Raw genomic sequence first — 57,671 nt, 5'->3', positions numbered from 1 at the left:
AAGATTCTCTCAAAAAGGAAATCTACAACAAGCCGAGCCGACATTTGGGCAATTGTCTATTAATGAACAGACACGCGAGGTAATTTATTATGGAAAAGAACTTCAATTGACACCCCGTGAATATGATTTGCTTTTATATTTACTAAAGCATCCAAAGCAAGTACTGGCTAGGGAGCAAATTTTAGAGGCTGTATGGGGTTATGACTATTACGGTGATACGAATGTTGTGGATGTTTATATCCGCTATGTACGACAAAAGCTTGAAGCTGCTAACGATACACCAATTATCCAAACGGTGCGTGGTGTAGGGTATGTGCTAAAGGAGCACAAACATGAGACTTAAAACAAAAATTCATCTGCTAACAACATTATTAATGCTGGTTTTATTAGTAGCTACAAATAGTGGTATTTACTTTTTGTATGAGAAGATTGCTTATAATACCGAATATAAACAGCTCCAAGCACGAGCAAATGAACTAAGCTCGACATTAAGTCAGTTAAACGAGCAAACCGACTTACAACAAGTCTTAAGAGCTTATATGCCAACAGATGGCGCAGTCTATATTGATGATGGACAGAACTTAAAAATGAAAGTTCAGGCTACGCTAGAGATGCCTGATGTTCCGTACATTACCTTTACAATGCCGGCTATTTGGATGGACGGAACAGTTGTCCAAATAAAATTAAAACAGTCAATGGAAGAAGTGGCGAGCACATTAGGTTTGCTAAAAGCGATATTGGTGGTCGTATCAATCGTTGCGACAATACCTATATTTTTAGCGAGTTTAGCGCTCGGTCGCCTTATTTTATTGCCACTCGATCGTTTAAATGAAACGATGCTTAAAAGTGCTACGACGGGTAAGTATGAAAAAATTGAAATACCCGATCAGGGTGGGGACGAGTTAACAAACATTCATCGTACTTTTAACATGATGATGGAGAAGCTTGAGCAGCATTATCAAAAGCAACAGCAATTTGTATCGAATGCTTCCCATGAATTAAAAACGCCCATTACTGTAATTGAAAGCTATGCAAAATTGCTATTACGTAGAGGCTTTGAAAATAAAGAGGTAGCACAGGAATCACTACAAGCCATTGTGAATGAATCAGCGCGTATGCATGAAATGGTGTTGCAATTACTTGAGCTAGCCAAAAATAACGAGCATTTTGAAGTACATTGCATGCAGATAGAGCTTAACCCCTTTTTAAAGAAGATTGCTTTACAAATGCAACAAGCTTATCATCGCTCATTCATTGTCGAGGATAAAATGCCAAATGCTATTTATAGTGACGAAAAAATGTTGAGGCAACTGCTGTTCATTTTACTTGATAATGCCCGTAAATATAGTGAGGATGAAGTCCTCATACACGCTAAAGAAACTACTACTCATGTTCTTATTACGATTCAAGATTTTGGAGCGGGGATTCCAAATGAGCATATTACCCATTTATTTGAACGTTTTTATCGTGTGAATGAGGACCGTAATCGTAAAACTGGAGGGTCTGGCTTAGGGTTGGCTATTGCTCATGAGCTTGCAGGGCAATTGGGCATTGCGATCGATGTTGAAAGTACACTTGGTGAGGGCTCAAGCTTTACATTACGAGTACCAAAGGAGGGGCAACAATGAAAAAATGGCTATCGATAATTGTTGCCATCATCATTCTTTGTAGTGTAACACTATGGTATGCTCAAAATCGCTTTTTTCATGCCGAGCCTCTAAGTGAAGCAGAGGCCATTGACCATATTGAAACAATCTACAACGGTCATGTAACAAAGGCTAAAAAGCAAGGAAACGACTATGAAATAATATTTACGCGAGATAGAGCCACTTACACAGCGATACTAAATCCTACTACTCAACAAATTAAAGCGTTAAAACTGATGGAGGCAGAAAGTAAATTATTGTTAACAGAATCGCAAATACGTCAATTTGTTAAAAAAGAATATGGGCGTGTAGAAAGTGTTAAGTTAACAGACCGTGTTTACACCGTAAGAGTTGAAAAAGAGGATAGGCAAAAAGAGTTGGCCCTCGATGCTTTTACAGGTGAGGTGTTATCTGAAAAAAATGTTCAACCAATTGAGCGACCTGAAGAAGAAAAAATCATTTCTGAACCGCAAGCAATAAAGATTGCCCTCCAACAACTAAATGGAGAAGTGGATTCAGTTGATTATGAGGAAACAGCGGATGGTGGCTACTATTTAGTTGAAATTGAAACGAAAGATGACGAAGCTGTTTTTCAAATACATGCAGTCTCAGGAAAAGTTATGTCCGTTACTTGGGATGACGATCATTAAGGCCTTCTCATGAAATTCTAATGTTTCTCTTATCGTCCTTTCATCTTTGCTTGATAAACTAAAAATAGTTGAAGCGAAACTTCGTTCAGAGGGGCTTTCTTCATCTTCGAAGATAAGGGGAACACAAGCTATTACACCATGGTGCAGCTTGTGTGACCAACATCTGTTGCTCTGAACCAACCGGACATTTACTGGATCTTACTTCCAGTTATGTGCGGGATAAAACAAAGGAGAGATGGACATATGAACATGAAAAAAATGATTTTAATCCCAGCGTTAGTCGGTGCACTTGGTGTTGGGGCTGTTATTGGCTCAACAACATTATTAACAGGTAATGCTCAAGAGAAGAAGATCGTAACAATGCAGGAAATTGAGAAAAAGGCGCTAGCGGTTGTCAATGGAACGGTAGCTGATATTGAGTTAGACCAGAATCGTTATCGTTCTGTCTATGAGGTAGAAGTTCATACAGATACAGAAGAATATGACTTGAAATTTGATGCCTATACAGGGAAGCTGCTAAAGCAAAAGAAGGAACGCCGAGATGACGATGATCTGGATGTTCATGTAACTGCTGCCACTCCAACAACTAAAATCACAAAAGAGCAGGCTATTGAAAAGGCATTAACGAAAGCAAATGGCACAGTGACTAAAATTAAGCTTGATGATGGTATTTATGAAATCGAAATTAAAAAGGGTCAGTATGAATACGAAGTTGATGTTGATGCATCTACAGGAGAAATTGTAAGCTTCGAACAAGATAAGGAAGACTAATATGCTAAAGCTATCTTAAAAGTAGAGGAATACTTTTAAGATAGCTTTTTATGTTATTGCTATTACGAGCGGCACAATGTAGGTAAATAAACTATCGATATGTCTATGTTTTTACCACCTGACAATGAAATATTTTCTTCTTTACTTTTTTTAATTACAGGCGTAATATGACATCATTATAAAAGTTTCAAATTTCTAAATCGCTGAAGCAATTAGACGCGGGGGAACCAATTTTTACGGATTACATAAGTAATCCTTGGGGTGAATCTCTTCATTTTTGAAGGGTAGGGCTACTCAGGCCCGAATCCGACAGCTAACCTCGTAAGCGTTAAGAGCAGAAAAGTGGAGCTTGGCAGACGAATGAGCGTCTACAAGTCTTGTTTAGTGATGACTTGTAGGCTTTTTTTGTCTTCATTCTAAAAATGAAACAAGGCCCCAGTGAACGGCACAAAACCGATTATGCTAAAGTGTAATCGATTTAGAAATGCGAAACACATTCTATGAAACTAGAAGGTGTTGAATATGAAATTCTCATTAAAGCGTTATATTATCGGTAAACCATTGAGATCTGAAGCGTTAGGAGAACAAAAGCTTAGTAAAACAAAAGCACTAGCCATACTATCGTCCGATGCGTTGTCATCAGTGGCGTATGGACCTGAGCAAATTTTAATCGTACTTATGGCAGTAAGTACTGTTGCCTTTTGGTACTCTCTACCGATTGCTGCTGGGGTAGTTGTGTTACTGACTGCACTTATTTTCTCGTATCGTCAGGTTATTTTCGCGTATCCACATGGTGGTGGTGCTTATGTAGTTTCTCGGGAAAATTTAGGTGTTAATGCTGGTCTAGTCGCTGGTGGGTCATTGCTTGTCGATTATATTTTAACAGTTGCGGTAAGTGTATCGGCTGGAACGGATGCCATTACTTCGGCTTTTCCAAGTTTGCATCCCTATAATGTGATAATCGCTGTGTTTTTTGTTATCTGTTTAACGCTTTTGAACCTACGTGGTGTCACAGAATCTGCATCCATTTTAGCGTATCCCGTTTATTTGTTTGTAGTAGTGATGCTGGTGTTAATCGGAGTAGGGATTTTTAACGTAATGACAGGGCAAGTTCCAGCAGAGTTGCATCCGAAGGTCGGTACACCAGTTGCGGGTATCAGTCTATTTATATTATTAAAGGCATTTGCATCCGGAAGTTCAGCTTTGACTGGTGTTGAAGCAATCTCGAATGCTATTCCTAATTTTAGAGACCCAGCGCCGAAAAATGCGTCTAAAACATTATTAGCTATGGGTGGTATTTTAGCTGTTTTATTTATTGGTATTGTGAGCTTAGCTTATTTTTATGGAGTTGCTCCCAATGCGAAAGAAACGGTTGTTTCGCAAATTGCCGAGGCAAGTGTAGGTCGTCATATCTTTTATTATATAGTGCAAGGAACAACAGCAATGATATTAGTACTTGCTGCAAATACGGGTTATTCAGCGTTTCCTTTATTAGCTGTCAATTTATCGAAGGACGGCTTTATCCCAAGAATATTCCAGATTCGTGGGGATCGACTTGGTTATTCAAATGGCATCATAATGCTTGGCTTAGCGGCCATTGTTTTAATCATTTTATTTGATGGAACAACAGAGCATTTGATTCCACTATATGCAGTTGGTGTTTTTATTCCGTTTACTTTAGCGCAGGCTGGAATGATGCGAAAATGGTGGCGTGAAAAGCCAAAAGGTTGGGTGGGCAAATTTTCAATCAATACGATTGGAGCGGTCATTTCCTTCGTTGTAGCGATGATGTTTTTTGTGACAAAATTGCCTCAAGTATGGCCAGTGTTTATCTTTTTACCAATTATTATTTGGACGTTTCACCGGATTAAGCAGCATTACCAAACAGTTGGTGAACAACTAAGATTAGATCATGAGGAATTACCGAATGTAGAGGGGAATGTCTTCATTGTACCTGTCGCTGGTATTACGAAAGTAGTCGAAAACACATTGCATTACGTGCAGTCATTAAATGTTGATAAAGTTATCGCCTTTTATGTTGCATTCGATCAAGCGGATGCAAAAGCGTTTGAAGAGAAGTGGAAAGCTTGGCAGCCAAATGTACGGCTTGTCACATACTATTCACCATATCGAAGTATTACACAGCCGTTAATGAAATTTATTGATAAAGTTGAACATCAATGTGCGAAAACAGGCCATCAAGTAACAGTCATCATTCCACAGTTTTTACCGAAAAAAGGATGGCATCATATGTTACACAATCAATCGAGTCTATTAATTCGCACGTCGCTGTTATTTCACAAAAATATCGTTATTATGACTGTGCCCTTCCATTTATCAAAATAATGACTAGCAAGCTCGAAAATTGTCTGATATAATCATTACGTTGATTGTAAAACACGAACGTTTGCAATTGAAAGTTAGTAAAATAATAGTAAATTCCGAAAAAACAGACTTTATTCAGTGTAAGATACAAGCACATACCGAATAAAGTGCCATTTTTGGAAATAATGCCAAGGTATAATTGAATAATATTTCACTCATATAATAGCGAGAATAAGGCTCGCAAGTCTCTACCGATTTTCCGTAAAAAAATCGACTATGGGTAGCAATGCTTTAGAAGACTTTATTTAAGATGTTTTCTATTCGTTTCGACGTTTTTACGCTGAATGCTTTGCTCCACTCGTAGATGACTGGAATCAAAGTATTCAGCGTTTTTTGTTATTTGGAATGAGTATTTCTTCTATAATAACGCCTTTGTGACAATGGCATCGTGTTACTGACACTGCGTTAGCACGGCGCTTTCGGTTATTTGCTCATAAAAATTTATTACTATAAGAAAGAAGGATATAAGGGAAATGAAGTTATTACACGACAAAATTGTGCAAGAAGGTAAAGTTCTGTCTTCATCTGTATTAAAAGTAGACTCGTTTTTAAACCACCAAATTGACCCAATGCTTATGAAAGAAATTGGTCATGAGTTTGCGACTCGATTCTCTGATCAAGTGATTACAAAAATATTAACGATCGAATCTTCAGGTATCGCACCATCTGTTATGCTAGGGCTTGAAATCGGTGCTCCTGTAGTGTTTGCACGTAAACGTAAATCATTAACACTATCAGATAATCTTTATAATTCAAAAGTACATTCTTTCACAAAAAATGAAACAAATGATATTTCAGTATCACGTAGTTTCTTAAATGAAGATGATAATATTCTAATCGTTGACGATTTCTTAGCGAATGGCGAGGCTGTTAAAGGTTTGCTTGATATCGCCGCACAAGCTGGTGCAAATGTTGTGGGCGTAGGTATTGTTATTGAAAAAGGCTTCCAAGACGGTGGGAAATTATTACGCCAGCAAGGGGTTCGCGTGGAATCATTAGCAATTGTAGATTCTCTTGAGGATGGCAAAGTAACATTTGCTCCGGAGGCTAATGCGTAATGAATACCGTTAAATCGACGACGCTAGCTATTCAACATTTACTTGCGATGTATGCAGGTGCCATTTTAGTGCCACTGATTATCGGTGGGGCGATTGGCTTTGATTCAACACAAATGACGTATTTAGTAGCGATTGACATTATGATGTGTGGGGTCGCAACGCTTTTACAAGTGTATTCAGGTAAATTTATCGGTATTGGTTTGCCGGTAGTATTAGGCTGTACATTTACAGCGGTTAGTCCGATTATTGCAATTGGTACTAATCCTGAACAAGGTATTACTGATATTTATGGATCTATTATTGCATCAGGTGTAATCATCATGATTATTGCAGGCTTTTTTGGTAAGTTAGTAAAGTTCTTCCCGCCAGTTGTTACAGGCTCGGTCGTGTCGATTATCGGTATCTCTTTATTACCAGTAGCTTTAAATAATATGGCAGGTGGACAAGGTGCAGAAGATTTTGCATCGGGTTCGAATGTAACTTTAGCATTTATTACATTAGTCATTATTTTAGTCGTTTATCGTTTTTCTACGGGCTTCATTCGTGCAATTTCCATTTTAGTTGGATTAGTTGCGGGGACAATCCTAGGCGTATTTATGGATATGGTTGATTTTAGCCCAGTTTCAGATGCTGACGTATTACACATGGTGCAGCCATTTTACTTCGGGATGCCAACATTTAATGCATCTGCGATTATTACAATGACGCTTGTAGGAATGGTTTCTTTAGTAGAATCAACAGGGGTTTATTTTGCACTAAGTGATATTTGTAAGAAAAAATTAGATTCAAAAGATTTAGCACGTGGGTATCGTTCTGAAGGTTTTGCTTCTGTGATCGGCGGTATTTTCAACGCTTTCCCATATACAACGTTCTCACAAAACGTGGGACTTACGCGTATGTCAGGCGTCAAAGATCGTAAAGTCATTTACATTACAGGTGGTTTACTAGTAGCACTTGGCTTCCTACCAAAAATCGCAGCATTAACAACGATCATTCCAACACCAGTACTTGGTGCGGCAATGCTTGCGATGTTCGGTATGGTTATTACGCAAGGTATGGGCATGCTAGTACCTGTTATGAATGAATCAGCGGAAAACGCCATGATTGCTGCTATTGCAGTCAGCTTAGGTGTCGGCGTATCGGTTGTTCCGGGAATTTTCGAATCGCTGCCAGAAAGCGTTTCTCTTCTAACATCTAACGGTATCGTCTGTGGTTCTGTCACAGCGATTATTCTTAATATTTTATTCAACATGATTGGGCCAAAGCATAAGGAAGACCCGATGCATGGGGAAGTTTAAAATTTAATAACATACATCTAAATACCCTATGTATTTCGATGAAAAGAACGTTGTCACCTCCATTTATCTATTGATGTAGATTAAAGGAGGTGACATTTTTTTATGCGGAAACAAGGCTGTTTCTACAGCAAGACTTCTTCATGGAACAAGTCACCCCTGATGGAATTGCTTTTTAGCTGTAAAAACAGTAAATACAATATTTGTAACGAAGAAATATAAAAAACTAAAAATGCTCAACAGTATAAGCGTGGCTGCCTCTAAATTAAAATCATCCTCTGTATTAAACTCATCACCTGTGCCTAAAGAAAAAATGGTTAATAATACAATGTATGGTAAAACGATTAAAGTACTTAAACATAACGCAATGGCATTGACCACTAGAATCGAGGTTTTCCACATTTTAATATTATTCAACGTTTTCTTTGATAAGAAAATAATATTAATTATATATAACAGTGTTACTAAGGTAAAAGGTAATATACATATTAATAAGTAGAATGACATTCCAAGCACCTCGCTCTTAAACTATTTTATTTGATTTCAATTAACTAGCTTAGTGTAATTTTACACCATTTATGTCGTTTGTCAATGCACTATCTTTTAAACTGCCTTTTTATGACATACAGTATAATAGAAGGGGATTTAAATGAATGCGTTTTTAATTGGAAGCAAACAAGGATTTATCCGGATAGAAATCATTGAGGTTTTTGGATTTCCGAATGAAACTAGTTATTTGGGTGGGTACGAAGTTAAAGGGAAAATTGATATAAAAAGTGGTAACTATTTTGTAAAAGACGCAGAATTATGGTTTTCAACTTGTCAGATCTAATCGATTGGGGCAGATTACTATAGAAGGGTATTTCCAAGAGTTTTTTAGTGAAGAAAATAAACTGCATTTTGAATTTGAAAGTGAACAAAGCTATTTGTTATCTTCGTTTGAAGAATTAAGAAAGATAGTTTCCCATTATGGCGGTTTAGAAGGTAAAAGGAGATAGTGGTGTCTTATTGTACGTACAGGGGCGAAAAAACTGTGGTAAAAATTGGTTGTTGAAATACAGATGGATGTGGAATAATATGAACCATATGGAAAGGATGGTTATAAATGAATTTAAAAACTGCTAAAGAAGTTATTGAAGAACTACAAGTAACCATGGAGTCACATATGTCTTCAGAAGAAAAAATGAAATTGGAAGTTTGGTTAAAAGAGTATTACATAGATGAACTAATAAAGAAGAAAGTACCGATGAATTCGGATTGCTAGTCATGTAAATGAGGCACTTCTTTTTCGGAGTTGTCCTTTTGGTTCTGTCACGCGATTATCCGCAACATTTTGTTCAACATGATTGGGCAAAGCATAAGGAAGACCTGATGAATAGGAAAGCATAAAGGTTTTCAATAAAAAACAAGATGTCATCTACTTCTATAGTAGGTGGCATTTTTTATGAGACTAGATGTTTAATTTTTAATTAGTAGGGAATCTATAAAATAGAAACATATCACTAGAATGTAATTCGGTATATCGACATACATTTATAGATATAAAACTACTTTTTGAAAGGTCTCTTACAAAATGCAAAGTATATTTTTGATTGTATTACTTCAATTAGTTTATGTGCCTTTTTTAACGTTACGTACAATATTTTTAGTGAAGAACATTACGTTCCTTGCTGCCATATTCGGTATGCTGGAAATGTTAGTGTATGTATTCGGCCTTTCTCTTGTCTTTAATGGAGACCAAAGTATTTTAGCGATGGTTGTTTATGCCGCTGGTTTTGGTTTAGGTATTTTTCTAGGTGCTAAAATTGAGCGGAAGCTGGCGATTGGCTATGTCTATGCGACAATCAATACGCAAAGTAAGAACGAAGAGCTCGTGAATTTTCTCCGTAATGAAGGCTTTGCTGTGACGATTTATATTGGTGAAGGGAGAGATAGTAATCGCTATAAATATGAAATATTAACAAAGAGAAATCGTGAGACAGAATTGTTCCAAATTGTGGAGCATTATGAACCAAATGCTTTTATTATTTCTTATGAGCCAAAATCATTTAAAGGTGGATTTTTACTGAAACGAATGAAGGCAAAAAATAAATAGTCTTTTCCAAGCTCTCTGTGTATATGCAGAAGGGCTTTTTTTGGTTCATCACCAAAAGTTGTGGATGACTTTGTTAAAACGTCTATTAGGTAAATAAGTGGATCTTCGTTACGACTGGGCGACTCCTTGGGGATCAGCAATAGAGGAACGAAGGCTAAATGCATCACGTCCTGTGATAATGCCTTCGTGACCAACAACAAACGTTTTATCTGCGCGAAAGCGAAGCGACAGCGGCAAACGTTTTATCTGCGCGAAAGCGGCAAGTCGAAACGGAAATCAACCACACGTTTTGGTGACGAACCATTTTTTGTATTCACACAATTTATAGAGGAATTTAGCGACTGAGCTCGATAAAAAATATTAATACGATTACACCGACTGACGTGAACAATAACATGTTCAAATCGATTCTTTCATACTATAAAAACATGCAAGTCTCGAAGGGGTGTTGTATGTATTTTTTTACGAAAGGCTTAGTCATTCTTATAGGAAGTGTCGCGATATCATTAGGGATTAATCTATTCTTAACGCCCTATCAAATTTTAGATGGGGGTGTTGTAGGGATAGCGCTTATTTTACATTATTTATATAACCTTAAAATAGGTTTAATGATTATCATTATTAGCATCCCTATTTTTATTATTTCTTGGTATAAATATAGAGCGTATTTTTACAATAGTATACATGGATTATTAGCATCTTCTCTTAGTATTGATTTGCTAAAATCTGTTCGGAATTTTATTCAAGTAGATGCCCTCTATAGCGCCATTTTTGGAGGGGTACTTATGGGCTTTGGTGTAGGTTTGATGCTTAGATTTCAGACAAGCACTGGTGGTACAGATTTGATTGCACAATTTTTAAGTGAAAAGACTGGAGTTAACGTCGGAATCCTTATTTTTATAATCGATTCCATAGTCATTGTCGTAGGGGGATTGCTTTTATCTACTAGTACATTATGGCTTTCCATTATTACAATTTTAGTCGTAGGGATTACTACAAGTATCATGACTAGTCGTGTTTAATAAAAAAATAGCTTCAGTAGCACTGAAACTATTTTGAAATTCGTTATCGTGAGCTCTTCATCATTCGTTTTTTCGGATGAGCAGGCTTTACTTCTGCTATTAATATGGCGAGTAAAATCATGACAGCCCCTATGACCATACGGCTTGTTAATACCTCATGTAAGAATATAACGGATAGCACCATGCCGAAGAAGGATTCTGTAGATAGGATAATAGCTGCCTTTGTAGCAGACGTATATTGATTCGCCACATTTTGAAAAAGATAGGCAAGAGTCGTTGAAAAAATGGCTAAATAAATAATCGAATAAATGGCTTCTTTTTCAAGAGTACTTGGGATATCGCCTAGAACGACAATGACCAAAACACCTAAAAATGATGCTGTGAGAAATTGAATAATCGTAAGGGTAATGGCATCTTCTTTTTGGACAAATAGGTTTGTACAAAAAATATCAAAGGCAAAGGCGACAGCGCAAGCTAAGGAAAGCGCATCTCCGATATTCATTGTTAGTGAGCCTTTTAGAGATAGAAAACCGATACCGACAATAGCTATTATTGAACCGATAATTTCATAGCCATCTATACGACGCTTGTAAACCGCAAACGCAATTAATGGAACAATAATGACATTGACAGCAGTTAAAAATGCATTTTTAGATGGTGTTGTATATTGAAGCCCTACTGTTTGAAGGGCGAAGGCAATATACAAAATGGTCCCTAATAAAATACCTTTCCAGATAACAGATTTAGAAGCTTTTTTTAATCTAGATCCAAATAAGACTGTCAGTATAATCGAGGCTAATAAAAATCTACCTGCCATTACTTGATAGGCTGTTAAATATTCCAATGCAATAGCTGTTATTACAAATCCGCTACCCCAAACGATTGCAGTGACTAATAGCATACCGTCAGCTATGTATTGTTTCATCATTCTCCCTCCTAACTTCAATAGAATAGCATGAGATGGAAGAAAATAGTTTGATTTTAATTCTAAAAATTCAGGCGTTTTTTTGTACTTATTCCAAAGCTGTCATTCGACATTCACTTTGCTGTGTAATAAGTACAATTTAACGGCTGCAGCTATACGCTCATAAAAAACATAATCATTTTCTAAAGGTGCTACTAGCTGACGTATTTTAGACATGCGATAACGGATTGTGTTTGGATGGCAGAAATGAGCAACGGCTACTTCTTTAATATTTCCTTTTTTTACAACATAGGTGATTGCTGTTTTCATTAAATCCGGATCAATCTTTTCCTCAAGTAGGGGACCAAGATAGCTATTTACATAGTCCATAGCAAATGTAGCATCTTTACGATGCAATTCAATTAATAACCAATCGGAAGCGAGGTTCTCATAATGACATATAGAAGCTGATTCAATTTCAGCCATCATACGTGCATAAAAGGCTTCACGAACAGCAATAGGGAATTCTGATTGTGTTATGTGACAACGACTATAGCCAAAGGTCAATGAATTCGTCGAGATGGTGTACATCGTTAACCATTCATTGAGAAGTTTTTCAAATTGAAATTGCTGTGATGAATGGGTCATTACAATAAAGAGACTCTTTTTGTAGGTACAAATCATACCAAATTTCAATAGAGGCTCTAATTGAAAAAGAGAGTGCATCCATTGGCTATTTTCATGGTTTTGCGATTGAATGTTAGCAACAAATACATACTTGTCGAAGGGCTTATTAATTTGCTGTAAAATAGACTTTATTTGTTCATCAGTTACTTCTTCCTCCATGAGACGTCGCATAATCGTATCTAAAAAGAACGAATAATCCTGTGTTTTTGCATAGGCCATCGTTTCTAAAATAATCTTTTCAAAAAATTCATCTCCACCAAATCGTAAGATCGGAAAATTTTGTTCGTCTGCATAGACTAACACTTCTTCTGGTAAATCCTCATAGATGACAGGTTTATAAGCTAAAGCACTTGCCCCCAGCTCAATAAGGCTTTTCACGGCATTCCGTAAATACTCTGGCTTGTGCTTTGCGAATAATAAACTGCTTAACACAACACTATTCGGTGTGAAAATCGCTTCTCTCACCGTTTGAATATCGGGTGAAAATTCAAAGTCTAGAATTTCAACATTTTGAACGGGTTTATGTAAACCGTTACGACCAGCAACGACTGTAAATTCTTTTGTAATAGGCAGTTGTAAAAAGTTCTCTATGTTCATTACAATATCAAGCAACCTTTCCTATGATTGAGCTTCTATTACTTATTATAAAAGTACTTGTCAGTAAAATACTATTAGTATCATGAATGTACAGTGAAATACCTGATAGGGCGATGCGAATCGCTGATAAAACCACTAACCTTTGCTCGACCTGCCTTCTCTACGCCCTAAATTTATACAACTTCAAATGATCAAAAAAGCTTATTTTTATAAGGTGATGCAAGCTATTGAAAAGGAAATCTAGTGCTAGAGACATCTGTTTTTACATGAAATTCACAGTGTTTTTACAATAAAAGCGTACAATAGATCCTAATAACCAATTTAAGAGGTGCGAGAATGGAGTCTGTTGTGAGACAAAGCATAAAAACGAGTAATTTATTTTCTTATTTAAAATATTTCTACGGGCAGCATCAAAACAATACTCTCTATATAAAACGTTTAAAAGCATTGAAGCAAATTATTCAAGACAAGAATTTACATACTTTTTTTCAACCTATCATTGATTTACAGACGAGGCAGACAGTTGGTTTTGAGGCACTAAACCGTCCGGAGCCTTCGAAATTGTTTAATAGCGTCGATCAGTTTTATGAATTTGTTGGGCAAACGGACTGTGTATTTTTATTTGAATGCTTTTGTCGTAATCTTTCATTACAGCGTTTCAAAGAACGACTGCACGAAGAATGGATAAATAGAGATTTTTTAGTATTCGTAAATATACATCCTAATGTGTTACTAGATAAGAACTACCATAGTGGTGAAACCTTGCAGCTATTAAAGGAGCTTGGCATAAAACCACAGCAAGTAGTGTTTGAGCTAACTGAACGTAGTGCAGTGGTAGATTTTGTAGAGTTTGAACGTGTATTATCTCATTATCGATCACAGGGATATCGAATTGCAGTGGATGATGTGGGCTCAGGCTATAATAGCTTGAAAACGCTTATTTACTTAAAGCCAGAATTTATTAAACTAGACCGTTCTTTAATACAATTTATTGATAAAAACAGGGAGCAGCAGCAGCTTGTTACCTTGCTGATGAGATACGCGGAGCAGGCGAAGACGAAAATTATTGCAGAAGGTATTGAACGCCAGGAAGAGCTTCATTATTTACATACTATTGGAATCCACTACGCGCAAGGTTATGCGATAGGGAAACCCGCAAAGGAAATACATTTAGGAAAAATAAGGATGGGTGACCATGAAGATAGGGGAAGTCATAGAAAACGTTCCTTGTATTGATGAATTTGTGAAAAATAAAGATGTGGATTTACTTTTTACAAGCAATCCGTTATTACGTAGTGTTGTTGTTGTTCGAGATGACAAACCAATTGGGCATATTACGCGTACACATTTCTATCAAAAGATTGGTACACGCTATGGCTATAATTTATTTATAGGACGGCATAATCAGCTGATTATTAAAGAAAATCCTTTAATTGTAGATCGCAACATACCTATAACAGAGGTCAGTACATTAGCAATGTCTAGACCTCCAGAGGATTTATATGATGATGTGATTGTAACAAGGGATGACTTATATTACGGTGTAGTAAGTATTCGGGAGCTACTGCTAAAGCTCGTAGACACACAAGTAGCTATTGCTAGCTTTTTAAATCCATTAAGTAGTCTTCCTGGCAATAAATTAATTGATGAAAAGCTAGAGGAAGCATTACAGCTACCACAATTTAGTTTAATATATTTTGATTTAGATCATTTTAAATCATACAATGATACGTACGGTTTTAATAAAGGAGACAAGATTTTACTGTATTTAACAGATGTTTTGAAAAGAAATATAGTGGGAACAGAAGATTTTTTAGGACATATTGGTGGAGATGATTTTGTTGCGATTCTTCCACACTATGAGTCTGCTGTAATCTGTCAAAGAATTATTGATGAGTTTGATGCATCTATTTTAAGCTTTTATGATGTAGAGGATTTAACATACTTACAAGTACAAAATAGAGCTGGTGAATTAGGGCCATTATCTTGTACTACGCTATCCATTGCTGTTATTACTAATCAACATCAGCAATTTGAATCAGTAGACCAATTGTCAGATGCAGTGACACGTGTGAAAAAACAATGTAAAAATATTTCGGGAAGCTGTTACCTCATTAATGACAATACAAAGGAAACCTACTGCGTTCATTAAATGCACGCAGTAGGTTTTTTATCTTTAGAACATTCCTAGTAAGCGCTTCAGCCAGAATCAGTTGAACTCCGCAGTAAGATTGTTGATTACCAAATGGATTGACGTTTGTCATTGTTTCGGTAAAGCCTTTCACAAGTTCAGGTGCAATCGCATTTCAGGGTATATGCTTGTAAAAACCTAACGAAGAACACACAACATACTTGTAACGTTAATATCCGTCACAGGCTGCCATACAGCAGCATATATTTTGTCACCAACTTCGGCATTGTTGACTAAAATATAAAATGAAATAAGAAATTGTAACAGGAATCATAGCTTGAATCCCTTATTTTATAGAAGCATTTACATTTGCTCCGAATGCCTCATAACATCGCCCTTAAATCCAGCGAAGCCTTTGTTTAACTTCTTTCATGCGATTTTCTATGAAAAAGCCTTTTATCTTAATTGCTCAAAAAGGTTTATGTTTAACTAAAATAATTAAATTCGATTTTTAGGGCATAATCAAAAGAGAAAAGTCGTGCATAATAGGAAATTATCAATCTTAATAAAACATACTTGAATTATAGGGATTATAGGTATATAATTCGATTTACATTATAATTAAACTTCTTAGGAGGCTGTCCATTGTCTACATTACAAATTATTCTTAACGTTGCCGTGTTACTCGTGTTCGTTGGAATATTATTTTATATGAATAAAAAGCACGTTAAGTTTTCAAATCGTGTATTTACTGCGCTAGGCTTAGGTATTGTACTTGGTCTTGGATTGCATTTAATATATGGTATTGATTCTGATGTTTTAGCAAAAACAACAAGTTGGTACAATATTATTGGTACTGGCTACGTTAAATTGCTACAAATGGTTGCAATGCCATTAATTTTTATTTCTATCTTAATAGCCTTTACGAAAATGAAGGTTGGTAAAAACTTTGGGAAAATGGCAGCTCTGATTTTAGTCATTTTAATCGGTACAACTGCTGTTTCAGCTGCTGTCGGTATTTTTTCAGCAACAGTGTTTGATTTAGATGCTTCTCATATTATGCAAGGCGCTGCAGAGGAAGAGCGTGGGGCATATTTAGAGGAGAAAACTTCTGGATTAACTGCACCGGATTTACCAACACAAATTATTGAGCTATTCCCAGCAAACCCATTCTTAGATTTAACAGGTGCTCGTTCTACATCAACAATCGCTGTTGTTATTTTTTCAGCGTTTTTAGGTTTTGCTTACTTACGTGTAGCACGTAAAGATGAAGACACAGCAGCGACTATAAAAAAAGGCTTAGATGCAATCTATGCACTAGTAATGGGCGTTGTAACAATTGTCTTACGTTTAACACCATATGGTATTTTAGCAATTATGGCGCGTACAGTTGCAACATCTGATTTCGGAGCAATTTATAATCTAGGTAAGTTTGTTATTGCGTCGTATGTAGCATTATTTATCGTGTTATTAGTACACTTATTAATTCTTACTTTAAGTGGTTTAAATCCATTTACGTATTTAAAAAAATCTGCAGAAACATTATTGTTTGCCTTCACTTCACGTTCAAGTGCAGGTGCCTTACCGATGAACATTAAAACACAAACAGGCCGTCTTGGCGTACCAGAAGGTATTGCGAACTTCTCAGGCTCATTTGGTTTATCTATTGGTCAAAATGGCTGTGCAGGTGTTTATCCTGCAATGCTAGCGATTATGATTGCACCGACAGTTGGTATTAATCCACTTGATCCGATGTTTATCATTACTGTAATTGCAGTAGTAGCAGTCAGCTCATTTGGTGTAGCTGGTGTCGGTGGTGGTGCGACATTCGCAGCCATTCTTGTATTATCAGCACTTGATTTACCAATTGCACTTGCAGGTATATTAATTTCTGTTGAACCATTAATCGACATGGGCCGTACAGCTCTTAATGTAAGTGGTTCAATGACTGCGGGTGTCACAACTGCACGTATTACAAAAGAATTGGACACTGAAATGTACAATGATAAAGAACTAGGTGCTCAAGTGTCGGATTTATAAAAAGTCAATTTCATTACAGAAAATAATTGCCGCTGATGCTTCGCTTTCGCGCAGTTAAAACATATGCCGCTGACGCTTCGCTTTCGCTACAGAAAACATTTGCTGAATGAAGACAAAGAGCTACTCTCAATTGAGAGTAGCTCTTTTTACATCCGAAAAAAGTGGGGTGTTATGTAAGTAACAGCCCACTTTAATGATAAGGAATCTATTCATCTCTTTATATGATTTTTACATAAAAATCTTTACCGTTAATAAGCTCGGTCAGTTCAATGTTGTGATTTGTTTTATAGTAATTATAAATATTACGTGCTAACCCAGAGTGTCCATTTAAATATGTTCCCTTTTTAATCTCTTTGCGTGGATTATGGAAATCAAAATACAAGCGAGAATCGGGACACATTGCATCCAAAATTGCTTGAAATTCTTGTGCTTCAATATGAAACCCACGTGTATATTTGCATTCTCTGCGGTACGTATCATGAGAAACGTTCACCGGCGACGACTCAAGAACCATTTCGATTTTTTTACTCAAATGTTAGCAGCTCCTTTTTAGAAATTAGCACTGAAGGGTAGAAAAGAAGGTGTGAAAAAGGAATACCATTTTTTATATAAGTTGATTGGAGTGGAGACTGGGCGACTCCTTGCGGATCAGCGATAGAGGAACAAAGGCTAAAAGCATCACATCCTGTGATGACGCCTTCGTGACCAACATCCTGTTACCCCGACGCCTCCAGGAAGCTTTGCTCTGTGCGAAAGCGTAGTGCTAACGTAGCGGCAGCAATTGTTTTATCTGTGCGAAAGCAAAGCGCCCGGTCGGAAAGGAAATCAACCACACGCTATTGTGATGATCCATAAGTTTATGACTAATATAGTTCAATTATATAGTTATCAGAAAATTATATCAATATTTTACCTACCAATCTTGTTGCTGTATTTCTTCTGCTACTACTTGTAAATCATAAGCGGTAATCATTAAAAGTGAATAATCGTGTGTCTCCATATATTTTTCTGCTAGACGTTTCATATACTTCGGGGAGCCTTCGTTTTCTTCGTCATAAATTAGCAGCAGACCATCTGTATTTTGGATAATGAATTTATCTTTTTCGATAAATTGCCATGGCGCCTCGTATGGCTTTTTCGTAACGCTCGTCACAAAGTCTGCTTGTGCTACTAATGCTTGATATTTTTCTTTTTTATGGTCCTGCCAATTTTTCTCCTGCTCTAAAAAAGGAGTGATAATAGAATATTTTAAATGAGGAAAATCCCTTTTTAACATAAGAACAACCTCGGCACCCCATGTTTCGACACCTTGCTGACCACTAATAATGACCCATTCTAAACCTTCGTCTATCAATAGACGAAGATGGTTTTCGAGTGCTTTTTTTATGATGGCAATGCCAGGGTGCTTGTCATTAAAGATGCCTAATTCATGTGGTCTATAGCCAGTAATAATAATTCGCTCTAGCAAAAAAACGCCCCCTAAGCTGTATAGTATGTGTAATCATAGTATACAGTAGGAGGCAGTTGAAAACGAATTTCTATATGTTGTTGTAAAGATGATAGTTAATTGATCTATTAACAGCTCGGAAGGACCGATTAATCAAAACGTGTGAAGGGGAAAGAAAACAGCATTACTTACTGCCTTGCTATATTAAAACGCAAACAGTGTTAAAACTACAGCAACAGCAGTACAGATTCCTAAAAACCACCATGTATCAGTAAAGTCCTCTTTATAGTCGCTATTCATGTAAAGTACTTCCTTTCTGTTTTGTTTTTATCTGTCCGTTCCAAGACCAATTCGTCCATATACGTAGTATGGTTTCGAATGGTCCACGTTTAAATTTCTTGAAATAGGCAAGGCTGAAAACACATTGCAAGCTATACACGACGATTCCAAATAAAATACCGCCAAAAACTCCTAACTTGCCGTATAAGCCTAGACCATATCCATAAAATACTGTTGTACAAATGATGGTTTGCATTAGATAATTGGTTAAAGATAATTTACCGACACTTTCAAAAGCGGGAGCGAGAAGTTGTACAGTGCGAGTTTTATATAGTAAAGCTGCAAGGCAGACATAGCCAACTGCTAATAATTCAGATCCACCTGTCATCAACATGCCAGAAAAATTGCTTTCTATAAAACTTAGACTTTTACAAGCTAGCCCTATTGGCACAAGCAGAGCGCCAAGCTTATACCATTTCTTTTCGTCGTCCATATTCACAAAAGCTTGCTTTTTAGCGAGCCCCATGCCGAAAAGTGTCAATGAAGCGGTAACCATTGGTGCGAGAAAAAGTAAAAAGAAAAAGACTAAGCCTGCATCATCCATGCCTGGGAGTGGAGTATTTGCACGGAAATCATAAATATCTAAGTAACTTCCATTAGCGTATACATGGTCGGCTTTCTCTACATAGGTTGCTAGTTCTTTCTGTTCTTTTTTAGTTTCTTCTACGGAACCAAATGATAAGCTAGTAATAAGTAATAAGAAGATGCTAGCCCAAATAAATAAAGTTTTTGGTTTACGATTAATGAATGGGATTAAAAACAATATCATTAAGCCGTAGGCAAATAGAATATCGCCGTCCCATAAAAGGGTTGAATGTAGTAAACCTAAGGCTATTAACCCAGTTGCACGGCGTAAAATGGACCATCGACTCTTATCTTTTTTTCTACGAATAGACTCTATAAGTTTAATAAGAGAGAAGCCAAATAAAATGGTGAAGATCGGCATAAATGAACCTTCTATAAAGATTTTTACAAAATACAGGGCTCCATTATCGAGAGCGGAAAGATTTTTTAGTTCATCTTTGCCATACATGCCAAATTGGAAAATCAGCAAATTTGCCATTAAGATGCCGAATAAGCTAAACCCACGCATTGTATCTATGAAGGTAACACGTTTAGTTGTCATTGCGTTTTATCTCCTTAATTGGTTATCTTATACATAGTGTAGTTGGTAAAGCTTATGGTGAAATGATGGCTACCTTAAAATATTCTTAAAAGAAGGTGATAGCATGCAAGACGTGTCAATTTTAGTATTAGAGGACGAACGGGCAATTGCAGAAATGATTGAAATTATATTAAGAAAAGAAGGTTTTTTAAACATTACACTCTGCGAAACTGTTCAAGAAGCAAAAAAGAAAATGGAAACGCTAGTGTTTGATTTTTATCTATTAGATATTATGCTTCCGGATGGTAGTGGACTGGATATGGCGAATATGATTCGAGAGCAAAGTGAAGCACCTATATTCTTTTTAACTGCAAAAGGTAGTGATGCAGATAAGCTTCGTGGTTTTATGAATGGCGCAGACGATTATATTACGAAGCCATTTAATCCGCTAGAGCTTGTTGCGAGGGTTAAGGTGCAACTGACAAGATATGTAAAGAAAAAAGATGTGCCAGAAAGTCATATATTTTCATGTAGTCGGTTTACATTCGATATCGATGCAGCAGAGGTAACTGTAAATGGCACAAAGGAAATTATTAGCGGTAGGTTATTTCATCTATTGAAATACTTATGTGAAAATGCGGGGCAAGTATTATCGAAGGAGCAAATTTACGAGCGTGTATGGGGTGACTGTTTGTTTGATGATAATACCGTGATGGTACATATTCGAAAACTCCGTGAAAAAATAGAGAAGAAACCTGGTAAACCAACCTGCATTATTACTGTGAGGGGGATTGGTTATAAGCTTGTTGGAGATGTTCATTCATGAAGCCAGCTAGAAGATTAACTCTTCGTTTTGTGTCTTATTTCATCGTTTTTTATTTACTAATCATTACAGGCTTTATTATAAGTTTGGTGTTTTTCGCAATCTTTATCAATCGTCATGTCGGTGACGATATTCATATAATGTCTTCCTCTGAAATTAAAGATGATGCTGTCGTAGAAAAAGGGGATTCCATTAAGATTGCTGATTATTTAGTGAAGCGAGCAGAGGAGAACTTAGGGCAATTATATTTGTTCAATCGATCGATGGACATTGTTGATTACACGGGAGAAACTTGTGAACTATGTGGAATGCCAGATAACGAAATAATGGCTCTTAAACGGCCGGGAATGCACACATGGGAGATTCCAAAATACCATTTATTATTCCTCCCGGCTTTACCTGTCCAACCGTTTTTTGAGGAAGTAGTTCAGGAGTGGAAGGATAAAGGAGAGATTCCTTCTGAACTGCTCCAGCGTTTACAGGATAAGAAGGTATCGGTTGAAATCTATAATGAGCAGTGGGATCGTGTAGAGGTCATTGGTGAGCGCTATAAAAAACTTCATAAGCCTCAATTGCTCGAAGAAAACTACGATATTTTTGAGTACAAAGAGCTTACGCGAAATGCTTTTTTAGAGGATGGATCAACACTAGTTGTACGTATGCCCAACCCAGTGTATAAGCCGTTTGACGAGCCCTTTAATAAAGCGATGCTTTTATTTATCTCCATCTTCTTTGGTGGACATATTATATTGTTAATAGGAATTATTTTTTTATCGGTTAGCATTTCCCGTCAATTTGTTCGCCCACTTGTTTATGTCATATCTCGAATCGAGCTACTAGCTCAATTCGACTACAGTAAAGTAATAGATAAAAGTATCCATCATCTGAAGACAGGGAAGTTAAAAAGGAAATTTAAATTATTTGAGCCAGTTGATGAATCGATTAATAATTTATCAAAGCGCCTCTCCTCTAATGAAAGACAGATTAAACATGCGGAGCAATTACGTGAGGAATGGATAACAGGCTTATCGCATGACTTAAAGACACCGTTAAGCTCTATTTATGGTTATTCAACAATGCTTGCTTCTGAGGACTATGAGTGGACGAAGGAAGAAATGCGCGTCTTTGCAACTACGATGCAGGAGAAGGCAACGTACATGGATGCCCTTATACGAGACTTAACATATACGTACCAATTAAAAAATAGAGCGATCCAGCTTGAAAAAGTGTTGATACCACTCGCTGTCTGGTTACCTCAATTTGCAGATGAGCAAGTGTCTGTAAAGGTTTATGGTGATGTCATGCTTGAAGCGGACGAGCTTTTATTAAAGCGTATTTTGGATAATCTTATAACCAATGCTAAAAAGTATACGCCTGACGGTACTAAGGTGAACGTAGAAGCGCAAAATATAGGTAAGGAAATTATGCTGACAATTGCCGACCAAGGTCCGGGAATTCCTCAAGAGGAGCTTGATAACCTCTTTGAGCGATATTATCGAGGTACAAATACTACAGACGATACAACGGGTACAGGTCTAGGATTGGCTATTACTAAGCAGTTAATTGATTTGCATGGGGGTACCATTAGGGTCCAATCAGGAGCGGAAGGTACAGTTTTTATATTAAAGTTTAAATGTAAGTAGTAGTTTTTGGTCTCAAAGTTGGGGGCGGTTGTAAAAAATGAATGCAAGTATATAAGTTGATTGGAGTGGAGGCTGGGCGACGCCTTGGGGATCAGCAATAAAGGAACGAAGGCTAAAACCATCACAACCTGTGATAACGCCTTCGTGACCAACATCGTGGTGTTTTCTGTAGCGAAAGCAAAGCGGCAGCTACAAATGTTTTAACTGTGCGAAAGCAAAGCGGCAGCTACAAATGTTTTATCTGTGCGAAAGCGTAGCGACAGCAACAACAAAGCGCCCAGTCGGAACGGAAATCAACTCCACATTATGGAGATGGCTAGTTTTTAATTAAAGAAGTAAAGTAAAGCACTGTTATTTAGGGCAGTACAAGTGATGAAACATTCACCTTGTACTGCCCTTTTTGTGATATTGAACATTGGAGTGTAATTTTTTAGGGGATTACCCCTATATGAACGGCCCTCTCTTAAAACTATTATTAAGGTGTAAAAGTTGTATACGAAAGACAGCATGATAAGGAGGATGCACACATGAAGACTTCTTTTAAAGTAGTCATCGTTGGAGGAGGAACTGCTGGTATTTCAGTAGCGGCACGCTTACTTCGTCAATCTCATTCACTTCAAGGGGAGATTGCCATCATAGATCCTGCGGAAAAACATTACTATCAACCACTCTGGACATTGGTGGGAGGGGGTGCGGCAAATAAGTGGGACTCTGAACGTGAGATGCTTTCTGTTATCCCTGAAGGAGCTGTTTGGTTAAAAGAGGCTGTTAGTAGTTTTGACCCCAGTCAAAACCAGGTAATAACACTAGGCGGTACAACATACACGTATGATTTTTTAGTAGTTGCTGGTGGGATAGAAATTAACTGGGGTGCTATTAAAGGGCTGAAAGAGGCATTGGGGACTAAAAGTGTATGTAGTAATTATTCTTTTAAGCATGTGGATTATACGTGGGAAACGATCCGTAATTTTAAAGAAGGGACAGCGTTATTTACACATCCAAACTCTCCGGTAAAATGTGGCGGTGCTCCACAAAAAATTATGCATTTAGCAGAAGACCATTTTAATAGAGTCAATGTTCGTGACAATATTAACGTTATTTTTGGTTCGGCCAATCCAGCGATTTTCGATGTTTTGAAATATCGTGAAGCACTTGAAAAGGTAATAGAACGGAAAAATATTGATGCTCGATTCCGTCGTAATTTAATTGAAATTAAGACTGAAGAAAAAATAGCTATTTTTGAAAATTTAGATACAGGCACATTAGAAGAAATTAAATACGACATGATTCACGTGACACCTTATATGTGTTCACCCGAATTTATACGGACGAGTGCTTTAGCGGACGAATGTGGCTGGGTAGATGTCGACAAGTTTACATTGCAACATAAAAAGTATAGCAATGTGTTTGGAATAGGCGATAACGCTAATCTACCAACATCCAAAACGGGTGCAGCTATACGCAAGCAAGCTCCTGTCGTTGCACAAAATCTTATTGCTTTAATGAGACAACAGCCAATGACGCAAACGTATGACGGCTACTCTTCTTGCCCAATTGTAACAGGCTACAACAAACTGATATTGGCGGAGTTTGATTACAATAAAGAACCTGTTGAATCTATGCCCTTCAACCAGGCGGTGGAAAGATCCAGTATGTATTTCATGAAAAAGGATTTACTACCTGTTATGTATTGGGATGGGATGTTGAAAGGCACTATGTAATTACGAATGAAGGGAGGCGACAAGCATGGCTAATGCTACGGTAAGTATGAGCAAGGAATTATATCAAATAATCGAAATGCTTGAGAAGCCAGAAGTTCGAGACTCTTTACAGCGCTTATTGGAAAAATTACCGAATGTAGAGCAAACGATAGAATCAGCAGAAAATGTTGTGGGTTTTGGAAAAGCAGTACTAACTGATGACAAGACGATAGATAGATACGAGCAATTTGTCTCTACTTATAGTGTAGGCTCAGAAACGATAACAGCTATTGTTCAGCTGATGGAGAAGTTGCCAAAGCTTGTTCAAATCATTCATCAGTTAGAAAACATCATTGATTTTGGTGCAGCGGTACTTCAGGATAAACAAACGACAGAATATACAATGAATAACTTAAAGAGCTATACCGATCCCTATGTCGAAAAAGGTAAGACAGGTATGGAGTTCTTCAAAATGGTACAGCAAAGAGCAGAAGAGAAGCCTCAACATATCAATGTTTTTTCAATTATTAAATGGACGAAAGATCCTTCTGTTCAAAAAACACTTAATTATGTTCAATCTGCACTAGATATTTTAAAAGAAAAAAACTGAATAAAGGGGAGTTTTACACATGTTATTACGATATTTTTACGATGAAAAATTAGCGCACGCTTCTTATGTTGTGGGATGTCAGGCGAAAGGTGAAATGGTCATTGTTGACCCGATGCGTAATATTGAGCCCTATCTTGCATTAGCAGAAAAAGAAAAGATGCAAATTGTTGGTGCGTTAGAAACACATATCCATGCCGATTTTGTAGCGGGGTCTCGTGAGTTAGCAGACCGTGTTGGAACAACGATGTATATTTCCGACGAAGGGGATGCTGATTGGAAGTATCAAAATCTTGAAGGAATTCCTCATCAATTATTAAAAGATGGTGATGAATTTTCTATAGGTAATCTTATTTTCAAAGTCATGCACACACCAGGACATACGCCAGAAAGTATCTCCTTCTTATTAACGGATCGTGGCGGTGTAGCAGATAAGCCGATGGGGATTTTTACAGGTGACTTTGTCTTTGTAGGTGATATTGGACGCCCTGACTTGTTAGAAAAGGCTGCTGGTATTCAGGGTACATCATTATCTGGTGCTAAAGCGATGTTTAAATCATTAGAACGTTTTAAGGCTTTACCAGATTATATGCAGATATGGCCAGCTCATGGAGCGGGTAGCGCTTGTGGTAAAGCATTAGGCGCTGTGCCATCTTCAACAGTTGGGTATGAGAAGCAATTCAACTGGGCTATGCAGTTTGATGATGAACAAAAATTTGTTGACGCATTACTAGATGGTCAGCCGGAACCTCCTTATTATTTCGCTGTTATGAAGCGTGTCAATAAAGTAGGGATAGAACTTCTTAAGAACTTACCACCAGTAAAGGCAGTGTCAAACTATGAAGAGATTACTCAACTTCTTGCGGATGGGAAGCAAGTGATTGATACTAGATCGGCGGAAGATTTCTCACAAGGATTTATCGCAGGTACACTAAATATCCCTTACAATAATTCATTGACCAATTGGGCTGGTTGGTTAGTAGATTATACAAAACCGTTATATTTATTAATTAATCCTTCCCAACTAGATGATATTTTAATAGCATTACGTTCTATCGGTATCGACAATGTTGTTGGTTATGGAGATGTGATGAAAGTATTGGAAGAGGCTACTTCTCTAGACAGTTATGAAAATATAACTCCTTTAGAAGCAAAGTCGTTCATTGAAAGTGAAAAAGTTCATGTGCTTGATGTGCGCAATCAAACAGAATATGATGCAGGGCATATTGAAAATGCTCAACATATTATGGTTGGTACGCTAGCTAGACGTTTAGATGAATTGCAAACTACTAAAAAAATTGTTGTTCAATGCCAAGGTGGTGCTCGTTCTGCAATTGCTGTAAGTGTGCTAAAAGCAAACGGCATTCACGACATTGTAAATTTAACGGGTGGCTATATGGCTTGGCAACAAGAGGTAGTGACTAAATAAATGAGGTTGTTCTAAAAGAAAAATAGCATACTAGTGATCCTAGTCTGCTATTTTTCTTTGCTTATAAGGTTTGGTAAGGCGTTATGAGATTCGTCAATGAAATGCTAAACGGATTTAGACAACATTTTTTCTCGGTAAAAGGGGTTAAAAAATGATTATTGTAAGTTTGAGTATATTCCTTCTTATTATTGGTAGAATTATTTATAAACGGCATATCCCAGTACGTCAAATACAAGAGTGTTTACTACAAGAGTTGAATGTGGGAATGGCTATAGTGGATGTACGTGATTATAATGACTCTTATAAATCACCTACACCAAATGCATTAAATTTACCAATTGCTTATTTAGTACGTCACATGCATGAACTACCAAAAAAACCACTTCATATCATTGCATCAACACAGCTAGAAAAAAATATGAGTGTTCGTATCATTCGGAAAGCAGGGCATGAAGTGAGGAGTTATAGCTTAATAGAAGAAAAAGTATAGGGTCAATTATGCTGAAGTAACAAGTAAACTTAAAGGGAGGCTTCATGCCTTTTTAACTTCTTTCAGCTTAAGTTTCCCACCTCTATAGGTGGGATGAATGCGGTTTTAAGTCACTTTTCAGCGGGCGTCCAAACATCCGAAATATAGGAACTCAGTCTAAAAACGCCACGTCCTGTGGCATTACCGAAATGACCGACATCGTGTCGGCCCTCGTGCAGGCCTAAGCACAAAGCCGATTCCGGACGGAATTATGCCGAGGTATAATTGATCTAGGAGTGTGTTTAGCTTGGAGAAAGAACAGCTGAAAAATAAATATTTACAGCAAATATTTCAATATATTCAAGATGGCATCATCATAATGAATCAAAACCGTGAAATTTTAATGATGAATCCCTCAGCGAAGCGGTTATCGGGATGGGAATTAGGAGATCGAGTGCCCTTTTGTTCATTTTGCGAAAATCGTCAAAAATCTCCAAAAGAACATACATGTTATTTAATAGAGCATAATGAGGTTCCTTATTTTTTATCGAAAATGCCGACGTATCATGGTAGTAAGATAGATGTTGAAATGAGCACGGCACTGATGTATACAGACAGTAACGAGCAAGCATTTCTTCTTGTGTTGCGCGATCAGACCCTTCAGTTAAAGGAAGAAGAGGCTCGGATTTCAAAGCTGATTATTAAAAAGCTGATTGAGGCAAAAGAGGAAGAACATAAAAGGCTTGCGCAAGAATTACATGATGGCGTTGGCCAATCATTATATACAATATCTGTTGCATTGCAGGCGGTTGAATCTTATGTCAAAGACAATGAAAAACTAAATACGTATATCGAAGAAGTACGCAATGAGCTAGAGCAAGTAATGAATGATATTAAATTGTACTCCTATCAGCTTCGCCCCCATAGTATAGATCAGTTAGGGATTACACCTACATTAAGCACCCTTGTCGATTCAGTGCAAAAGGTACATCCTAATATTGCTATATCGTTAGAAACAGATTTTGAAGAACGGTGTCATCCATCTGTAGAAATCAATATTTATCGCGTCGTGCAGGAGGCTTTACACAATATTACTAAATATGCAAAGGCCTCTAAAGTCGTCATTCGACTCGAAAAGAAAGCTACAAATTTATCACTCTATATAGAAGATAATGGCGTAGGGTTTGATTTGCAGTACATGAAAAAAGAAGGGCTTGGTTTAAAGCATATGGAGGAGCGAATTACACTATTAGGGGGATCTTTTAATATTAATTCGGCTCACAATAAAGGTACTAAAATTAGCATTCAAGTACCTAATTGGAAGGATGACTTTAGATGATTCGTGTTTTAGTAGTAGATGATCATGTGCTAATCCGTAAAGGGATTGTACTTTTATTGGAAAATTATAAAGATGTCCAGGTTGTAGGTGAAGCGGGTGATGGAGCGGAAGCAATCTCTCAGGCAATATCATTAAACCCGGATGTCATTTTAATGGACGTATCCATTCCGAATGGGTTAGATGGGTTTACGGCTACTCAAGAGATTCATAAGCAAATGCCTAACGTGAAAATTATTATGTTAACAATGCACAATGAAGTTGCTTATATTCAAAAAGCGATTGCTGTTGAAGCTCATGGCTATATTTTAAAAAATAGTCAAGGTGGAGTTCTCTATGAGGCTATCCGCGCTGTGTATAGTGGCCGTATATATTATAACGTGGGTATTCCACAGGAGCAGCTTAATAAATTGTTTGAACATAAAGGGCATGAAGAACAATGCATTTTAACTGTGCGTGAGCAGGAAATAATGAGGTTAACAGTTCTAGGATATACGAATGTCCAAATTGCTGGGCAACTATATATCAGTAGTAAAACGGTTGAAAATCATAAATCAAATATTATGCAAAAACTCGATTTAAGTAATAAAGCTGAGCTTATTCAGTATGGACTTGCAAATAACTATATGTAACAGCGTATTGTGGTTAGGATCTGGTGCAACATGAGAATTGGGATATATGTCCATTCGGTAACGTGAGGGGTTGATTTACGTTCCGACTAGCGCTTTCTTGGAGCTGCTGAAGTGGCGACTCTTGCGGGATAGATTGAAGCCAAGTCCGCGGGAGGCGCCAACTCGGAGTAAAAATCACCCTTTGTTTATTGATACACATCATTTTATATTTATTTTTGTCAGCAAGTTGGGATCACTCGAATGATGAGTGATCTTTTTTTATTTTTTAAAAATAATTTTCAATATTGTCACAGTGAGTAAAGCTAATAGTGGAAAACCCCTATATGTCTGGAATTACAGTGGGACTATACTGAAGTCACATAAATAAAAGGAGATGCAAGCACAGTGGATATAACATTTATAATTGTGATTTTCCTGATTGGATTCGTTGGATCTTTTGTGTCCGGCATGTTGGGGATAGGCGGTTCAATCATTAAATACCCAATGCTGCTATATATTCCACCACTTTTTGGCTTAGTGGCATTTTCAGCACATGAAGTTTCAGGTATTAGTGCGGTACAAGTGTTTTTTGCTTCGATTGCAGGCGTTTGGGCATATCGAAAGGGTGGCTATCTTAATAAGCCCCTTATTCTTTATATGGGAGGTGCCATTTTAGCTGGTAGCTTTGTCGGGAGCTACGGATCACAGTTTTTATCTGAAAGTGGTGTGAATGTCGTATACGGGATTTTAGCCTTGATTGCAGCTGTGATGATGTTTATTCCTAGGAAACAAATTGATGATAAGCCGATGAAGGAAGTAACCTTCAACAAGCCGTTAGCCGCAATTTTAGCATTTATTGTTGGGATCGGCTCAGGGATTGTTGGTGCTGCAGGTGGTTTCTTGCTTGTTCCGATTATGCTTGTAGTACTCGGGATTCCAACGCGCATGACGATTGCTACTAGTTTAGCTATTACGTTTATCTCATCAATCGGTGGAACAATCGGTAAGTTAATGACAGGACAAGTAGAGTACTATTCCGCAGGTATTATGATAGTGGCAAGTTTACTGGCGGCTCCTCTTGGGGCAAAAGTAGGTGAAAAAATGAATACGAAAATTTTGCAAAGTATTTTAGCCGTACTCATCTTAGCGACAGCGATTAAAATTTGGGTTGATCTATTATGATGAAAAAACAAAGAGTGGTTGTCTATAAATCACATGAAAAAAAGCTAATAATTATAAGTTTTTTAGTAGCGGGGATAATGTTTCTTTCAATTATTGGAAGAATTTTTGGTACCTAGGAGATGAAATGAAATGAATGATTCAGCTGTAATGTGGAGTCGGGCCTTAACAGAGTTAACATTGTCATTCCATATCGTTTACGCAACAATTGGCGTTGGTATACCTTTAATGATCATGATTGCTCAATGGGTTGGATTGAAAAATAATGACGAACACTATTTATTACTTGCGAGAAGATGGGCAAGAGGGTTTGTGATTACTGTGGCAATTGGTGTTGTCACTGGTACTGCGATAGGATTGCAGCTATCACTATTATGGCCAAACTTTATGGAGTTGGCTGGTCAGGTAATCGCATTACCATTGTTTATGGAAACATTCGCATTCTTTGTTGAAGCTATATTCTTAGGGCTTTATTTATATACATGGGATCGATTCAAAAATCCAAAGCGACATCTATTATTATTGGTCCCGGTAGCTATTGGTGCTTCTATGTCGGCCGTTTTTATTACAATTGTGAATGCATTTATGAATGCGCCGCAGGGCTTTGATCTTGTAGATGGAGAGCTTGTAAATATTCAACCAGTACTAGCAATGCTAAATCCTGCAATGCCAACGAAGGTAGCGCATGTATTAGTAACGTCTTATATGACGTCTGCATTTTTATTAGCTTCTATTGCAGCTTATCGTATGCTGCGAGGATCGAAGCATGTGTATCACAAAAAAGCATTACATCTTTTATTGAAACTTGGACTAGTATTTTCGCTAGCAGCACTGATTGTAGGTGATTTTTCCGGGAAGTATTTAGCTGAATATCAACCAGAAAAATTAGCTGCTGCTGAATGGCATTTTGAAACAAAAGAAGATGCTTCGCTTGTGCTATTTGGAGTATTAGATGGGGAAGAGGTGAAATATGCCATCAAAGTACCGTACGCATTGAGTGTATTGGCGCATAATAATCCTTTTGCAGAAGTAAAAGGTTTAGATCAATTTCCTGAGGACGAACAGCCGCCACTCTATATCCATTATTTGTTTGACATCATGGTAGTGATCGGAACTTTACTAATTGTCGTTGCAGCTATTTATGTGCTAGGTAAGTGGCGAGGATGGAAATTTATTTCTTCAAAAAGTTTTAAGAGAATAGTAGTGGCAGGGGGTCCACTATCGCTTATTGCTGTTGAGGCAGGCTGGTGGTTTGCGGAAGTAGGGCGTCAGCCTTGGATACTGCGTGGTTATATGAAAACGGCGGAAGGTGCTACAACAAGTGGCCAAGTCGATACGATGCTAATACTATTTGCGGGGCTGTACATTGTATTAGCGGTAGGAAGTATCATTGTACTTATCCGTATGTTCCGTAACAATCCGATTGAACGTGAAATTGAAGAACATCAGCAAGTGGAAGGATGTGCAGGGCAATGAGCTTAGAAATATTAGGGATTTCAGTACTATGGTTATTTCTATTTGGCTATGTCATTGTTGCGTCCATAGACTTTGGAGCGGGCTTCTTTAATGCGTATAGTGTCTTGATTGGTAAAGACCAAATACTAGCTAATGTTATTAAGCGATATTTATCCCCGGTGTGGGAAATTACAAATGTCTTCCTTGTATTTTTCTTTGTTGGAATGGTAGGTTTCTTTCCTCAAACAGCTTATTATTACGGCACAATTTTGCTAGTGCCAGTCAGTATCTCATTAATATTAATAGCAATTAGAGGGAGTTATTATGCATTTGAATCCTACAGCGAAAAAGGTGGACATATTGGTTATACAATGATGTACGGAATTACTGGTTTATTTATACCTGCATCCCTTTCTATTGTGTTAACGATATCTGAGGGAGGGTTCGTAAAAATTGTCAATGAAGAACCGCATTTACAAATTGCTAAACTTTTCACGAATCCGTTAACTTGGTCTATTGTGCTATTAAGTATAGTGGCAGTTTTGTATATTTCGGCTGTTTTCTTAACATGGTATGGGAAAAGAGCGTGGGATGAACATGCCTCTAATTTAATGAGAAAATATGCTCTCGGTTGGTCTTTACCGCTCGTGATAAGTGTAATAGGGATTATGGTGGAGTTAAAGGTACATGTGCCTGAGCATTATGATAATATGTTAAATCTGTGGTGGCTTTTCGCTATTTCAGGTGTGCTATTTCTTTTAACACTAATTCTTTTATTTAAAAAGAAAAACTATGGCATAGCCGTCTTTTTAATGGTTGCCCAATTTGGCTTTGCATTTTTCGGCTATGGTATTTCGCATTATCCGTATTTACTGTATCCGTATTTGTCGGTCTATGATAGCTTTACAAATGAAACAATGGCGATTGCATTAGTGATAGCGTTTGTTGGAGGATTAGTTCTACTCATCCCTTCGCTATATTTAGTAATGAAATGGTTTGTGTTTGATCGTGATTATGCTTGCGGTAAACATGATCACCATGCGTAGGGGGAATTATAATGAATCAATTTATTATTTTGTATGCACCTTTTCTTGTAGTAGCTATTAGCATTGCGGTTGGCTTTTGGATAGGACCGAAAGATCGTCAAATCAAGTGATAAACCCATTCATCATTGTAATGTGTGGTTGATTTCCGTTCCGACTGGGCGCTTTGTTGTTGCTGTCGCTACGCTTTCGCACAGAGAAAAGCTTCCTGGGGGCGTCCGATGAGCCGCTTCGCTGCAGGGTCTCGGGCCAACACGATGTTGGTCACGAAGGCGTTATCACAGGATGTGATGCTTTTAGCCTTCGTTCCTCTATCGCTAATCCCCAAGGAGTCGCCCAGCCTCCACTCCAACCAACTTACAGGTTGATCAAATTCGAATAATAAAATAACTTAATAGGATAAAAACTTGAAAAAAGGGGCTATATGGAAAGTCGTGAGTGTTTGACTTTCTATATAGCTCCTTTTTTGTTTATGTGGTTATTTTACTTGATGCACCGCTCAGATGGTCGCTCAATTTTTACATAGCGCCACAAGCTATTAGCGATGTCACGTGCCTCTTCTGCGTGTACGGTTCCAACGAATGCTTTACGGAAAGGTGTAAGAAGTGATTCGATAATAAAGAGCTTCGGTTTCTCACGCTGTAATTCCTCTAATAAGAATTCCACGTATTCTAACCCTTCTACTGTTTCGTTCTTAGCTAATCCTTTTTTAAAGCCTGTTAATTGCTCGATGACCGTTTCCTTATCTACTGTTTTAAAATTCGCGACGTTTTGAATCGTATTGATCATTTCCGTACTAATGATGATTTCTTTTGATTCAAGCATAACGGGTATAATTACGCTAATATTGCGTAATGCTACACGTACAATGGCTTCTCGATTTATATATTTATAGTCAGCAATTAAGACTGCGCGTAATGTAAGGTTAATCATACCAAGTGTCTGCACAGCACATTCATAGCTAATGGGACTAATTTCTTCTCCAAAAACTTGTACAAGTCGATTGGCGAGCCACTCTAACTCTTGTAAATAAAAATTTAAAATAATTTTATTCAGTTCTTTATCACGAGAATGGAAAATCGATTCAAAAATCTGAATTAAATTTTGTTCTCGATTGACATACATGAGTACTGCTACTTGCTGTGTTAATACTTCCAAATCAGTAGGATCCTTACTGTAAAGAAGTTCGTGGCGACGATTACTTGCTTCTTCGCGCCCTTCATCTAATATGGCGATTAAGCATTCGTTTTTAGAAGAAAAATGATTGTAAAATGTGCCTTTTGAAATTTTAGCGGAACTAATGATGTCATTAATCGATGCATCTACAATGCCTTTTTCAATAAAAAGAGCACGGGCAGCTGTGATGATTTGTCTTTTTCTTTTGTTCATAACCTCACCTTTTTTAAAATATTATACTCTTATTCTATAGCTAAAACGCCTATATATCAATGTTTTTAAAATTTATAATCTTAATTCTTGAAAAAAGTAGACTGCGAGTATAAAATAAGTTTTATCGAAAAAAACAAGAAAGAATTGAGGGATATAAATGAATAGTGAGCAAACACTGAAAAAGCCCCCCTATGGAATGATTTCAATTTTATTTGTGGGTGCTTTTGTTGCTTTTTTAAATAACACATTGTTAAATGTTGCATTACCAACAATCATGAAAGATTTTGATATAACGTATTCAACAGTACAATGGCTCGCAACAGGTTATATGCTTGTGAGTGGTATTTTGGTACCTGCTTCTGCATTCTTCGTAACACGCTTTAAAAATAGACATTTATTTATTGCAGCGATGTCAGTTTTTACAATCGGTACGGTTATGGCTGGCTTTGCACCTAACTTCGGTACACTTTTAGCAGGTCGTATGGTGCAGGCAGCAGGGGCAGCAAGTATGTCACCACTTCTAATGAATGTAATGCTGATTAGTTTCCCAAAAGAAAAACGCGGGGCAGCAATGGGTATTTTCGGTCTAGTGATGATTTCTGCACCAGCAATCGGCCCTACATTATCAGGATATATTGTTGAGCATCACGATTGGCGTATGCTATTCCAAATGATTATTCCGTTTGCTGTCATTAGCTTATTGTTTGGTATTTGGAAATTAGATAATGTAATGGAGACACGTAAAGTTCATTTAGATGTCCCATCAGTACTATTATCAACAATTGCATTCGGTGGTATTTTATATGGTTTCAGTACGGCAGGGGATAAAGGCTGGTCAAGTCCTTGGGTATATGGCACGATTTCAGTTGGTCTACTTGCTTTAATCATCTTCATATTTAAACAACTACGTATGGATCAGCCTTTGCTAGAATTACGTATTTATAAATATCCAATGTTTGCGTTGGGATCAGCTATCTCGGTTATTGTCTCAATGGCTATGTTCTCTGGGATGATTTTAACACCAGCTTATGTACAATCAATTCGTGGAATTGAACCATTCGAAGCGGGCTTAATGATGCTTCCTGGGGCACTTGTAATGGGGATTATGTCGCCGATTACAGGGAAGCTTTTTGATAAATTTGGACCGCGTCTATTAGCGATTATCGGTTTAACGATTACAACAATTGCGACATTTGGTTTAACAAAGTTAGAGTTAGATTCAAGCTATACATTTATTGTGTCCTTGTACACAATTCGTATGTTTGGTATGTCAATGGTTATGATGCCAATTATGACAAACGGTTTAAACCAATTACCACAAATGATGAACCCACATGGTACTGCTATTAATAATACTTTACAGCAAGTGGCAGGGGCGATTGGTAGTGCTGTGATGGTAACGTTCATGAATAACCGTACAAAAGTAAAAGTCGAAGAATTAATTGCAGAGGCAAAAGCCAATGCAGCGCAATCAGGTGTTGCAGCAACGCCTGAGCAAATGCAACAAATGCTGGATCAGATTAAACAAACGGCTTTATTAGATGGTATTACACACTCATTCTTCATTGCGGCTTGTATTACCGTTCTAGCACTTGTACTTGCGTTCTTCTTAAAACGCGTTAAAATTGAAAGCGCAGCGGCTTCAATGGATATGAAAAAACCAACTAAATAATAATGAGTTGATATACTCCCCTATAGGTAGACAGATGAAAAATATATTTCTGTTTATCGAAGGGGAGTTTTTTGATGCAATATAGCAATTCGTATCGTTGTATGGGCACATAAAAATAGCACGGATATGTGCAAAAGCTAAAGGATGGATGAATATTTTAAAATCATCCTAACCTTTTGTGCTAATGTCCGTGCAACAATTTTAATCGTTCTTTTTAAATAATGCTCCTGGCCAAAACGCATATTTACCGAGAACAGTAGTAATAGCAGGTACAAGCAATGGACGTACAATGAATGTATCAAGCAACACGCCAATTGCCGTAACGACACCGAACTGAACGAGTACTTGAATAGGTAAGGTAGCAAGTACAGCGAATGTTCCAGCTAAAATTAAACCAGCAGATGTAATAACGCTTCCTGTTCGTACAACACCTTCCTCAATAGCTGTTAAATGATCTACTGTTCTGCGTTTTTTCCAAATTTCCGAAATCATAAAGATATTATAATCTTCCCCGAGAGCCACTAAAAATACAAATGCATAGAGTGGAATTGCTCCTGAAATGGCATCTGCCCCCATTACATGGTGTAAAATTAGCCAACCTGCACCAAGTGCCCCGAAATAAGAAATAATAACTGTTGCTAATAAGTAGACAGTAGCTGTTATGGAACGTAGATAAATGAATAATAATAAAGCAATTAAAGCAATCATTGTTGGCATAATAACAGTTTCATCGCGTACAGTTAATTGCTGTGTATCATATTGACTAGCTGTTTCGCCGCCAATCCAAATATGTTTATCTGCATCTTTTATACCTTCATCCTCAAGCATTTTTATAACCGCTGCTTTAAGCTCTGGAATATAAGCTAAGGATTCCTTAGCATAAGGATTCGTGTTTAAAGAAATCTCGTACAATTGGATAGCATTATTTTTCTCTCCAATTCGGCTATCTGCAACACTATCAATATAAGAGATTTCAGCTAATTGCTGCTGCAAGCGGATATCTATACCCTCAGTATCAATGACGAGCTGAACTGGAGCTAATTCGCCAGGTGAAAAATTTTCTTCTATTAAATGAAAGCCTTCGCGGGATGGCATATTTTCAGGAAATGACGATAATAGATCAAAAGTATACTGAATACGTGGTACGAATGCTGCTAACCCACCAAGGAACAGTAAAGTGACAACAATGACCACCCATGGTTTATGCGTTACAGTGCGCCCAATTGTGCGGCTTATTTTATGTGTTGGTTTGTGCTGTTTTTTTCCTTTTTTATAAGCCATATCCTCTGTTCGCGGTATGAATGGGAAGAAGGCAACTCGACCTATAATAACAAGAATTGCTGGAAGTACAACTAACGCTGCTACACCCATCACTAGTACACCAAAGCTAAACGGAATTGCAAAGCGTTGGAATGCACCATAATGGGCAAGGCTAAGAGTAGCTAAACCGATAACAACAGTTAATGCACTCATCATAATCGCACCGCCAGACTCCTTTATAGTAAGCTTCATGGCAGTAGTCTTATCTTCAATATGAAATAATATCTCTCGATACTTTGATATTAAAAATAAACAATAGTCTGTACCTGCTCCAAAGAGTAATACAGTCATAATAGAGACAGCCTGCGAGTCCTTATCGATCCATCCATGATCGGCGAAAAAACCGAGCGTTGGACTTATAACGACGTAGGCAAGAGCAACAACCATTAATGGAATAATGGCTAATAACGGTGAACGATAAATAATAATTAGTAATAGTAAAACAAGGAGCACTGTCGCAATTAGTAATTTAACATCAGCTTGGGAGAATAAACCGACAGCATCTGTAGCGATACCAACCGGTCCAGAATAACGCACATGAAGATTGTCACTAACTAAGTCTTTATCTAGTTGGATATTATACTTATCCATTGTTTTTGTTAATGACTTTAAACTCTCTCGCAACGCATCCGTAGCCACGCCTTTTTCAAAGAAAACAGGAGTTACAATTGTTGTGCCATTGTCAGATGCAGACGCTAAAAAGGCTTGAGGTGGCATTTTATCATATGGTGGAATAACAGTTTGATTTGCTAAAGGTTTAGCTTTAAGCTCTCCGTAAACTTTTTGGATAGCAGCAAAATCATCAGTAGTTAGCCCGCTGTCTCGATGCCAAACGAGTAATAATGGTGTACCTGCATCATTCGGAAATTGTTCTGCAATAATAGTTGCTGCCTGCTGAGACATTTCATTTTCTGGTAAATTTTTACCAGATTCACTCTTGATACTATTAATCTGTGGCCAGGCAAATGACAGTACAACAACTAGTGAAATCCAAAAGGCAAGGGCTAAAAAGCGCCCTTTTTTACTTGTTACCATTGAGCCCCATTGCTCTAGTGGGTGCTTTTTCATTTAAAGACCTCCGTTTCATGTAAGTAATTTTAATTATATATACCAGAAGGTTAATTAATCAATTGTAAAAAAAATATATGCTATACTATGTCTAAAATGAATCCTTTATAAGGGGGCGAACTTGTTGAAGCAGTCACCGCGTGTTCTCGGAAGACCTCGCCATGATGAGAATGCGAAACCAAAAAAAGATATTGTTCTTGAAACCGCAACAAGGCTTTTTATCAAAGAAGGCTATAAAAATATTTCGATGGCTGATGTAGCAAAAGCTTGTAACGTTACAAAGGCTACTATCTATTACTATTACCCGACTAAAGGGGATTTATATACATCAGCTTTGCTGGCAATGATGGATCAAATTAAACTTTCCATTTTACAGATTTTAGAGGAGTCAATATCATTTAAAGATCGGTTAGAGAAGCTTGTTGAAATTCATTTATCGGCCACTGTAGATATTGATATGAAAAATTTTATGAGAGAAGCGACAATTAATTTATCGGAATTTCAGTTAAAAGAAGTGCAAGCATCAGAAAATAATATGTATAAAACGATAGAGCATGCGATGCAGTTAGAGATGGAACTAGGCACGATTCGGAAGGGGAATGCTACTTTTTTTGCCCATTCGTTTTTGGCTTTAATGTCAGTAGGATACGTTAAAGATAGGGAAGGGAAAAGGATATTTCAATCAGAAGCTACGGCCGCGAAAGAAATTATAGACTTTTTCTGGAAATCTGTTGAAAAATGATTTCTTTCATTTTATGTAGTATTTATGCTGAAAATAAAATAAGTATTACGCAATCGATTTAGGGGAAGCTTAGATCAGAAGAATTTTAATAAATTTGAGATTAAAAATGTTGTATTTGGGATACAAAGCAAACTTAATTACAAATATATAGTTACAAATCAATGAATTTTGAAAAGATTGTCGAAATTGTGATTTAGCTCATTGAAATAATATACAAACAACCTTATAATGGAGGTTGTAACGTCACCAAGACAAGATAGGATGGAATTATGATGCGCTTTTTGCAAAATAAAGTTAACATTGTAATAACAAATTATACGAATTGCTATCCAGTTCTTGAGACTGGTGATTTGTAAGATATAAGCGCTGTAACGACTGTTAAGAAGTGCCTTAATGGTCTTTTTTACATGGAAGCAATAAAAATTAAAATAGTGATAGTGATGGCAAAGGAGAGTTCAAAATGTCAGAAACGAATAACCAAACACAGTCTGAACAATTAACTGTGAGTCAAGAACAATTGGATGTGCTAGATCAATTATTAAAGCCTGAGGTTCAGGAATCACTTACAACTTTAGTTGAACAATTACCAAAGTTAACTGAAATGATGACGCTATTAACAAAATCATATGAGTTTGCTCAAGCTGTTGCAACTGACGAAGTACTGAAAAATGATACTGTTGGTGCGGTAACAGAAATGGCAGGCCCAGTAGTAGGCTCAGCTAAAAATCTTGCAGCTACTGCAATTGAAGCGAAAGACCGTGCGTCTGAAAGCCAAGAAGTAATTGGTTTATTCGGTCTTATGAAAATGTTAAAAGACCCACAAGTTCAAGGTGTTTTCCGTTTTGTTAATGCTTTCTTACAAGTAAGCGCTGAACGTAAAGCTAAATAAGACTCGACTCGAGATATATTCAAAACGTACGGACGGAGGATTAATTAATCATGTCAAAAGAAATCGTCATCTTAGGTGCTGGTTACGCTGGCGTTTTAACTGCATTAACAGCACGTAAGTATCTATCAGCTGATGAAGCTAAAATTACTGTAGTAAACCAATTCCCAACACACCAAATCATCACTGAACTTCACCGTTTAGCTGGTGGTACAATTGCTGAAGGTGCTGTTGCTTTACCACTTAAAAAAATCTTTAAAGGTTTAGATATCGATTTACAAATCGCTAAAGTTACAAAATTCAACGTAGACAGTAAAAAAGTTGACCTAGATACTGGTTATACTTTAAATTACGATACTTTAGTAGTATCTTTAGGTAGCCAAACTGGATTCTTCGGTATCCCAGGATTAGAAGAAAATTCAATGGTACTTAAATCAGTGAACGAAGCAAATAAAATTAACAAACATATCGAAGACCGTATTAAAGCATATGCACAAACAAAAGACGAAGCAGATGCAACAATCGTTATCGGTGGTGGCGGTTTAACAGGTGTAGAGCTTGTTGGTGAAATCGTGGACAACTTCCCGAAAATCGCAGCAAAACACGGTGTTAACTTTGCTGACCTTAAAATTAAACTTGTTGAAGCTGGTCCAAAAATCTTACCAGTACTTCCGGATGTACTTATCCAACGCGCTACGGAAAGCTTAACAAAACGTGGCGTTGAATTCATTACTAGCACTCCTGTAACAGGTGTTGATGGTAACGTCATCTCTCTTAAAGATCGCGAACCAATCGTTGCCAATACGCTTATTTGGACAGGTGGGGTAGCTCCACTTCCAATCGTAGGCGAGTCTGGTCTTGCAGCAGACCGCGGTAAAGCTACGATTAATGAATTCTTACAATCTACATCTCATGATGATGTATTCGTAATCGGTGATGCATCTGTAGCATTACCAGCTGATGGCGGACGTCCGCTATACGCACCAACTGCACAAGTTGCATGGCAAATGGGTGAGTGCGCTGGATACAACTTATTCGCACAATACAAAAACCAAGAAATGAAGCCTTTCTCTGCAATTAACTCTGGTACACTTGCAAGCTTAGGCCGTAAAGACGCTGTTGCGACAATCGGTGCTAGCAACACACAACTTAAAGGTCTTCCTGCAACACTTATGAAAGAAGCGTCTAACATTCGCTATCTGACACACATTAAAGCGCTATTCGGCTTAGCGTATTAATTTATATTTTTCTAATTAAAACCACTTTTGCAATGGACATAATGTCTGCTGTGAGGGTGGTTTTATATTTGAGATAATTCTGTGGAATTGTGAAGAAAGTAGCAATATCTCTTGAACAAAACCGGATAAATTTGTTATTTGCTTTATTAATCGTTATAAAACAAGTAAAATTTATACATGTTATATAAGAAAATTTATCTAGAGGTGATAAGTTATGTTAACGATGTTTCAATCAAAAAAAGAGGATATAGAGCAATTTAAGATAAAAATAGATGAGCTTAATGCAAAGCTTGATAAAAAGGATCATGAATTCCAAATATTTTTAAATGACTTACATAAAGAACTTATTTCGACTATTGAACAACATGATATAGTCAATAATCAACATATAGTTTTAGGAAAAATGGTTACCAAAATTCTAGAGGAATTTAACAAAGTAGAGGATAGCACAATTCACTCTAACACTATATCTGAAAATGCACTTGAAAAAGGTAATTCTTTAATTACTTCATCAGATGAGATGGTGACACTTTCAATTGAAAGTAAACAAGCTGTCCAAGAAGTGGAGTATTTAATTGATTCTCTAGGTGAACAATCTCAAAAAACTTCATCGAGCATGAACCAATTAAGTGATCGTTCTAAACAAATTACAGAAATAGTAAAAGTTATTAGTGATATTTCCAATCAAACCAATTTACTTGCGTTAAATGCATCAATAGAAGCAGCTAGAGCGGGCGAGCATGGAAAAGGGTTTTCGGTTGTTGCCGAGGAAGTAAGAAAACTAGCAGAAAATACAAAAACTAGCACAGAGGATATAGCCAACCTTACGAAAAAAATAGAAGAGCAAATTTCAGAAGCCTATGAAGATAATAAGAACAATATGCAGTTAGTTACAGAAGGCATAAAAAAGAGTACCGAAACCTCTGAACAAATAAATGCATTATTGCTAATGATTACAAATGTTCAAGGTGAGGTGAATGGACTGCTTGATTATATCAAAAGTCAAAAAATTTCCAATGAAGATGTTATGAATAAATTTAATACTACAACGATTTTATTTGACGAGACAAATAAAGTACTAACAGATCATATAGATGAATCGGAAGTTGTAACACAAAAATTATTGGAAGCAGTAGATAAAGTAAAATGCTTTCCAACTACTTCCTAATGGTAGACGGACACTAAAATATACGGTTTAAACTTCGATAAAGGCAACCTCTTGCGGTCCTACATACAAACAAGAAGTTGTCTTTTTTATTTTCCTTTACTAGTTTAAGTGTGTGATGATTCACATTTCAAATTCACGGGGAAGAAGGATTTTTTTTGCACTTTATTCTCTAGTCTCTAAAGCTTAGAAATATTTGAATAAAATTTGGCCTTTGAAGGTTGAATAGTAAAAATAAGTAGAGTAATTGATACTAATAACATTATAAGAGCAGCAGAAACAACAACATATCGTATAGATATAATTTCAGTGGAAACCCCAAAGACGGCAGTGATGATAATAATGAACAAGGCTTCTACAAAACCATAAATACTGCCTATTCTCCCCATGCTATCGACAGGAATATTGTTTTGATAAAACGTATAGAAGCCCGTATTGGCAAAGGCCATCGCAAAGGACAAAATAAAGCATCCTAAAGAAGCGATAAGAAATGTATAAGAGGATGTGAAAATTAAATAGCCTAATGCTGTTATTAATGACCCCAAACCTATAAGCCAAGCAGTTGGTATTTTTTCAACGATCGCTGTATTCATTAAAGAACCAACTAATACTCCAGCACCTGCTATGCCCACCAAAACACCGTATTCACCTTCGGATAATGATAGTACTTGAGTAGCAAATGCAGCTTCTAAAGAATCCGTCGCTGTCATCATGACAATCATTGCACTAAATAAAAGATAGATCATCATAATATAAGGGTTTTTAAGGCTAAATCTTATAACAAGCTTCCAATCACTGTATAAAACCTTGTAGGAAAATTTCGCATCGGCCTTACTTGCCAGTTGTTGATTAGCCTCAATATTAGGCATTCCAAATGTAATACAGGCTGATAAAAATAATGCAATAGCATTCAAGTAAATTGCCATATTAGGTGATCCAATCGTAAATAGCAGTCCTGCAATAGCTGGACCAGTTACGAATGCGCCGGAATCAAGTAAGCTACGAAGCGAGTTAAAACGTTTTCTTTGTTCAACGGGTATCAATTTCGTAATGTAGGTCATCGAAGTCAGATGATACATAGAGCTAGCTATTGTGATAACAAAGACCATGAAATATATCCAAGGCAAAGTAGAGAAGAAAGGTAGTGTGACAATTAGTAAAGATTCGAAAAGGTTGAGAACAATCATGAGATATTTTTTATTTAAACGATCTATCAAACTACCTGACCAAAAACTGGCAAAAAGTTTGGATAAAGCCCTAACGATATATAAGCCAGACACAGCGATAGCGGATCCAGTAAGGTTTAAAACAATTAGATTTAAAGCTATAAAATATATCCAGCTTCCGACGCTGGATACTCCAATACTAAACAATAATATGGCCGGATAACGCCACGTTTCTATTAATTTATTCACACTCATATAAATTCCTCCCTTTAGTTATGACAAGTAACAACTAAAACAAAAAAATCCCACCCCCAAGACGATTTGTCTTAGGGACGAGATTGTGGAATTTATACTCACGTGGTGCCACCCTAGTTCACTATTATGTCGCCATAATAGTCTTTTCAGTACGGCATAAATATGTATGCTTATACTGTTTCTCTGTAACGGGAGTTCCCGTCGCATCATCATTCAAGCAGAAATCCAATGCGCTACTCCGAGGCTTGTTTCAATAATTCGTTCTTACTCGTTTTCAGCAACCCGAGCTCTCTGGGAAGAACAGCCTTATTTACTCTTCTCTTCAATGTATTTTTTGATAGTGTAGCATATATTTGTAATTCTGGTAAAGTGTTCTTTGGAATTTTTAAAACATTCCGATAAAACGCAGGATTGTTCCGATAAACTTCTAAAACATTCCGATAAATTCAGGAATGATTCCGATATTGCATGAAAAGGTTCCGATATTCTTATTGAAGATAGGTTGTAAGCTCTGTTAAAAGTGATTGGCAAAGAATCACTGACTCTACTGTATGATTTTTTATTTCAAGAGAATGGTCAGCATTTTCTACAATAGTAAGCTCAAATGAAGAAAGTAGTTCTAATCTTTCTTTAGAAAAATGAGGGTCAGCAGTACCGATTGCTAAAAATGCCTGCTTTCCAAGCAAATTTTTCATCACATGATCAAGTGACAATAGGGGTGTCAAAAGTACATAACGAGAAGGAACAGATGACACTCGCTGCATATAAAAATCTGTGATCGGTAATGTTCCGAGTGATTTTCCTATGTATACAGCTTCGGTATAAGATTTTGTGCTTAAAATAAATTCCACAATAGGGTTTGCGGCATTATAAACCATTGCTGAAATAGCTTCTGGTTCCTGTTCAAATTGTTGCGAATCAAACGTATAGCATACTTGTACTACATCATAGCCAAGCTCCAGCATCAGCTCAGTAGAATAATAAAGAAGTGGTTTTTCATACGTATAGCCAGTGCCAGAGAACATGAAGCACACCTTGTCACTTTCGTTATCAAAGTAATTGTATGGAATATCGTTGTATTGTTCTTTTCTTAGTTTGATTTTCATCATAATTCCTCCTTGTCATACCAAATTGTTGAAAGGTCGATGTGCCCTAAGTGATTGAAGTTCAATTCTAAAATATCATGAGCAAACGGAATATCGTCGAGATGTGTAAATAATGGTATCAAAATAGCTTCTTCAATTAAATAGCGGTTTAAAGAATCGAAAAGTGACGGCAATTCTGCCATCGTGGCTAATTTAAATTTTTCAAAGATATTTATAAAATAAGCATCTTCTTTGCACACTTTGTAAATTGGAGAAACTGGGCTGAACAGGTCATGCAATTTGTGAAAAGTGCTATTAACAGTTGTGACATTCGTATAAATAAATGCATCATACTTAAGAGGTTGAGGACTATCTTTAATATAATTTGATAGTGTTAATGTTTCTATTTGTGGGTGGTAACCATATTTCGCTAAAGATGAAACTAAGTGTTGGATTAAATTTAATTTCTCTTTAGGTACACCGATTTTTAAAACCTCTTTTTTACATAGAGTCGAGATAGTTTTACTAAAATTTCTTAAATGATTTTGTAATGCAAAATCATTCTCAATAGCTGTATATAAATGTTTATGTATTATGTTTTTAATATGTTGCCTTTGCGCTTTAGTAGAACAAGACTCTTTATTTTTATTTAAAATGACTGCACAAATCCCGTTTTGGATATTCATTTTTTTACGATTATTATCATTTGAGAAATTAGTTTGATAAAACGAATTAGATCCTTTTGGAAGTATGTTTAATTCTACCGTATGCAATAATGCTCGCATGCCAAAATAATTGTCAAATGCTTCTAAAACAATTTGGTGAGATGTATGTTTTGATACAGCAAATGAACCTGTTCCGAAAACTACATTATCTACAATCTTAAAGATACTTGCTTGTATATCTGTTAGTAAGTGTAGTGCATATGTGCAAGACTCCGAAAAAATAAAATCAATTGTCCACATATCAACAATAATAATTTCTCGAATAGGCTGCCACAAAGGTAGATGTAGTAATTGGCGTAAACACCAAGCTACATCATGTGCTGTTAGTAAATCGCCATTGTGGAATGCAACATTTTTTCGTAAATAAAGACGCAATGTTTCTCCATTAACTTGCCAATGGTGCGCAAGAGAAGGGAGGAGATTACCATTTTCATCTGCTTCAACTAAACGATTTGTTAAATTGGATATCAGTGCGGCGCTATAAACATCGTTTACTTGATTCGGCTGTAGAGTGTGAATAGGATGGTAGATTGGCACAATCAGATGCTCATTATAAAGGATATTGTTTTTTATATTTTGTTGATAGAGATGCTTAAATTTCACAGCTAAAGAATCTGTTAAATTAGGAAATGCAAATAATTCTTCCCAATCCATCAGAGTCATTGTTGTGAGATGAGATTTAAGCTGATCTACAATAATTTGTTCAATATCTTCTTGCCATTGAATTTTGGATAAGTGTCCACGACCATTCCCGGCATTATAAATAAGCCAATTGTGTTGCTGAAACAATTTAAGGTAACGATTCAGTTGTTTAGGACTTAACTTTAATATAGATGCTAATTGTTGGTGATGAAAATCGTTGCCTTTCTGATGACAATAGAGCGAAAGTAAATAAAACAGTGTTTTATCCTTTGATAGAAAGGTGGACATTTAATATCTCCTTTTGTCTCTTTTTGTGAAATTTGTTTTATTTTATAATCTAACTATAACAAGGGGGGAGAAATTTATGAAGGCTGTGATTATTAATGAGTTTGGAACTTCTGATGTTTTAAAGTACGTAGAATGTCCAAAGCCGACTATTTCAGCAGGGGAAGTATTAATACGTACGACATATACGAGTGTGAATTTTGCTGATATTAAAAATAGAACAGGTAATAAAGCAAAAGCAAATTTTCCAATGATACTTGGTTTAGATGTAGCAGGTGTAGTTGAAGAGGTTTTCGATAAAAATAGTGCATTTAAAGCTGGTGATGTCGTTATTGCATTCCCGAAAGATGGAGCATATGCAGAATATGTGGTAGCGAAAGAGCAGCTTGTCTTCAAAGTTCCAAATGATGTCTCTTTGGAGAAGGCAGCCGCTGTGCCAACGGTTTTGTTTTTATCCTATCTCTTAACACATCAAATCGCTCCAATTCGTACAAACGATAGCGTACTAATTCATGCTGCATCTGGCGGGGCAGGGACAATGCTTATTCAAATGGCGAAAAAGCTAGGTGCTAAAAATATTATTGGCACAGTTAGTGATATGAAAAAAGCGACAATTGCCTATGAGCTAGGTGCCCACCATATACTGACATACGATAATTTTAGTGCGCAAGTCAATGAATATACGGATGGTCAAGGTGTAAACATCATTTTTGACTCCATCGCTGGAAATATTACAGAAGAGAGCTTTCACTGTTTAGCTCCGTATGGTACGCTAGTGCAATTTGGAAATAGTAGTGGTAAAGCAGGTAATATAAAAACATCTGATTTACATAATAGCTGCCGTAATGTGAAAGGTTTTAGTCTAGGAACGACTCGAGCTTCCAAGCCAGAAATGCTACAACAAGTTACCCAAGAGATGTTTGCATTGCTGAAGGAAGAGAGCTTCCAAGTACCTATTGCGAAAATCTTTAAATTAGAGGACATGCAGAAAGCCCATGATTTGATGGAAAGTCGCCAGCATCAAGGGAAAATATTAATTAAAATATAAAGTAATCAAATCCTAGTGTAGATATAAAAAAGATGACTCTGATATTATAGAGTCATCTTTTATATCGGCATAGTTAGTGTTATTGCTTGTCTAGTTCATTGATTTTTTCATATATACGTCGTTTGCGATAGAGCATAATTCCTGCTTCAGCAACATCTTGAATCATTCCTTTATTTGCATAGGCTCCGAAAATCATCCCAGCTACCGGAATCATTTGAAACAGCTTTTTCCAGCCGAATTGATCGCGATACGTAAAAAATACTTCCTGCCAACCTTGCAGTTGTGAAATCATATCCTCCGCGGCACGATCCGTCGTATGCATAGAAGAAAGCTCTTTCAATATAGCTTCTTTGCCGACAATATCAGCAGAGGAGAATTGGAGACATTTAACGATGAAAATTCGTTCCATTTTATCGTTTGGATTATAGCCGTGAATGATCGCAATCTCCTGCAATGTTTTTAAAGCCATTCCTAAAATAAAAGGAATGTCTATAGCTAGTGTAAAGATACCACCAAAGCCGGTAGAAGCACCTTGTACTGTTGCTAACTTTACGCGTTCATTTTGAAGTTTGTCACTTAGAGCAATCATATCCTCCAAAGGAATTTGTCCTATATCAGATATGGCAAAAATTTTATGAAACGAAGAATTGTTGCGTATTTTCTGCAGCATAACCTGTTCATTAATTAAGTATTGCCCACCTGATTGAATATAGCTCCCTAATTCATCAACTAGTAATGCTATCTTATTTTGGAGAAAGGCAGGTGTCATCTTATCTAAGATTTTAAACGGAATGCGACCTAATTTCTCCCAAAACCACAAATCTTTTTGATCTTTCTCCCACGCTTGAACTTCTTGCAAATGCTTTTCTAATTGCTCGAGATTCTCCATTTTGTCTTTTCCCCTTATATGTGCATTTAGTATAAATACGAAAAGATTTTTAAAAAGGTTTCGATTGTTTTTATAAATCTTGAAATTAAGCTGATGTAGATGATTGCCAAACTGTTGCAAGTAACGCTATACCTTCTTGGATTTGCTCAAGGGTAAGCCCACCATAGCCTATAATGACCATAGCATATTCAGAGTTGTGCTGATAGGAGGTTGAACATGGGTAAACTTGGATATCTTTCTTCTGCGCAAGCCTAATCGCCTCTTGTTCAGAAAGCCTTTTTGGTAACTTCATAACGATGTGTAGTCCTGATTTTTCACCAATTACTTCGAATTCATTCGAAAAATGGGTGTTAATAGCTGCTAGTAAAGTCTGTTGCTTTTTACGATACACAGTGCGCATTTTGGCTAAATGCTTATCGAATAAACCTTGAGCAATAAAATCGGCTAACACCAGCTGATCTATTTTGGAAACAACAGATTTTTGTTCTTGATTAAAATGAGTAAAAGCTTCGACTAACGATTTAGGCAAAATCATGTAACTTATGCGCAGCGATGGGATAAGAGTTTTGGAAAATGTTCCGAAATAAATTACGCGTTGAAGTTGATCCATTTTTGCTAAAGAGGGGATAGGGAGCCCCTTATAACGAAATTCTGAATCATAGTCATCTTCAATAATATATGCTTTTACAGTAGTAGCCCATTGCAGAAGTGCTGCACGCCGTTCAACAGGCATAACCATGCCTAATGGAAACTGGTGTGCGGGTGTTGTGTATAACATGTGAATTGATTTTTTCGGTATAGTAACTCCTGAGTTATCAACAGGAATTGCATGAGTTGTTAGTCCACATTGTTGTAATGTTGCATGTACTCTTTTAAAGCCAGGTTCCTCTAAGCCAACTTGTGCTTTTGGGCCAAAAAAGTGACATAGAGCTTGAAGCTGATTTTGTGTACCACTATAAATAAACACTTGTGATGCCTCACAAGTAACCCCTCTGGATCGTTCAACATAACGAGCGATTTCCGTCCGCAATATTGCTTCTCCTTGCCAAGGACTTGTCGTTAAATTATCCACATTGAAGTGCTTTTTCAACAGCTTATGCCAGCTGGAGAATGGAAAAGCTCCCTTATCCACATGTCCGTTATTAAAATCAAATTTTATAGTATATATAGCTGATGCTTTAGCTGTGGATATGTGATGTTTTTGCTGCTGTTCCCATTCAAATTCAAAGGGCGCTATAAAATAGCCAGAGCGTTCCTTACTATAGATATAGCCTTCAGCTAGTAATTGCTCATAAGCTTCTTTAATTGTATGGACACTAACGTCAAGCGTTATTGCAAGAGTCCGTTTAGAAGGTAATTGCTCATCGGCCATCAGTTTTTTGCTTAAAATAGCTTGTTTTATTTCTTCGTAAATTTGCACGTACTTCGGTGAATCTCCAGTAAAAGAGATCGATAAATCCAAAATGTTGCACCTCCTGGTATGGTGTATTTTTTGAAAATTGGTTCTATCTATCATATCAAAATTATCGTTAAATATTGAAAAGGAGTGAAGAAAATGAAATTTATAGCACTAGAAAATGAGGTTGTATTGCTTAAGCCGTTAGAACATGGGGATATTCAAGGGTTATTAGAGGCTGCAAGTTATCCAGAGATTTGGTCACATATGTCCACAACTATAGAAAAAATGGACGATGTGAATAAATTTGTGGATAAGGCATTACTAACAAAACGAGAAAAAACCGAGTTCCCATTCGTAGTTGTGGATAAAAAATCTGAACAAATCATCGGTTCGACTCGATTTATGGACATTGATGATACGCATAAACGGCTTGAAATAGGAACTACATGGATTTCACCTGCTTTTTGGCGTACAGCTATTAATACGAATTGCAAATATTTATTATTACAATACTGCTTTGAGATATTAAATCTACAGCGTGTACAAATTAAAACTGATCATGAAAATGTGCGTTCACAAAGGGCAATTGAGCGTCTAGGAGCAACAAAGGAGGGGATCTTACGTAATCATATGGTGCGTAAGGATGGCACAACTCGTCATACTGTGATGTACAGCATTACGCTACAAGAGTGGCCACTAGTGAAAAAGCATTTGCAGCAGTTGCTAATTGACGCTACCGAGAAATTTGGATAAAGAAATTATTATACTAAAAAAAGAATGGTCATTAGTCGACCATTCTTTTTTTATAAATATATCCTACTACAATCCAAGTTACTATTGACCATGCGATGATAGTAGCTATTGGAATAATGACATCCATTGTTGTGTATGTGCCTTCTAGAGCTTCACCTAATACTACCAATTGGGAACTTGGTAACCATTCAGCAATCTTGAAAATCGGGCTAGTAGAAGGTAGAGCTAGTGCAAGAGGACCACATGAGAAAATTAGGATAACAGGTAGTATAATAAGAGATCCTTCCATAATCGTTTTGGCGAATAATCCACATAATGTTCCCATTGCAATATAGAACACAGTTGAAACTATTAAAGCGATAGCTAAGATGAAAAGGTTAGCTGGGTTATAGCCAACGATGAAAATAGTCAATGCTACGATTACTATCGTAATAATAAAGACAAACAAGCTTTTACCAATTAAAATATCGCCAAGTGAAGCAGGGGAAAGCATCAAACTGCGAAGCGTATTTTTTTCTTTTTCTTCAGCAATTAGACAACATTGTACATAGGTAGTCACCATAGAAAATGCAATATTAATTGAAAGGAAATAGGTTGCGATAGTAGCTGAGCCCGTTTTACTATATAAAAATGCCAAAATAAGTGGCATAAATACCATAATGGATACCGCATAGTTACGTGAAAATTCCTTATAATCCTTCATTAAAATAGCTTGAATACGTGTCATTGAAAGGTTCATACTAAATCACTCCCTGTTATTTGCATAAAAATATTACCTAGTGTCGGCTCGTTTGTATAAATGCGAGAAACTTCGTTAGATTGCATCCAATGAAACAGCTTTTCTGCATCCTGCTTTCCATTTTGAATGACTTCGCTAGCGCCATTTTTTAGTTCAACTGTAATAGACTCATCACCAAACTCTTTTTTCAAATCTTTTGGCGAACCAATTGCTCTAATTTTACCTTTATGTAAGAAGGCGACACGATCACAAAGTATTTCTGCTTCACTCATATCATGTGTTGTTAAAAATATTGTTGTACCCATCTCGTTTAATTTACGCAAGCCGTTATAAATATGCTGTGTATTAACGGGATCGAGTGCAGAAGTTGGTTCATCTAAAAATAATAGTTCTGGTTTATGCATAATGGCACGTGCTAGCGTAACACGTTGCATCATTCCTTTAGAAAGCTGACTAATTTTCTTTTTACGATCACCGTATAGGTTAACAAAATCCAAAGCATCTTTGACGGCTGATTTAGGTAATTGATATAAATTACTGAATAGTAATAAATTCTCCTCGATTGAAAGTCGTGTATATAGTCCGCTATTATCTGTTAAAATACCAAAGCGTTTACGATTGTTACTTTGTTTCATCTCATTTGCTGGGCGGCCAAACAATAAAACGTCGCCATCAGTTTTTTCAGTTTGTGCTGTTAATATTTTTATAGTAGTCGTTTTTCCAGAACCACTAGGTCCAAGAAAGCCAAATATTTCTCCTTTTTGAATGGTAAATGAAACATCCTGTAATGCTGTTTCCTTATTAAATGTTTTTTTCAAATGCTGAACATCGATCACTGCGTTCATTTGAAAACCTCCCTGTGTTGTTGTTGATGTCTCAACTATAAGGGACAATGAAGATAACAACATTAAATTACAGGTGAAAGGCAGTGAAATGACCATTAGTGGTGAAATTTTTCAGCTGACAGGAGTCGTTTATTTCCTGGGAAATCTACTATATTCCGAGTATTTCCTTTAAATCTGCGAGTTTGTTTTTCGACAAAGGTACTACGGTCTTTTCAGTGCTATTCAAAGCTAAGCTGTAGCTATTGCGAGTCCACGTAATGATTTCCCGTACCTTTTGTAAGTTAACGATATAAGAGCGATGACTTCTAAAAAAGCCGAACGGTGTCAATTTTTGTTCAAGCTCATTTAGTGATAATGTGCATGGATAGGCTTCACCTGTAACATACAGTGAAACAACACCCTCAACACTTTCGATATAATCGATTTCAGGGGGATTAAATAAAATGATCTTATCGTTCTTCTTTGTAGGGATTTTATCAAGTCGAATCGGTGTACTTTCAAGAGAGGGAGAAGCTGGTTCTGTCTCATCTTCTTTCACATCTAATGCATGTAAGCCCATTGCATCCAGTCTATGTATTTCTGTACTCGAAACGATTAAATCCTCGAAATTGTTAGATAGTAAAATGACTGTTTTATTTTGCTTTTGAAGGACATCCAATAACTGAATGGCTTTTTGTTTGGAATACTCATCTAGATTTTGGAAAGGCTCTTCTAAAACTTGTATCGGTGCCTGATTAAGATATGTATGCATTAATTTTAAGCGTTGCTTTTCGCTATTTGAAAGCTTGCTAATTTTCATGCTTTTTTGCTCCATTAAAGCGAACAATGCTAATACATCCTCCATCTTTTCAGAAGAAGCATTGAAAAGCTTTAAGCAAAAGTTGATGTATTCTCGAACCGTCAATCGCTCATACAAGGCATTTTCACGAAAATGTGTATATGTATTACTTTGCTTCGCAAACCACTGGATTAATGTATGTATTTTCGACACATCCGTATAGATGCCAATAATAATACCAGGCTGCATAGATAGGTGAAAGTTTGGATAAATTACATTTCCTCCTTCTATATAAGGGTCAATAATTATGCTTTCATTTTGGTCCATCGTGTAGTCCTCCTTGATGTTTAATTTCAAAAAATTGTGAGATTTCAGCCTGTGCCTGTAGATAACTTTTATAACAGTAGTTTGGATTATTGCAGTCCATAAAACCATGCAGACCTAGATATTGACTCGTATGAACAAGTGGTAATGTTTCGAGTGTTTCTTTTAATTCATGGACATTAAAACTTTTCTCATCTCTTGGAAAAATGACGAGTGTCGGGCAAGAGGGGATTACATCCAGGTATTGTCGAATGCGTGACCCATAAACGCAAACGATCCCTTGTAATGGCAATGTTGATAATCTCCAAGCTAATGTTGCACCCACGCTAAATCCGATTAACAGCACTTCGTCATAATATGATCTTGCCTCCAATACTTTTTCGGTTAATTGTTCGAGTGGAGCATCAAAGCCAATTTCATTTATGAAATAATCATAAGCCTGCTGTTCTTGTTCGTATGGGAATATTCTATTGTCTGAATATAAAGTAATGCACTCAATAGTAGTGTTGGCGTTACTGTATGCCTCAGCTTGCATTTTTATAAAATCATTGACTCCATAAATCTCATGTAATATAAATACTTTCCTTTTCATTTTGACCTCATTTTGTTTTTTCAAATAGTGTATCAAAAAGTAATCATATAGTATATTTTATAAAATTTTGGTATTCAATTTATTATTTTAAATTTATTATTTGGTGATTGATAAATTTGCCTTACATAAAAAGTGAAAAATCCACGCAGACTTTTGTGGCTATTGATTTGACCACAGAAACCGGGGTGGATTTTTTGTTAATAGAAGACTTTATTTTGAAACTTTAGACATAAAACCTTTCATTTCCATACTAAGCGTAGTAAGCTCATCAATAATTTCACTAAAGTCCTGAACAAGTTGTGTCTGTTCATTTGTGGCACCATTTATTTGAGTCATGTTTTGCTTTAAATTTTCAAGATTATGATTGATGCTTCGAAGTGAGGATTCAATGTTATCAGTAGCAGTAGTTGTTTCGGTAGAAAGCTTGCGAACTTCTTGTGCGACTATATTAAATCCGGCACCATGCTGACCTGCTCGTGCTGCCTCAATCGATGCATTTAATCCGAGTAAATTGGTTTGACGAGAAATATTTTTAATTAAATCGGTAATACCATTTGTTTTTTCAGCATCCTCTAAAGCAAATTGTGTTTGCTTATTAATTTCCTCGCTAGTTGCAGCTAGCTCCTCCGAATGAGAGGCAATTGTATGTACTTTATCCTGTAGGTTATGGATAATATCATTCATAGTAAGAATATATTTCTCCATTTGTAGCGAATGGTCAATAGGTACTCCAAAGGCTAGCGCGCCTACGATTCGTCCATTTTCACGAACGGGAAAAGAAAATGCGTTAAATTCCACACCATAAAATTCTTTTGGTACAGGTTCATCAGTGCTTTCTCCTTTAAGTGGAAGATGTAAAATTGCATCACCTGGGAGAATTTTTTGTCCAATTTTATAACCAGAATCTATCCGTTTCCCAGGTAAATAAGCAATAATACTCTCACTCTCTTTATCTACTAATCCAATCATGGACTCGCCCTTCATAGCTAAATGAATGTAGGGCAATGACGCTGATAATGCTTCAATAATATTCATAATAACCTCCTCAGTATATGTAAGCCCTATTAATTGAGCCCCATAATTTTGTCCTTCTAAAAACGTAATTTTTTGGAAAGTAATACTTCTCTAATTGTATGAAAAAAGGAAGAGAATAAAAAGACTATCTTAATACCATTATCCTTTTAAATTGTACGAAATTAAGGTTTTATATGTTTCATTTATTTAAATAAGTTTTGGATTTTGCGTAGTGCTCTTTACAATAACGAGGGGTTGATTTCCGTTCCTCTATCGCTGAACCCCAAGGAGTCGCCCAGCCGTAACGAAGATAAATCACTTCGCCAAGCGTATATCTCCGGTATGACATTTTAATTTATAGTAATAAAACTATATGTTTTTTGCGAAAGCAGGGGTACGCTCGCGTCACTGTTAAAAGTCTATTTGTTCAAATATCCGTGATAAGCCATAGCGTTCATTTTTAAAACGCATAAAATTGATAAATCTTTCGCAAAGCTTAACATAGCTTTCTCTTTTTTGGACAACCTAAACTAGAAATAATAGCATGAGGTGATGATCATGAAAATAGAAAGGTCGTCCGAGTGGGAAGAAGGCTTTATCAATAAACTAAATCATCTTGAAAAGTGGGATAGCTGGACATTGTACAAGATGAATTATGACATTGTGAAAATGAAGTTAATTACTGATTTCACAGGTTTACAGGCGACAAAGTATTTACCGAATTTAAAGCCACTGAAACACCAGTTGGAAGCGGCAGAAACAGTCATTGAACGTATGAATGGAAAGGCGATTCTAGCTGATGAGGTAGGTCTTGGTAAAACAATTGAAGCAGGTTTAATTTTAAAGGAATATCTGATTCGAGGACTCGTTAAAAGAGCGTTAATATTAGCTCCAGCATCTCTTATTAATCAGTGGATTGAAGAATTAAATAGTAAATTCCACATTCCAGCAATAGCTTATAAAAAAAATGTGTCGATTGAGCGCTATGATGTCCTTATTATGAGTATGGATACAGCGAAGAAGAGTCCTCACAAAGAGCGCATTTATGAGCAGAATTACGACATGATTATTATCGATGAGGCACATAAACTAAAAAATCATAAAACCCAAATTTATGAATTTGTACAAGGCTTAAAGAAAAAGTTTTGTTTATTATTAACGGCAACACCGATTCAAAACGATGTTTTTGAATTATTTTATCTTATTTCTTTACTTAAGCCTGGTCATCTTGGCAATTATGATACATTTCAATCTGCATTTTCGGCAAGTAAGCATGATTTAGAGCATAACGATTATTTAAAGGAATTAGTGAATCAGGTGATGGTGAGGAATAGGAGGGAGGACACGGGCATTGAGTGGACTAATCGCCGTGTTCAAATTGTCCCTATTCGATTTACGAAGGAAGAAGAGGAAGTTTATAATCTGCTCGGAACGCTTCAAAATACAGGCTCTTTTTCAATGATTACATTGCAGAAGGAAATGTGTAGTAGTAAAGAGGCAACAGCCTTGACGTTATCTAAAATGCATGAAGACAATGCACAATCACAAGAAATTGAAGATATACTAGCAAAATTAATGGCATTAGAAGTGAATTCAAAGGCGAAAAAGACACTTGAAATAGTCGAACAGGCCAAGGATAAAGTGATTATTTTTACAGAGTATAGAGCTACTCAAATTTATTTGCAATGGTATTTACATTCTAACGGTATCACAAGTGTTCTGTTCAACGGTAAATATAATAAAAGCAAACGTGATTATATGAAGCATCTTTTTAAGGAAAGGGCGCAGGTTCTAATCGCAACAGAGGCAGGCGGTGAGGGGATTAACCTTCAATTTTGTCATCATGTCATTAACTATGATTTGCCCTGGAACCCTATGAAGCTAGAGCAACGGATTGGTCGTGTGCATCGCTTAGGGCAAGAGCATGATGTTCATATTTATAATCTCGCTATAGCCAATACAATTGAAGAGAATATACTGGCATTACTTCATACGAAAATTGATGTTTTCGAAAAGGTAGTAGGCGACTTAGATGCGATTCTATCTAACTTTAAAGAATCTGTATAGTGTAAGGGAGAAGGACTATGTATCCACAGCAAGTTCATAGTTATTTACGAGAATTTTTTAATGAAAATGATTGCCCTATTTTAAGGGAAGATCAGCATTATCTCACGGTACAATTAACTGTTGATATTGATAAAAGAATAATGAATCGCCCTTTTTATTGGCAATACGTAGAAGCTACAAATACGGAGGCAAATCCAGCCCAAGTAACTTTCATTACAGATCAAACGGCATCAGCTGGGAGCCTTTATGGCGAAGCTATTCATTTCGGTTCTCCGAGAATGAACCAGCTTTTTCAAGCAACGAGGGAGCTAGGAGCTTATGTTCAGCTTTTTGAGAAGGTGGATACCGCAATAGGGCAAGTTATCCTTACGCCATGGTTAGGTGTTAATTTTAAAGTGTCGTATTGCTGCGACCAAACGAAAGAAATGCTTTATTCATTTGGTATAAACTTGCTAACTGGGGTCATAAAAGAGGATTTTCATGAAACGATATGTACATCCGATTTTGACACTGTTCCAGCAGATAATGCTTTTCATGTACAATTTATTATAAAGCCCCTTAGAGCACTTGAAAGATTAAATGCTACTATTGAAAAAATCATTGAACAAGATGATCATTCATGGGCTACTGAAGCCAAAAAACGATGGCAACGTGATCAGCGAGTACTCGATTATTTTTATGAAGAGGAAGATGACAAACCCGAATGCTATGATGTTGAAAAGAAGGCGTTAGAGGAACAATACGATACAAAAATTAAAATAGAAATTATTAATGGTGGAATATTTTATCTTTATTAAACGAGGAGCTGTCCTATTAGGAGGGACAGCTCCTTGTCATTTAATCTTCTTCAAAAATACTTTGTAGTTGCGCCAATTTATTATCCGATACGAAAAATATAAACATTTCTTAAAAAATGTAGACATCTCTACTGTGACACAACTTATATCTTCCGACTTTCGTATTTGTGTCTTCCTTATTCTCTGAGTCTGGTTTCGCAAAAAGCTACTGCCATTTAGTATGACTCTCCAAAGGCTTAAATTACGCAGTATCGTTGCGTACACATCTAAGGCTTAGTGTCAGTTAATTTCCTTAGATTGAGTAATTTGCTAAGTTAATGC

At 36.7% G+C, this 57,671-nt stretch carries 54 protein-coding genes, 2 riboswitches and 1 other annotated feature (1 of these 57 running past the window's edge); of the genes, 36 read left to right on the top strand and 18 right to left on the bottom strand.

The features are described from left to right. The 7 genes from ABNX05_RS21725 to ABNX05_RS21695 all read left to right on the top strand — a co-directional run. Nucleotides 1-343 carry the final stretch of a response regulator transcription factor gene (locus ABNX05_RS21725; RefSeq protein WP_349661628.1) on the top strand. Its footprint begins 353 nt before the window's first position, so 343 of the gene's 696 nt are visible here — the last part of the coding sequence; its start codon lies off the left edge, out of view; the stop codon is at nucleotides 341-343. Beyond that, complete coding sequence (locus ABNX05_RS21720) at nucleotides 333-1,628, top strand: sensor histidine kinase (protein WP_349661627.1); 1,296 nt, start codon at nucleotides 333-335, stop codon at nucleotides 1,626-1,628. The genes ABNX05_RS21725 and ABNX05_RS21720 overlap by 11 nt, the downstream gene beginning before the upstream one ends. Continuing rightward, the gene (locus tag ABNX05_RS21715; RefSeq protein WP_349661626.1) at nucleotides 1,625-2,296 is read left to right on the top strand and encodes a PepSY domain-containing protein; all 672 of its coding nucleotides are present in this window, start codon (nucleotides 1,625-1,627) and stop codon (nucleotides 2,294-2,296) included. The genes ABNX05_RS21720 and ABNX05_RS21715 overlap by 4 nt, the downstream gene beginning before the upstream one ends. A 243-nt stretch (nucleotides 2,297-2,539) precedes the next feature. Next, nucleotides 2,540-3,067: a PepSY domain-containing protein gene (locus ABNX05_RS21710; protein WP_349661625.1), complete on the top strand. Its 528-nt coding sequence runs from the start codon at nucleotides 2,540-2,542 to the stop codon at nucleotides 3,065-3,067. Between the two features lie 191 nt (nucleotides 3,068-3,258). Then, nucleotides 3,259-3,409, top strand: a riboswitch (cyclic di-AMP (ydaO/yuaA leader). 180 nt (nucleotides 3,410-3,589) lie between these two features. After that, nucleotides 3,590-5,413: an APC family permease gene (locus ABNX05_RS21705; RefSeq protein WP_349661624.1), complete on the top strand. Its 1,824-nt coding sequence runs from the start codon at nucleotides 3,590-3,592 to the stop codon at nucleotides 5,411-5,413. 174 nt (nucleotides 5,414-5,587) lie between these two features. Then, a riboswitch (purine riboswitch) is annotated at nucleotides 5,588-5,689 on the top strand. A 236-nt stretch (nucleotides 5,690-5,925) separates the two neighbouring features. Further along, nucleotides 5,926-6,510: a xanthine phosphoribosyltransferase gene (locus tag ABNX05_RS21700; protein ID WP_079562994.1), complete on the top strand. Its 585-nt coding sequence runs from the start codon at nucleotides 5,926-5,928 to the stop codon at nucleotides 6,508-6,510. Further along, nucleotides 6,510-7,808 (top strand): nucleobase:cation symporter-2 family protein, encoded by a 1,299-nt coding sequence (locus ABNX05_RS21695; RefSeq protein WP_349661623.1) that lies wholly within the window; start codon nucleotides 6,510-6,512, stop codon nucleotides 7,806-7,808. The genes ABNX05_RS21700 and ABNX05_RS21695 overlap by 1 nt, the downstream gene beginning before the upstream one ends. A 150-nt stretch (nucleotides 7,809-7,958) precedes the next feature. On the opposite strand, the gene ABNX05_RS21690 is transcribed toward ABNX05_RS21695, so the two are convergent. After that, entirely contained in the window at nucleotides 7,959-8,312 is a 354-nt protein-coding gene (locus ABNX05_RS21690) for a hypothetical protein (protein WP_349661622.1), read from the bottom strand. A 142-nt stretch (nucleotides 8,313-8,454) separates the two neighbouring features. Between ABNX05_RS21690 and ABNX05_RS21685 the strand changes: the two genes are divergently transcribed. The 5 genes from ABNX05_RS21685 (at nucleotide 8,455) to ABNX05_RS21665 (ending at nucleotide 10,922) form a co-directional block, all read left to right on the top strand. Further along, the gene (locus ABNX05_RS21685) at nucleotides 8,455-8,637 is read left to right on the top strand and encodes a hypothetical protein (RefSeq protein ID WP_349661621.1); all 183 of its coding nucleotides are present in this window, start codon (nucleotides 8,455-8,457) and stop codon (nucleotides 8,635-8,637) included. A gap of 4 nt (nucleotides 8,638-8,641) precedes the next feature. Further along, complete coding sequence (locus tag ABNX05_RS21680; protein WP_349661620.1) at nucleotides 8,642-8,803, top strand: hypothetical protein; 162 nt, start codon at nucleotides 8,642-8,644, stop codon at nucleotides 8,801-8,803. Between the two features lie 107 nt (nucleotides 8,804-8,910). Beyond that, nucleotides 8,911-9,069 (top strand): hypothetical protein, encoded by a 159-nt coding sequence (locus ABNX05_RS21675; protein ID WP_170939023.1) that lies wholly within the window; start codon nucleotides 8,911-8,913, stop codon nucleotides 9,067-9,069. 309 nt (nucleotides 9,070-9,378) lie between these two features. Beyond that, entirely contained in the window at nucleotides 9,379-9,900 is a 522-nt protein-coding gene (locus tag ABNX05_RS21670) for a DUF2179 domain-containing protein (protein WP_349661619.1), read from the top strand. Nucleotides 9,901-10,352: 452 nt separating this feature from the next. Beyond that, the gene (locus ABNX05_RS21665) at nucleotides 10,353-10,922 is read left to right on the top strand and encodes a YitT family protein (protein WP_349661618.1); all 570 of its coding nucleotides are present in this window, start codon (nucleotides 10,353-10,355) and stop codon (nucleotides 10,920-10,922) included. A 43-nt stretch (nucleotides 10,923-10,965) separates the two neighbouring features. Here ABNX05_RS21665 and ABNX05_RS21660 read toward each other — a convergent pair whose 3' ends face one another. Both ABNX05_RS21660 and ABNX05_RS21655 read right to left on the bottom strand, forming a co-directional pair. Further along, nucleotides 10,966-11,847 (bottom strand): DMT family transporter, encoded by an 882-nt coding sequence (locus tag ABNX05_RS21660; protein ID WP_349661638.1) that lies wholly within the window; start codon nucleotides 11,845-11,847, stop codon nucleotides 10,966-10,968. A gap of 102 nt (nucleotides 11,848-11,949) precedes the next feature. After that, nucleotides 11,950-13,110 (bottom strand): PucR family transcriptional regulator, encoded by a 1,161-nt coding sequence (locus tag ABNX05_RS21655; RefSeq protein ID WP_349661617.1) that lies wholly within the window; start codon nucleotides 13,108-13,110, stop codon nucleotides 11,950-11,952. Nucleotides 13,111-13,446: 336 nt separating this feature from the next. Between ABNX05_RS21655 and ABNX05_RS21650 the strand changes: the two genes are divergently transcribed. From ABNX05_RS21650 to ABNX05_RS21640, 3 genes are all read left to right on the top strand, one after another. After that, the gene (locus ABNX05_RS21650; protein ID WP_349661616.1) at nucleotides 13,447-14,346 is read left to right on the top strand and encodes an EAL domain-containing protein; all 900 of its coding nucleotides are present in this window, start codon (nucleotides 13,447-13,449) and stop codon (nucleotides 14,344-14,346) included. Beyond that, nucleotides 14,306-15,262, top strand: a complete 957-nt coding sequence (locus tag ABNX05_RS21645; protein WP_349661615.1) for a GGDEF domain-containing protein — start codon at nucleotides 14,306-14,308, stop codon at nucleotides 15,260-15,262. The genes ABNX05_RS21650 and ABNX05_RS21645 overlap by 41 nt, the downstream gene beginning before the upstream one ends. Nucleotides 15,263-15,952: 690 nt before the next feature. Further along, nucleotides 15,953-17,281, top strand: coding sequence for an L-cystine transporter (locus ABNX05_RS21640; RefSeq protein WP_349661637.1), 1,329 nt, complete (start codon nucleotides 15,953-15,955; stop codon nucleotides 17,279-17,281). Between the two features lie 217 nt (nucleotides 17,282-17,498). Here ABNX05_RS21640 and ABNX05_RS21635 read toward each other — a convergent pair whose 3' ends face one another. From ABNX05_RS21635 to ABNX05_RS21625, 3 genes are all read right to left on the bottom strand, one after another. Further along, nucleotides 17,499-17,813: a hypothetical protein gene (locus ABNX05_RS21635; RefSeq protein ID WP_349661614.1), complete on the bottom strand. Its 315-nt coding sequence runs from the start codon at nucleotides 17,811-17,813 to the stop codon at nucleotides 17,499-17,501. 381 nt (nucleotides 17,814-18,194) lie between these two features. After that, nucleotides 18,195-18,749, bottom strand: coding sequence for an SLOG family protein (locus tag ABNX05_RS21630; RefSeq protein ID WP_349661613.1), 555 nt, complete (start codon nucleotides 18,747-18,749; stop codon nucleotides 18,195-18,197). Nucleotides 18,750-19,020: 271 nt separating this feature from the next. Next, nucleotides 19,021-20,193, bottom strand: a complete 1,173-nt coding sequence (locus ABNX05_RS21625; RefSeq protein WP_349661612.1) for a DUF418 domain-containing protein — start codon at nucleotides 20,191-20,193, stop codon at nucleotides 19,021-19,023. Between the two features lie 103 nt (nucleotides 20,194-20,296). Between ABNX05_RS21625 and ABNX05_RS21620 the strand changes: the two genes are divergently transcribed. The 12 genes from ABNX05_RS21620 to cydS all read left to right on the top strand — a co-directional run bounded on the left by ABNX05_RS21620 (nucleotide 20,297) and on the right by cydS (nucleotide 32,580). Beyond that, nucleotides 20,297-20,998 (top strand): response regulator transcription factor, encoded by a 702-nt coding sequence (locus ABNX05_RS21620; protein WP_349661611.1) that lies wholly within the window; start codon nucleotides 20,297-20,299, stop codon nucleotides 20,996-20,998. Further along, nucleotides 20,995-22,638 (top strand): sensor histidine kinase, encoded by a 1,644-nt coding sequence (locus ABNX05_RS21615; protein ID WP_349661610.1) that lies wholly within the window; start codon nucleotides 20,995-20,997, stop codon nucleotides 22,636-22,638. The genes ABNX05_RS21620 and ABNX05_RS21615 overlap by 4 nt, the downstream gene beginning before the upstream one ends. Before the next feature lie 527 nt (nucleotides 22,639-23,165). Continuing rightward, complete coding sequence (locus ABNX05_RS21610; protein ID WP_349661609.1) at nucleotides 23,166-24,359, top strand: NAD(P)/FAD-dependent oxidoreductase; 1,194 nt, start codon at nucleotides 23,166-23,168, stop codon at nucleotides 24,357-24,359. Between the two features lie 25 nt (nucleotides 24,360-24,384). After that, complete coding sequence (locus ABNX05_RS21605) at nucleotides 24,385-24,948, top strand: helical membrane plugin domain-containing protein (RefSeq protein WP_349661608.1); 564 nt, start codon at nucleotides 24,385-24,387, stop codon at nucleotides 24,946-24,948. 19 nt (nucleotides 24,949-24,967) lie between these two features. Next, on the top strand, nucleotides 24,968-26,374 hold the full coding sequence (locus ABNX05_RS21600) for an MBL fold metallo-hydrolase (RefSeq protein WP_349661607.1): 1,407 nt from the start codon (nucleotides 24,968-24,970) through the stop codon (nucleotides 26,372-26,374). A gap of 151 nt (nucleotides 26,375-26,525) precedes the next feature. Continuing rightward, nucleotides 26,526-26,864 (top strand): rhodanese-like domain-containing protein, encoded by a 339-nt coding sequence (locus ABNX05_RS21595; protein ID WP_349661606.1) that lies wholly within the window; start codon nucleotides 26,526-26,528, stop codon nucleotides 26,862-26,864. A gap of 286 nt (nucleotides 26,865-27,150) precedes the next feature. Then, nucleotides 27,151-28,182 (top strand): PAS domain-containing sensor histidine kinase, encoded by a 1,032-nt coding sequence (locus tag ABNX05_RS21590; protein ID WP_349661605.1) that lies wholly within the window; start codon nucleotides 27,151-27,153, stop codon nucleotides 28,180-28,182. Beyond that, a complete protein-coding gene (locus tag ABNX05_RS21585) occupies nucleotides 28,179-28,811 on the top strand; it encodes a response regulator (RefSeq protein ID WP_349661604.1) in 633 nt (210 codons plus the stop codon). Before ABNX05_RS21590 ends, ABNX05_RS21585 begins: the two co-directional genes overlap by 4 nt. 384 nt (nucleotides 28,812-29,195) lie before the next feature. After that, on the top strand, nucleotides 29,196-29,972 hold the full coding sequence (locus ABNX05_RS21580) for a sulfite exporter TauE/SafE family protein (protein ID WP_349661603.1): 777 nt from the start codon (nucleotides 29,196-29,198) through the stop codon (nucleotides 29,970-29,972). A 129-nt stretch (nucleotides 29,973-30,101) separates the two neighbouring features. Continuing rightward, nucleotides 30,102-31,445 (top strand): cytochrome ubiquinol oxidase subunit I, encoded by a 1,344-nt coding sequence (locus ABNX05_RS21575; RefSeq protein ID WP_349661602.1) that lies wholly within the window; start codon nucleotides 30,102-30,104, stop codon nucleotides 31,443-31,445. Next, on the top strand, nucleotides 31,442-32,470 hold the full coding sequence (locus tag ABNX05_RS21570; protein ID WP_349661601.1) for a cytochrome d ubiquinol oxidase subunit II: 1,029 nt from the start codon (nucleotides 31,442-31,444) through the stop codon (nucleotides 32,468-32,470). Before ABNX05_RS21575 ends, ABNX05_RS21570 begins: the two co-directional genes overlap by 4 nt. Nucleotides 32,471-32,481: 11 nt before the next feature. After that, nucleotides 32,482-32,580 (top strand): cytochrome bd oxidase small subunit CydS family protein, encoded by a 99-nt coding sequence (gene cydS, locus ABNX05_RS26440; protein ID WP_386829881.1) that lies wholly within the window; start codon nucleotides 32,482-32,484, stop codon nucleotides 32,578-32,580. Between the two features lie 370 nt (nucleotides 32,581-32,950). On the opposite strand, the gene ABNX05_RS21565 is transcribed toward cydS, so the two are convergent. After that, nucleotides 32,951-33,856, bottom strand: a complete 906-nt coding sequence (locus ABNX05_RS21565; protein WP_349661600.1) for a TetR/AcrR family transcriptional regulator — start codon at nucleotides 33,854-33,856, stop codon at nucleotides 32,951-32,953. A 157-nt stretch (nucleotides 33,857-34,013) separates the two neighbouring features. On the opposite strand from ABNX05_RS21565, the gene ABNX05_RS21560 reads away from it, so the two are divergent. After that, nucleotides 34,014-35,528, top strand: coding sequence for a DHA2 family efflux MFS transporter permease subunit (locus tag ABNX05_RS21560; RefSeq protein ID WP_349661599.1), 1,515 nt, complete (start codon nucleotides 34,014-34,016; stop codon nucleotides 35,526-35,528). A gap of 201 nt (nucleotides 35,529-35,729) precedes the next feature. Here the strand turns inward: ABNX05_RS21560 and ABNX05_RS21555 are convergent, their stop codons facing one another. After that, nucleotides 35,730-37,916 (bottom strand): MMPL family transporter, encoded by a 2,187-nt coding sequence (locus ABNX05_RS21555; RefSeq protein ID WP_349661598.1) that lies wholly within the window; start codon nucleotides 37,914-37,916, stop codon nucleotides 35,730-35,732. Between the two features lie 124 nt (nucleotides 37,917-38,040). On the opposite strand from ABNX05_RS21555, the gene ABNX05_RS21550 reads away from it, so the two are divergent. The 4 genes from ABNX05_RS21550 to ABNX05_RS21535 all read left to right on the top strand — a co-directional run bounded on the left by ABNX05_RS21550 (nucleotide 38,041) and on the right by ABNX05_RS21535 (nucleotide 41,950). Beyond that, nucleotides 38,041-38,658: a TetR/AcrR family transcriptional regulator gene (locus ABNX05_RS21550; RefSeq protein ID WP_349661597.1), complete on the top strand. Its 618-nt coding sequence runs from the start codon at nucleotides 38,041-38,043 to the stop codon at nucleotides 38,656-38,658. 460 nt (nucleotides 38,659-39,118) lie between these two features. Then, nucleotides 39,119-39,547, top strand: coding sequence for a helical membrane plugin domain-containing protein (locus tag ABNX05_RS21545; RefSeq protein WP_079563022.1), 429 nt, complete (start codon nucleotides 39,119-39,121; stop codon nucleotides 39,545-39,547). A gap of 50 nt (nucleotides 39,548-39,597) precedes the next feature. Continuing rightward, nucleotides 39,598-40,782 (top strand): NAD(P)/FAD-dependent oxidoreductase, encoded by a 1,185-nt coding sequence (locus tag ABNX05_RS21540; RefSeq protein ID WP_349661596.1) that lies wholly within the window; start codon nucleotides 39,598-39,600, stop codon nucleotides 40,780-40,782. A 214-nt stretch (nucleotides 40,783-40,996) separates the two neighbouring features. After that, nucleotides 40,997-41,950 (top strand): methyl-accepting chemotaxis protein, encoded by a 954-nt coding sequence (locus ABNX05_RS21535; protein ID WP_349661595.1) that lies wholly within the window; start codon nucleotides 40,997-40,999, stop codon nucleotides 41,948-41,950. A gap of 176 nt (nucleotides 41,951-42,126) precedes the next feature. Here the strand turns inward: ABNX05_RS21535 and ABNX05_RS21530 are convergent, their stop codons facing one another. From ABNX05_RS21530 to ABNX05_RS21520, 3 genes are all read right to left on the bottom strand, one after another. Then, nucleotides 42,127-43,368 carry an MFS transporter gene (locus ABNX05_RS21530; protein WP_349661594.1) on the bottom strand — a complete coding sequence of 414 codons (1,242 nt, stop codon included), beginning with the start codon at nucleotides 43,366-43,368 and terminating at the stop codon, nucleotides 42,127-42,129. A 70-nt stretch (nucleotides 43,369-43,438) separates the two neighbouring features. Next, nucleotides 43,439-43,703 (bottom strand) — a binding site (T-box leader). A 153-nt stretch (nucleotides 43,704-43,856) separates the two neighbouring features. Continuing rightward, nucleotides 43,857-44,477 (bottom strand): hypothetical protein, encoded by a 621-nt coding sequence (locus tag ABNX05_RS21525; RefSeq protein WP_349661593.1) that lies wholly within the window; start codon nucleotides 44,475-44,477, stop codon nucleotides 43,857-43,859. Continuing rightward, nucleotides 44,474-46,108 (bottom strand): ABC transporter substrate-binding protein, encoded by a 1,635-nt coding sequence (locus tag ABNX05_RS21520; protein WP_349661592.1) that lies wholly within the window; start codon nucleotides 46,106-46,108, stop codon nucleotides 44,474-44,476. The genes ABNX05_RS21525 and ABNX05_RS21520 overlap by 4 nt, the downstream gene beginning before the upstream one ends. Nucleotides 46,109-46,184: 76 nt before the next feature. Between ABNX05_RS21520 and ABNX05_RS21515 the strand changes: the two genes are divergently transcribed. After that, nucleotides 46,185-47,153: a quinone oxidoreductase family protein gene (locus ABNX05_RS21515; RefSeq protein ID WP_349661591.1), complete on the top strand. Its 969-nt coding sequence runs from the start codon at nucleotides 46,185-46,187 to the stop codon at nucleotides 47,151-47,153. Between the two features lie 79 nt (nucleotides 47,154-47,232). Here ABNX05_RS21515 and ABNX05_RS21510 read toward each other — a convergent pair whose 3' ends face one another. Then, the gene (locus tag ABNX05_RS21510) at nucleotides 47,233-48,042 is read right to left on the bottom strand and encodes an EcsC family protein (protein ID WP_349661590.1); all 810 of its coding nucleotides are present in this window, start codon (nucleotides 48,040-48,042) and stop codon (nucleotides 47,233-47,235) included. An 85-nt stretch (nucleotides 48,043-48,127) separates the two neighbouring features. Continuing rightward, entirely contained in the window at nucleotides 48,128-49,504 is a 1,377-nt protein-coding gene (gene pdxR, locus ABNX05_RS21505; protein ID WP_349661589.1) for a MocR-like pyridoxine biosynthesis transcription factor PdxR, read from the bottom strand. A gap of 93 nt (nucleotides 49,505-49,597) precedes the next feature. Between pdxR and ABNX05_RS21500 the strand changes: the two genes are divergently transcribed. Continuing rightward, a complete protein-coding gene (locus tag ABNX05_RS21500; protein ID WP_349661588.1) occupies nucleotides 49,598-50,194 on the top strand; it encodes a GNAT family N-acetyltransferase in 597 nt (198 codons plus the stop codon). Between the two features lie 31 nt (nucleotides 50,195-50,225). Here ABNX05_RS21500 and ABNX05_RS21495 read toward each other — a convergent pair whose 3' ends face one another. From ABNX05_RS21495 to ABNX05_RS21475, 5 genes are all read right to left on the bottom strand, one after another. Further along, nucleotides 50,226-50,933 (bottom strand): ABC transporter permease, encoded by a 708-nt coding sequence (locus tag ABNX05_RS21495; RefSeq protein ID WP_349661587.1) that lies wholly within the window; start codon nucleotides 50,931-50,933, stop codon nucleotides 50,226-50,228. Continuing rightward, on the bottom strand, nucleotides 50,930-51,778 hold the full coding sequence (locus ABNX05_RS21490) for an ABC transporter ATP-binding protein (protein WP_349661586.1): 849 nt from the start codon (nucleotides 51,776-51,778) through the stop codon (nucleotides 50,930-50,932). Before ABNX05_RS21490 ends, ABNX05_RS21495 begins: the two co-directional genes overlap by 4 nt. Before the next feature lie 148 nt (nucleotides 51,779-51,926). Continuing rightward, entirely contained in the window at nucleotides 51,927-52,883 is a 957-nt protein-coding gene (locus ABNX05_RS21485; RefSeq protein WP_349661585.1) for a LytTR family transcriptional regulator DNA-binding domain-containing protein, read from the bottom strand. Beyond that, entirely contained in the window at nucleotides 52,870-53,472 is a 603-nt protein-coding gene (locus tag ABNX05_RS21480; protein ID WP_349661584.1) for a dienelactone hydrolase family protein, read from the bottom strand. Before ABNX05_RS21480 ends, ABNX05_RS21485 begins: the two co-directional genes overlap by 14 nt. Nucleotides 53,473-53,682: 210 nt before the next feature. After that, nucleotides 53,683-54,507 (bottom strand): methyl-accepting chemotaxis protein, encoded by an 825-nt coding sequence (locus ABNX05_RS21475; protein WP_349661583.1) that lies wholly within the window; start codon nucleotides 54,505-54,507, stop codon nucleotides 53,683-53,685. 531 nt (nucleotides 54,508-55,038) lie between these two features. On the opposite strand from ABNX05_RS21475, the gene ABNX05_RS21470 reads away from it, so the two are divergent. Then, nucleotides 55,039-56,553 (top strand): DEAD/DEAH box helicase, encoded by a 1,515-nt coding sequence (locus tag ABNX05_RS21470; RefSeq protein ID WP_349661582.1) that lies wholly within the window; start codon nucleotides 55,039-55,041, stop codon nucleotides 56,551-56,553. A gap of 17 nt (nucleotides 56,554-56,570) precedes the next feature. Beyond that, nucleotides 56,571-57,350 (top strand): YqhG family protein, encoded by a 780-nt coding sequence (locus tag ABNX05_RS21465; RefSeq protein WP_349661581.1) that lies wholly within the window; start codon nucleotides 56,571-56,573, stop codon nucleotides 57,348-57,350. Nucleotides 57,351-57,671 lie beyond the last annotated feature (321 nt).

It is taken from the genome of Lysinibacillus zambalensis (genome assembly GCF_040183165.1).
In the GTDB taxonomy this organism is placed as follows: Bacteria; Bacillota; Bacilli; order Bacillales_A; family Planococcaceae; genus Lysinibacillus; species Lysinibacillus zambalensis.
This window is presented reverse-complemented; position numbering and strand designations above follow the sequence as displayed.

What these genes read in the sequence shown, in the direction of transcription:
- ABNX05_RS21720 (WP_349661627.1), top strand. Translation starts at nt 333, where the DNA reads ATGAGACTTAAAACAAAAATTCATCTGCTAACAACATTATTAATGCTG.
- ABNX05_RS21715 (WP_349661626.1), top strand. Translation starts at nt 1,625, where the DNA reads ATGAAAAAATGGCTATCGATAATTGTTGCCATCATCATTCTTTGTAGT.
- ABNX05_RS21710 (WP_349661625.1), top strand. Translation starts at nt 2,540, where the DNA reads ATGAACATGAAAAAAATGATTTTAATCCCAGCGTTAGTCGGTGCACTT.
- ABNX05_RS21705 (WP_349661624.1), top strand. Translation starts at nt 3,590, where the DNA reads ATGAAATTCTCATTAAAGCGTTATATTATCGGTAAACCATTGAGATCT.
- ABNX05_RS21700 (WP_079562994.1), top strand. Translation starts at nt 5,926, where the DNA reads ATGAAGTTATTACACGACAAAATTGTGCAAGAAGGTAAAGTTCTGTCT.
- ABNX05_RS21695 (WP_349661623.1), top strand. Translation starts at nt 6,510, where the DNA reads ATGAATACCGTTAAATCGACGACGCTAGCTATTCAACATTTACTTGCG.
- ABNX05_RS21690 (WP_349661622.1), bottom strand. Translation starts at nt 8,312, where the DNA reads ATGTCATTCTACTTATTAATATGTATATTACCTTTTACCTTAGTAACA.
- ABNX05_RS21685 (WP_349661621.1), top strand. Translation starts at nt 8,455, where the DNA reads ATGAATGCGTTTTTAATTGGAAGCAAACAAGGATTTATCCGGATAGAA.
- ABNX05_RS21675 (WP_170939023.1), top strand. Translation starts at nt 8,911, where the DNA reads ATGAATTTAAAAACTGCTAAAGAAGTTATTGAAGAACTACAAGTAACC.
- ABNX05_RS21670 (WP_349661619.1), top strand. Translation starts at nt 9,379, where the DNA reads ATGCAAAGTATATTTTTGATTGTATTACTTCAATTAGTTTATGTGCCT.
- ABNX05_RS21665 (WP_349661618.1), top strand. Translation starts at nt 10,353, where the DNA reads ATGTATTTTTTTACGAAAGGCTTAGTCATTCTTATAGGAAGTGTCGCG.
- ABNX05_RS21660 (WP_349661638.1), bottom strand. Translation starts at nt 11,847, where the DNA reads ATGAAACAATACATAGCTGACGGTATGCTATTAGTCACTGCAATCGTT.
- ABNX05_RS21655 (WP_349661617.1), bottom strand. Translation starts at nt 13,110, where the DNA reads ATGAACATAGAGAACTTTTTACAACTGCCTATTACAAAAGAATTTACA.
- ABNX05_RS21650 (WP_349661616.1), top strand. Translation starts at nt 13,447, where the DNA reads ATGGAGTCTGTTGTGAGACAAAGCATAAAAACGAGTAATTTATTTTCT.
- ABNX05_RS21645 (WP_349661615.1), top strand. Translation starts at nt 14,306, where the DNA reads ATGAAGATAGGGGAAGTCATAGAAAACGTTCCTTGTATTGATGAATTT.
- ABNX05_RS21640 (WP_349661637.1), top strand. Translation starts at nt 15,953, where the DNA reads ATGAATAAAAAGCACGTTAAGTTTTCAAATCGTGTATTTACTGCGCTA.
- ABNX05_RS21625 (WP_349661612.1), bottom strand. Translation starts at nt 20,193, where the DNA reads ATGACAACTAAACGTGTTACCTTCATAGATACAATGCGTGGGTTTAGC.
- ABNX05_RS21620 (WP_349661611.1), top strand. Translation starts at nt 20,297, where the DNA reads ATGCAAGACGTGTCAATTTTAGTATTAGAGGACGAACGGGCAATTGCA.
- ABNX05_RS21615 (WP_349661610.1), top strand. Translation starts at nt 20,995, where the DNA reads ATGAAGCCAGCTAGAAGATTAACTCTTCGTTTTGTGTCTTATTTCATC.
- ABNX05_RS21610 (WP_349661609.1), top strand. Translation starts at nt 23,166, where the DNA reads ATGAAGACTTCTTTTAAAGTAGTCATCGTTGGAGGAGGAACTGCTGGT.
- ABNX05_RS21605 (WP_349661608.1), top strand. Translation starts at nt 24,385, where the DNA reads ATGGCTAATGCTACGGTAAGTATGAGCAAGGAATTATATCAAATAATC.
- ABNX05_RS21600 (WP_349661607.1), top strand. Translation starts at nt 24,968, where the DNA reads ATGTTATTACGATATTTTTACGATGAAAAATTAGCGCACGCTTCTTAT.
- ABNX05_RS21595 (WP_349661606.1), top strand. Translation starts at nt 26,526, where the DNA reads ATGATTATTGTAAGTTTGAGTATATTCCTTCTTATTATTGGTAGAATT.
- ABNX05_RS21585 (WP_349661604.1), top strand. Translation starts at nt 28,179, where the DNA reads ATGATTCGTGTTTTAGTAGTAGATGATCATGTGCTAATCCGTAAAGGG.
- ABNX05_RS21575 (WP_349661602.1), top strand. Translation starts at nt 30,102, where the DNA reads ATGAATGATTCAGCTGTAATGTGGAGTCGGGCCTTAACAGAGTTAACA.
- ABNX05_RS21570 (WP_349661601.1), top strand. Translation starts at nt 31,442, where the DNA reads ATGAGCTTAGAAATATTAGGGATTTCAGTACTATGGTTATTTCTATTT.
- cydS (WP_386829881.1), top strand. Translation starts at nt 32,482, where the DNA reads ATGAATCAATTTATTATTTTGTATGCACCTTTTCTTGTAGTAGCTATT.
- ABNX05_RS21565 (WP_349661600.1), bottom strand. Translation starts at nt 33,856, where the DNA reads ATGAACAAAAGAAAAAGACAAATCATCACAGCTGCCCGTGCTCTTTTT.
- ABNX05_RS21560 (WP_349661599.1), top strand. Translation starts at nt 34,014, where the DNA reads ATGAATAGTGAGCAAACACTGAAAAAGCCCCCCTATGGAATGATTTCA.
- ABNX05_RS21555 (WP_349661598.1), bottom strand. Translation starts at nt 37,916, where the DNA reads ATGAAAAAGCACCCACTAGAGCAATGGGGCTCAATGGTAACAAGTAAA.
- ABNX05_RS21545 (WP_079563022.1), top strand. Translation starts at nt 39,119, where the DNA reads ATGTCAGAAACGAATAACCAAACACAGTCTGAACAATTAACTGTGAGT.
- ABNX05_RS21540 (WP_349661596.1), top strand. Translation starts at nt 39,598, where the DNA reads ATGTCAAAAGAAATCGTCATCTTAGGTGCTGGTTACGCTGGCGTTTTA.
- ABNX05_RS21535 (WP_349661595.1), top strand. Translation starts at nt 40,997, where the DNA reads ATGTTAACGATGTTTCAATCAAAAAAAGAGGATATAGAGCAATTTAAG.
- ABNX05_RS21530 (WP_349661594.1), bottom strand. Translation starts at nt 43,368, where the DNA reads ATGAGTGTGAATAAATTAATAGAAACGTGGCGTTATCCGGCCATATTA.
- ABNX05_RS21525 (WP_349661593.1), bottom strand. Translation starts at nt 44,477, where the DNA reads ATGATGAAAATCAAACTAAGAAAAGAACAATACAACGATATTCCATAC.
- ABNX05_RS21520 (WP_349661592.1), bottom strand. Translation starts at nt 46,108, where the DNA reads ATGTCCACCTTTCTATCAAAGGATAAAACACTGTTTTATTTACTTTCG.
- ABNX05_RS21515 (WP_349661591.1), top strand. Translation starts at nt 46,185, where the DNA reads ATGAAGGCTGTGATTATTAATGAGTTTGGAACTTCTGATGTTTTAAAG.
- ABNX05_RS21510 (WP_349661590.1), bottom strand. Translation starts at nt 48,042, where the DNA reads ATGGAGAATCTCGAGCAATTAGAAAAGCATTTGCAAGAAGTTCAAGCG.
- ABNX05_RS21500 (WP_349661588.1), top strand. Translation starts at nt 49,598, where the DNA reads ATGAAATTTATAGCACTAGAAAATGAGGTTGTATTGCTTAAGCCGTTA.
- ABNX05_RS21495 (WP_349661587.1), bottom strand. Translation starts at nt 50,933, where the DNA reads ATGAACCTTTCAATGACACGTATTCAAGCTATTTTAATGAAGGATTAT.
- ABNX05_RS21490 (WP_349661586.1), bottom strand. Translation starts at nt 51,778, where the DNA reads ATGAACGCAGTGATCGATGTTCAGCATTTGAAAAAAACATTTAATAAG.
- ABNX05_RS21485 (WP_349661585.1), bottom strand. Translation starts at nt 52,883, where the DNA reads ATGGACCAAAATGAAAGCATAATTATTGACCCTTATATAGAAGGAGGA.
- ABNX05_RS21480 (WP_349661584.1), bottom strand. Translation starts at nt 53,472, where the DNA reads ATGAAAAGGAAAGTATTTATATTACATGAGATTTATGGAGTCAATGAT.
- ABNX05_RS21475 (WP_349661583.1), bottom strand. Translation starts at nt 54,507, where the DNA reads ATGAATATTATTGAAGCATTATCAGCGTCATTGCCCTACATTCATTTA.
- ABNX05_RS21470 (WP_349661582.1), top strand. Translation starts at nt 55,039, where the DNA reads ATGATCATGAAAATAGAAAGGTCGTCCGAGTGGGAAGAAGGCTTTATC.
- ABNX05_RS21465 (WP_349661581.1), top strand. Translation starts at nt 56,571, where the DNA reads ATGTATCCACAGCAAGTTCATAGTTATTTACGAGAATTTTTTAATGAA.